Source organism: Levilactobacillus tujiorum (assembly GCF_012641185.1).
Lineage (GTDB): Bacteria > Bacillota > Bacilli > Lactobacillales > Lactobacillaceae > Levilactobacillus > Levilactobacillus tujiorum.
Map to the genome: position 1 here is coordinate 44161 of NZ_JAAXLK010000006.1, position 56664 is coordinate 100824.

The following is a 56664-nucleotide window of genomic DNA, read 5'->3' on the forward strand; positions in this document are numbered from 1 at the left end:
CTTCTCAGGCCGCAGGCGGTCCCCACAGCAGGCGGAATCTCTGCCAGCCGCAGGTACGGGTTTAGACTACTTTGTCATTTCAGCGTTGGTAATGATTTTAGTCCTTTCAACCTTTAGCAGAATAGAAAAAACGGTGTCAGTTGTGGGAAATCTCCCAGACTGACACCGTTTTTAGACACTCGATTAGTATGGTTAAATGAAGCAGACCCAGCTCCCCATGCCGAGTAAGCCGACAGCTAAAACCGTGAAGATGAGTAGTAGGACTTTAGCGTCGTGGTCACCCGTCTTGTTAGTTCGTGGAAATAACTTAAAGACAATAAAGACTAATAAGGCAATTCCTGATAGTAGAATCAGCAAGCCAGTTAGTAGATTATGTGACATCATCATGAATTTCTCCCCCTTTGATAGTTTCTATTATACCGACTTATTCGGGAAAAGGGTGAAATAACTCCCGCCATTTCAGCGGCTATGTTAAAATAAACCCTGATTGAGAGATTTTTAAGCATAAAGAATTTTTTAAAAGATGACTGGAATGATTAGCCGATAAGGGGTGACGAGAATGATTGATAAACTTGAAGTAAGCGCCAGCGCACTATGGCTGACCCCTAAGGAGCAAGGGGTGGTCCGGATTGGCTTTGCCGACGATGGACGAGAACTGTTGGGTCCAGTGAAGAAGATCTCCTGGCAAGTGACGACGGGGCGGGTTCATCTGGGAACGCCATTCTTAGTGGTCAGTGGTGCTGATGAGGAGCTAACCTTACATTTTCCGTTTGCCGGACGAATTGTTCGAATTAACGAGGAATTGGTTAATCATCCAGAATGGTTAAATAATCGAAACGACGACCTTGATTGGATGGTCGACCTAATTGATGAATAGGAGAGTACAGCAGGCATGAGATTGACTTGGCAAGTAACGACACCGGTGACGAGCCTCAAACGATTCTTGACGCAACAGGGCATTAGTCACCGGGTCTTTAGTGATCTTAAACAACACGGGACGATCTTCGTTAACGAGCAGGTCGTCACGCCTGCGGTTACTTTACAGGTAGGGGATGTGGTCGCCGTGGAATTGCCGGCAGAAGTGGCTGATCCGGCAGTTGCCACGAGCACGACCCCGTTGACTGTTTTATTTGAAAATCGCGACTGGCTAGTGGTTGATAAATCAGCGGGACTAAACGTCGTGCCCGGGCCGGCTAACCGGACGGATACGTTGGTAAATCGGATCAAGGGTCACTGGGCCGAGATTCAAGCGGAGAACCAAGTGCCCCACATTTTGACGCGCTTAGATCGCTTCACCAGCGGCGTCGTGTGGGTGGCGCGGCATCGGTTAGCCAATAGTCTGGCTAGTCAATTGCAGGCACATCACCAGGTCGATAAACGTTACCTGGCAGTCGTCAGCGGTCAGCTCACGCGAGATCATGACGTGATTGACGAGCCGTTAGCGAGTGATCCGACCGGTTATAATCAAATGGTGTCGCCAGCAGGAAAGCCAGCGCGGACGGAGTATTGGGTCCGCGCTCGTTTTGACCAAGCAACGGTGGTCGAGGTGAAGCTTCATACGGGCCGCACCCACCAGATTCGGGCCCATTTTGCTTATTTAGACCATCCACTCGTGGGAGATGAGTTGTATGGGGGACCACAGCTGGGGGGCATGACGCGACAAGCTCTGCATGCGCATACGCTAGCTTTTATGGACCCCTTTACTCAGGAGCAGCGGACGTTTGAGAGTACGCTTCCCGCGGATTGGCAGCAGTTGATAGCACAGTTGAGGAGTGAATAGGAATGGCAGACGAACAGGGACTCCACTGTCTAGTTGATGGGGAGCCGGTCACTTTAGAAGGGAGCCTCCAGCTCTCGGAATTAGAGGTGGGGTTAAGAAATCGAATTAAGCGGGATTATCCCCAAAGCAAAGCGGATGATTATATCTGTGGTCATCACCTGTTAAAATACCGCTTAGAGCACGTGGATGCCCTCATCAACGCCGATATGAAGCAGACCAAGAAGATTAATCAGAAGCTCACTAAGGCGTTGCAAAGCGATGATTACGATATTATTGACGTGAACGACACGTTGAAGGAAAGCTTGACGTTTGGACAGAAGGTCTCAGATGACGTCGCCCGTTTTGGGGGATCCTGGGGGTTTATCTTCGTTTTCTTATTTGTGTTGATTGGCTGGATGATTGTGAACGGTCTTCACTTATTCGGCGTAGACTTTGACAATTACCCCTTCATTCTGTTAAATTTAGTGTTAAGCTGTGTGGCGGCGATTCAAGCACCCATCATTATGATGAGTCAGAACCGTTCTGCCGATCGTGATCGGATGATGGCCGAAAACGACTATCACGTGAACCTAAAGTCGGAGCATGAATTACGCCTACTCCACGCCAAGGTCGATCATTTAGCACAGAACCAGGTCCCCCATACCATGGAGATCGCCCGATTTCAGTTAGAAATTTTAGGTGAAATTCGACAAGAACTAGCTGAGCTACGGGCCCACGATGCGGCTACCGGCTCAGCAGAACGAAGGGAGTCTCACCATGAGAACATGGATCACAGCTAGCGTCCTCTTTGTCGTTGGCTTGATTTTTGGCAAGCGTGCTGCCGTTAAGTGGGCACATTAGGTTAAATAGACGGCAGACCATCGTGGCATGGCAAATCCGTTGACAAAGTTTCCGTCCTCCGTTAGGCTAGTTAATGAACTAGAAATGGAGGATTTTTTTGTGATAATTCGCGAAGCTCAACCAGCGGACGCGCCCCAGATAGCGCCGTTGATGAACTTGATTTACGATGAGATGGAACTGACTGACTTGGAAGACGTTCCCGAGCCTGACTTATTGCAGGCCATTACGGCGGCATACCGCACACGGACATACCTGTCTGGCGCGGCAACCACGGTAGTGGCCGAGGCCAATGGCCAAGTCGTGGGGGTAGCGTTCGGCTATCCTGGGGAACGAGAAGATATTGTTGATGATGTCTTTGCGCAAATCACCGCTAAAAGTGACGCCTTTGATGCGCCGCTCGAGGCTGAGTCGGAAACGACCAAGGGTGAGTGGTACTTGGATTCGCTGGCAGTGTCGCCAGATCACCAAGGAAAGGGGATCGGCCACCAACTGTTGCAGGCGCTACCGTACTACGCTCGGCGGGATCACCAGGCCGTCATTGGTCTGAACGTTGACCTTGAAAACCCAGCTGCAATGCGATTATATGAACGCATGGGCTATGAGGTTTCTGGGAAACAAATGATTGGTGATCATCACTATTATCACATGCAACTTGAGATTGGCCAACGTGCCAAAGTTGCAAACTAAATAAATGATGAAGAAGACCAGGGCGGTTGCCTTGGTCTTTTTAAATTGGCCGCACTCTGGCTGTCAGGGATTCTACCTGCTGTGGGGACACTTCAGACTGGTAGGCTACCGGTCTTCTCGCTCGTTTTGAAGCCACGAAGCTACCGTGTATACAAATTCGCCCGTGCTGTAAAACTGACGATGATAGGCATTATCTCGGTCGCCTCAGGACGCCGTGTCAGCCCTGAGTGAGTCAAATTTGAGCTCAGCCGTGGGATTTACCAAGTGATTTTCTTGGTAAATGGCGTCTTTGAGACGTGATTTTCCGGCTCAAAGCGAGGTTCGAGACCGTTCTATGGCTCGAGCCGTCCTCCCCACAGCGTTCCAGCTCAAAGTTTGACGAACGGTAAGGCGAAAGGACTACTAGGTTGCCCGGGTTTGACTCTATTGTTGTGATGACAGTGGCGAAAGAAGTAGAAATTCATTTCTCAGTTGAACACTGGTATAATGTGAACTACGCGTGCAATCCATCGTACAGAAGTGGCACGAATAAGTCGTGCGGATAAGGATTTAAGGAGGAAGTTGACCGATGAAGGATAATTTACAACTGGGCGACGCTGAATTTGGCAAGATGATGTTAGTGTTGAAGCAGCCCGTGACGCAAGCTAATCATAAGGAGTTCAAGTTCCTAGACGGCAGTGAGGTTGGGGAAATGCAGGAGATTGCTTCAGGAATCTGGGCAATGCCGGCGTACATGCAACCAGATGATGATTTTACGATGTTTTTCCTAACGACGCAGATTGAATCTGGCGAAACTGTGATGGCATTTGCCACGGGTGAGACGGCCGACGGAAACTTTCGGTTGAGCCAACCGCTAGTGACCGGAGCTGGGCTGAACTTGTTGAATGAACACCAACCCAATCGGGCTAAACGGGTTTTAAAATTCTTGAATGATATTTCTAAAGCAGACGAGGGTAACTGGCGAATGGTTGAGTAGTCGCCTGATCGGTGGTGTCAGCTTGGCTGGCACTGGCCGTGGTTGTGGGGATTAATCACTGACCCTATGGGCGCAATTAAGCTTGACAGGAGCTACGGCCACCCCGTATACTTGTTAAAATTTAGTTCCTTTAACATCGTCCCGTGAGGCGGTGAAGGGTTCGACTTCCGGCGATAGCTGGGTGAACTGGGCGAGCACGCTTCCTCACGGGACGGGCGCGCCTTTTTTTAACCATTTTGAACTGGAGGTCATGTGAGATGAAAGCACCGTCGCGTTACCGTAATCCTGATGCTTTGATTGATATTTGGGAACGTCCCAGCTGGGGTCAGTGGTTTGGACTATCCTTGCAGCACTTATTTTCGATGTTTGGGTCGACTGTTTTAGTCCCCATCTTGGTGGGGTTAAATCCTGGAATTGCATTGTTTAGTTCTGGGGTGGGAACCCTAATGTATATTTTGATCACACGGGGCAAAATACCGGCCTACATGGGCTCGAGCTTCTCCTTTATCGTCCCCATGGTTGCGTTGATGAAGACCACGGGCTATCCTGGAATCGCGCAAGGGACGATGGCCGTGGGATTGGTCTATCTAATTGTAGCCGTTGTGGTTGCGTTAGCGGGGTCGGATTGGATTAACCGTGTGTTGCCGCCAATCGTAGTGGGACCAATGATTATGGTGATTGGCCTATCGCTAGCGGGAAGTGCCGCACAGAAAGCCACGGTGGACAGCCAAGGAACCTATCACTGGCAATTCTTCCTGGTGGCGATGGTGACGTTGTTACTCACGGTCGCCTTCAATCTCTACTTAAAAGGGTTCTTGGCATTAATTCCGATCTTATTGGGGATTGTGTTTGGTTATCTGGTAGCGGCCTTGGCTGGGCTGGTCAACTTTAAGCCAGTCTTGACGGCAGCGTGGTTTCAGTTGCCTAACTTTGAAATTCCCGGGGTGAGTTACCCGTTACATTTTTACTGGGGAGCGGTGCTGAGCCTCGCACCCATTGCGTTTGTCACCATGACGGAGCACATCGGGCACATTACAGTGCTGAATGAACTGACCCACCGGAACTTCTTTGAGGATCCCGGCTTGCATCACACCTTGGCTGGGGATGGGTTGGCCTCGATTGTTGCCAGTCTCGTCGGTGGCCCACCCGTGACGTCTTACGGAGAAAACGTGGGCGTGCTGGCGATCACGCGAGTGCACAGTGTTTATGTGCTGATTGGTGCGGCCGTCTTTGCCGTGATCTTCAGCTTTGTGGGCAAATTGAGTGCGCTGATTGAGAGTATTCCTAACCCCGTGATCGGCGGGATCAGCTTCCTATTATTCGGGGTGATTGCCTCAAGTGGCATGCGGATTTTGATCGAGAAACGGGTGGACTTTAACAAGCGGCGCAACCTGATGATTGCTTCAGCTATTCTGGTGATCGGTATCGGTAATGCTTACTTGAAGCTCGGCCAATACGAGTTCTCTGGTCTGGCAGTAGCCGCGGTACTGGGCATTACGCTGAACCTCATTTTGCCTAAGGATCTTTAAAACATCTCAACTTAAATGACGTCGCAAAAAAGGGCTTGGAATTTCTCCAAGTCCTTTGACTTTAAGTAATATGATTTAACCAATACTAAAATAGCGCAGTACGGCCATCGCCATGATGCCAACCACTACCACCATCAGTAGGCTTTTAGTGAAGATCCCGGCGATGGTTGCGGGGATGGCCGCGAGACAATTTGCCACGTTAAGGGTGGCTAGGTGGCCGGGATTGGCGACGAAGAGACTCTGACAACACAGCGCCGTCATGATCGTGATGGGCACAAACGTCAAAAAGTTAATGAGCCAGTCGGGCATGGTGACTTGTTTGACGAAGGCAAAGGGTAAGACGCGGGATGCTAGTGTGATGATTCCACACCCCAGAATGGTCCAAAGTTCAGTTAAACTCATCGACATTTCTTCATCTCCATTCCAAACAGACAGCCGGCAACCGTCGCGACCAGCAGCGCAAAATTCTGACTCATGAGGCCAATCATAAAGTAATAGACGATGGCCACAAAGATCATGACCATGAGTTGTAGCGAGAGCCCCAAGTGCCGGTCACTAATCAACTGAAGGTAAACGAGACCGATGAACATCGCAGTCAGCGCAAAGTCGAAACCAAATTGATTAGGATTGGTAATCATCCCGCCGAGAATGGCCCCAACGATGGTGGCTACACCCCAGACCAGGTAAGCGATCAGGTTGGCCGCGGACTGCCAAGCAAAGCTGAGTTTGCCTTGGGTGCGGTTCTGCTTGTTCATGGCTAACGCAAAGGTCTCATCCGTCACCAGGGAGCCAATCAGGAGATTTTTAACGAGGGATTCGTGTCGAAAGTACTGGGCCAGACTGGTGCTCATCAGGATCATCCGCGAGTTGACTAAGAATGTAGAAATAAAAATACCAGATAAGGGATCGTGTAATAAGAGCATACTCGTAATAATAAATTGGGCGGAACCGGCGTAAACAATAAAGGACATCCCGGCCACGACTAGGAGGCTGAGGTGACTGGTGTGCGCGACAATTCCGAATGCTAGGCCAACGCCAATGTAACCAAAAACAGTTGGTAACACATCACGGACGCCAGTCTTGAAGGTAAGTGATGGACCCATAGACAGACTTCCTCTCATGAAAAATTAATTAAGATAAGTTCCAGTTTATCGCTATCTGTGGAGAAGGTAAACCGGTAATTTAATTGGTGAGTAGTGACACGGATAATCGTCGAAATGGTTAGTCGATTTCAAAGTTATCGGGCCCTAAAATTAGTTGGAAAAGTACCTAATTAATTTAAAACAATTGCCGGTATGGTGGGGCTAATCGGCTGTTTATTTGGTATAGTCCGATTTGCAATCTAAATGTAAAGTTCTTGTGAAAATTACTTGGCAGAAAAGGGTTGCTTTTTGAAGACAGCGGTTGTATGATACTCTCATTAACAACGAAGAAAGCGGGGTAAAGATGATGAAGATGAACTTGACTGAACTGGCAAAGGCAGCCAATGTTGATGCCAGTCGAATCGATGAATACGTTAAGCATGGTCTGTTAGGAACCGACCATTCGGCAACGGAATTCGATGATTCGGATATCTACTGGATCGACATGATTCAGTGTTTTCAGGACAACGGAACGTCTTTAGACGACTTATCCGGATTAATGCCACGATGCCGGAAGGGCCAATCTCGACTCATGCAAGTTTAGTAACAAATAAGTAAATTAGTATCAGATAGCGCCGTGCGGTTTAGCCGCAGGCGCTATTTTTTTGTCCTTAGTTAAAGGATGGAAGTTTATCTACCAACAGTGGGGCTATAGATAGGCAACCTAGTGGTTCCATCCGCCTTACCGGTCGGCAGATATGGGCTGGATCGGTGCGAACACAACTTGAAGCCTCGAAAGTACCGAGTCTACAAGCTTGGTTTTCTACTAAGCTAGTAAGAAGGTCGCTTACTAACTAAGTAGAACGACGCGCCTGAGCCCATATCTGCCGACCTCACGGCTGATACAGTGTTTCAGTCAACTCAGATAATGACTAGAACAGTCGTTATCAGTTGAACTGACAATGAGTGCCGACACTTCTCAGCAATTGTTGTGATAAACCACAACCAGAGCCGGAGGAGGCCAGGGGTGGAGCCGGCCGTGAAAGTGGTGTTGACTGGCGATTTTTTCAGCCAGCTTACAGCACGGGCGACTTTGGAGACGCGGTTTTTTCGCGGCTTCAAATCGAGCGAGAAGACTGGTGCACTTCCAGTCTGAAGCGTCCCCCACAGCAGGCGGAATCCCTGGCGGCCGGAGTGCGGTCAATCAACGCTAAATTAATGGGCGAATACAATACCAGCACTGGATAAGATAGATAGTTCATTGTTAATTTTCGGTCCAAATCGCAGTTACTTAGGCGGTGATTCGTCAAGAAAAGCCGTGTCCCTAAAGCTTTAGGAGACACGGCTCATCTGTCACAGTTATTCAGCTTTGATTTGTTTGATCAATTGTTGCATCGCTTTCGCTTGGTAAGCGGCCGCGGCTTGCTGCGTAACTTTCTTCTGTTCTGCTGCGGACATGGTTGGGTTCTTCATCATAGCAGCCATGACTTGCTGCTTCACGTAAGCGGTCGCGGCAGTTTTCTGCTTGGCTTGGTAAGCCTTGGAACTGGCCCGCTTTTGTAACTGCTTAGCCTGAGTCGCACTCAACACGGTCCAATTCTTGTTGAGATAAATAGTATTGGTTTCCTTGACGTATTTATGACCGTTGCCGGAAAGGCCAAACCAGAAACGATACAGCTTATTCTTATATTCCCGATGAACCTTTTTAGTGACAATTCGGTTATCACCAGTCGTCCGTTTGATCACATTTTTAGTGGTGACCTTGGCTGCGGTATGGCTAGTCTTCTTAGCGTTAGCGCTGGTCTTGTAGACGTAAACCTGGTGTTTATTCGCGCTCCCGATGGGCTGGTAGATCATCATCGGCAATTGCTTAGAAGGCGATGCCGAGTAGATCTTTTGCGTAGAGGTCGTGGTGACGTTGTGCAAGCCGTAGTGGTCGTGATCATTCTTCACCATGAAGAAAATACTGGTGAGTAGGCCGATAATGGCCAGAGCGGTGAGACTGTTGGCCAGTACCCGGTTGGATAGGTACACGTAGAAAACGAAAGCCAAGATCACACAAATGATTAAGGTAATGACAATCACTTTGCGGCACCTCCTTTGATAGAATCTTCATCCGCCATGTGAATAGAGTGGGAACCCTTTAATTGGAAGGCAACCAGTAAGGCAACCACACTGAAGCCGATGGCAATCCAGAAGGCAGCGTGATAACCGTTAAGCGTGGCGTTGATGGCCCGTTCGGCATAGCTCAAGGGATTCGTCGTTAAGACGTGCTTGGCGGGCATGCTGTTCTTAGTAACGTTAGTCAAGACACTGACCATGATGGCCGTTCCCACGGAACTGGCGACTTGCCGTTGCGTGTTGTTCACGGCAGTACCATGCGAGATCATGTTCATTGGCAAAGCGTTCATCCCGGCAGTCGTGGCGGGCATCATGACCATGGCAATTCCGAACATCCGAATGGCGTAGAGAATGACAATGTAGAGTGTCGACGTGTCCTTGGTAATCCAGACAAACGGTAACGTCCCGATGGTTAATAGAAACATCCCCATGGTAGCGAGGCGCTTGGCCCCAAACCGGTCGAAGGCGCGACCAGTAATGGGACTCATAATCCCCATCATGAGGGCCCCAGCTAACAGCGTTAGTCCGGAATGGAAGGCCGACATCCCTTTAACCATTTGAAGGTAGAGGGGAATGACCATTTCAACGCCGACCATGGCCATGTTAACCACGGAACTCAAAATGGCTGCAACAGTAAATTGCTTGGATTTGTAAACGCGGAAATTCAAGAACGGATCGTCCATCACGAGTTGCCGCCAAATGAATAGGCCAACGAAGACGAAACCAATGATTAACGTCGCGATAACTTTAACGCTGCCCCAGCCGTCGTCCCCAACGGAGGAGAAGCCGTACAGCATACTCCCAAAACCGATGGTGGAGAGAATCGCAGACAGGACATCTAACGGTTCCTCACGCGTTTCCAGAACACTACGCATGATCCAGAAGCTAGCGATAATCACGATGGCAACGATCGGAATGATCATGCCAAAAAGATCACGCCAAGTCCAGTTGTCGATGACCCACCCAGAGAGGGTTGGGCCAATCGCTGGTGCGAGGCCAATAACGATCCCGGCGAGCCCCATGGCAGTTCCCCGTTTGTTAGCGGGGAAGATGGTGAGCATCATGGTTTGTAGGAGCGGCATGGAAACGCCAACTCCGACCGCTTGGATCAACCGACCGGCCAGTAACATTGGAAAGTTAACGGCGGCCCAGCAGGTGATGGTTCCGATGAGGAAAGTGGTCATCGCACTGATGTACAGCACCTTGGAGCTGATGGTGTTCAACAGCCAGGCACTGATCGGAATCATAATTCCGTTGACTAACAGAAATCCAGTCGTCAACCATTGAACAGTTGACGTGGAAACATCGAAGGCCTTCATTAAGGTTGGAAAGGCCGTACTTAAAATCGTTTGGTTTAACACGGTACAGAAAGTCCCGATTAATAGGAGCACAACCAGCAGGTTCCGGTTATAGGGCTTGCCGTTTGTGTCGACTGTTGCATTTCCCAAAGTAATTCCCTCTTTTTTCTAAAATTAATTCTGAAGTTACTATACGCAGAATGAACTATTTTGTCAACTAGCTTGACAACGATTTTAGATTATATATACTAGTTGGAGAAAAGTGAACAACGATTTTAGATTAGTTCACAAAAATCACAAACGCTTACATTGTACTTAAACGGGCATTTTGAAATTTATGAAAGTGGGTGACAAATTTTGAATCAGGATGAAACGGAGTTAATTAAAAAGTTTCCAGTTGATCATCTGGTCCTGGGCATTGGGGATGTTGCCGAAGCAACGGGCGTTTCGCAAAGCCAGCTGCGTTATTGGGAACGTAAGGGGTACATTCACAGCCAAGTGGTTGAAGATGGCAAGAATCGCAAATTTAGCTATAAAACGCTGCTCAGGGTGCAAGAGATTAAAACGCTCCAGGATGATGGGCTGACATTAGTGGCGGCCGTCAAACAAGCTCAGCGTCGAGATGACCTGTTCGATAGCCTCCGATCCTTCATAGATGGGCGCTTCAAACGGGTTTGTTTCGATGATGAGACCCACATTCGGATTAATCTAGGACAGTTCGACCCGGACCCCACACAAGAATTAATTGCGGAACGAGTCGCAGATACCTGGCATTTTCGCTTAGTCCCAGCGGATAAATAGGCGTCTTTCATTGTTTCTCAACGACAACAATGGTAATCTGAAGGCACGGGAGGTTCTTTATGTCCTGGGCAGAAAAAACTTTCGATACCAATCGATCTTCTGGCTGGATTGGTGGTCAATCATGTTGTTGACGTGTTGTGAAACCAGGCGAATAACCATGAGTAATAGCGCGTTTATCTCGCGCATGGACTATGCTAGCATAAGTTAGCGTAAGCAATCGTGAAACCTAAACGACGTGTTTTTTGGAAAATTAAATCGGTTTTTGATTTTTCTCTCGCCTAGGGCGGCTCCCGGTACGGCTAGTCAAGTTTAGAAAGTTCTTGACTGGTCGTTTTTTTATTGCCTGCGATTGGGGTAATGGACCTGATTGGTGGTTGAGAACGGTGAGAAGCCTGTGAGAAAATGAAAGAAAAATGAAACTGATCATTTGCAATGAAAGCTATCATACCGGCATTTTCATTTGTTTAAAATTACACAGAAGAAAAAAGTTGGTCAAGATGGTTGTATTTCGTCGTCAGCGTGTTAATATAACAAAATCGCTTTAAACAAAAACATGAAGGATGGTGTTATACATGCTGTTACGACAAGCTACTATGGCGGACTTACCACAAATTGAATCGATCATTCGTGATGGCCGTGAATTGTTGGCGGCCCAAGCAATTGATCAATGGCAAGGCGCTTACCCCAACACTGCGGTCTTAGTTGATGACATTCACCAAGGGTGGACGGTTGTGCTGGAAGAAGACAATGAAATCTTAGGAACTGCCGCGATTATTCCGGGCACGGACCCAACGTACAAAGAGATTGAAGGTCAGTGGCTGACCAAACAGGCGCCTTACTTGGCGATTCATCGTGTAGCAGTATCCAGCCATCATCATGGTCGGGGACTGGCCGGTGAATTGTTCAAGCGGCTCTTTGAACAGATTGATCAGGCAGCGGACATCGAAAGTATCCGCATTGATACGCACCCGCAAAATATGGCGATGCAACATGTGATCAAGAAGAACGGTTTCACCGAGACCGGGATGATTGATCTGGCCGCAGTCGACATGCCAGGCGTGAAAGACTTTGCTTACGAACGCTTGACGGCCAATGCGCGGGCAGAACACGTGGTTCATTCCATGACGGCTAAGTAAGTCGGCCGGTTCATCGTTTGTGGTCACGGCTAAATTAACGATATATAATAGTAGGATTGATTCCGGTTACATGCCAGAATCAATCCTTTTTTGCTGCAATCGCTAGTCCATTGGCGGCACGGATTAGTAAAAAAGATCAGGTTACCCGAAGACTGGCTTTTCATTCCCCCTAAACTCTGCGATAATGAAGGGAGAACCCACGGGGGGCGATTGAGGTTGGAAAAAAGTCAACTGTCTGGTGGTCGTTTCTTTGCGGTCACCGTGTTAAATGTTGTAATTACAGTTTTTGAATTCATCGGCGGGTTGCTCTCAGGAAGTCTTTCACTTCTGTCCGACGCCTTTCATAATTTTGGTGATGCGTTGTCAATTGTGCTGAGCTACGCGGCACACCGCATTGGCGGCCGGCAACAGACGCGGACGAATACGTATGGTTACCGGCGTGCGGAAATCTTGGCGGCTTTGCTGAATGCGTTAGTATTGGTCGTGGTCTGTGTCATCTTGGCAGTTGAGGCCGTGCGGCGGTTATGGCATCCGGAACACGTGCAAGGGACCGTGATGCTGGGAGTAGCCGTGATCAGTTTTATCGCTAATCTAGTGTCGACAATCTTGTTAAATCACGGCGCTAAGCATAATCTAAATATTCGGGCAACGTATCTGCATTTATTGAGTGATGCCTTAGCCTCGGTTGGGGTGATTCTCGGGGCGCTTATGATTACATTTTGGCAAATTGAGTGGGTCGATCCCGTGATTACCATTTTAGTGGGGAGCTATATTGCATGGGAGTCCTGGCCCATTATCAAGCAGACCTTGGGCATCTTGATGGAAGCTTCGCCGGACCTAGACTACGATGCGATTGCCCACGATATCGAGCAGTTGCCCGAGGTTGAGGGGGTCCACCATCTGCATGCTTGGCAAATTGATGAGAACAATATTATTTTCTCGGTTCACGTGAATATGGACAATTTACCCTTGGATCGAATCGAACCAATTTATCGACAGATTGAAACATTGCTCTGTCGGAAGTATAATGTAAACCATGTAACGATTCAGGCGGAGTGTCATCGGGGAGAACACGAGTCCTTATTTTATGATCAGAATGATTGGCGCCATGAGTAGGGCTAGTCGCTCGATAAAAGTATGTTGGAACATAATTTAGATGAGGTGAACAGTGATGACTCCGATGAAGGAGGATTATTTAAAAATCATTTTTGAGCTGGGCGGTAAGCAGAAGAAGGTTTCAAATAAGCAAATTGCCATTAGCTTGAATATTGCTGCTGGATCGGTGACCGAAATGGTCAATAAGATGACAGCAGAAGGTTTGGCCGAACACACGCCTTATGCGGGTATTTCATTAACCAGCAAAGGGATCCGTCTGGCCGAAGATTTGGTGCGTAAACACCGAATCTGGGAAGACTTTTTGGTTGAAAAGTTGGGATATGCGTTGCCCGATGTTCATCAGGAAGCTGAGGTGCTGGAGCATGTGACCAGCCCTAAGTTAATCAACGCCCTCGACGATATGTTGGGTCACCCAACGCATTGTCCCCATGGTGGGGTTATTCCGGACCGGTATGGCCATTACCACGAAGACAGTCATACGGTGCTCAACGACGCGAAGGACGGGTCGGTCGTCACGGTTGACCGGTTCATCGACAATCGCGATCTGTTGACGTACTTGGGCGATCTTAAGCTCGACATTGGCGATCAGCTACGGGTGATCAAGCATGATCCGTTCGAGGGACCGGTTACGGTTCAGAACCTGACCGATGACGTAGAATTAATTGTGAGTTATAAAGCGGCTCACTACATCTTTATTAAGTAAGCGGGTCGACTGTAGAACGGATAGTTACACTAAGAAGATCGGGACGAGAAGTCACCGATCTTTTTTGCGTGGTCTCCTAGCCGGTGCGCTAATTTGTTAATTATTTGCGTGATTGGTTAAGTTGCGGTGTCCGCCGTCTCATGACTGTCGTATAATAAATGAAAAACCGGCGGGAGGAACGTAGATGAGCAGCCAGAAGAAACGGGATCAGTTAATTTTACATACGGCATTGACTGCTGGCCGAATTATGATTGAGAATGGGTCAGAAGTAGAACGCGTTGAAGATACGATGGAGCGGATTGCCCACAATGCGGGGGCTAAGACGAGCCAATTGTTTGTCATGATCACCGGTATTCTGATGGCGATCAACGGGGAAGTGGGCGCTCAGATTGAGCCAGTCAAGCGGCGCACCTTTGATTTGGAAAAAATCTCGGTGGTGAATGACCTGTCGCGCCAATTTGCTGACCATAAGATTACCCTGCAGCAGTTCGCCAGTCGGTTAGATCAGTTGGATAAGTCCAAAAAATATTTTCCTTTCTGGCTCCAGTTGTTAGCGGCAGCCATGGTTAGTGGCCCCCTGGAAGTGGTCTTTCGGCATAACTTACCAGACTTCTGGATCACCTGTGTCGTGGGTGCCCTCGGCTGGCTCGTCTTTTACCTGTTAAACAAATTCATTCAAATTCGCTTTCTCTCCGAGTTTGCCGCGGCGGCTACGATTGGGGTGTTAGCGATCTGGTCGGTTCACCTGGGGCTTGGCAATAGCGTCGATGATATCATCATTGGGAGTGTCATGCCGCTAGTTCCCGGGGTGCCCATCACCAATTCCGTTCGTGATATTTTAGCCGGCAATTTGGTGAGTGGACCAGCCCGTGGTGTGGAAGCGTTAGTGAGTGCTGCTGCCATCGGATTTGGCATCGCCATGGTTTTACAATTTCTTTAGGGAGGGTACCACAATGACAGTGACTGAGTTTTTCATTGAAGCGACGGGGAACTACGTGGCGACGATTGCCTTTGGTATCCTGCTAAATATTCCGCGACGAGCCTTGAATTTTGCGGGTTGGATCGGTGTCTTGGGTTACTTCGTCTATAAATTTTTGGTGATCTGGGGCGGCGGCTACGTGATTGGTAATATGGCGGGCGCACTTGTGATCGGAGTCGCTTCCTTACAGGCTGCCAGAATGAAGAAGATGCCCATGATTCTATTCAACATTCCGGCGTTGGTGCCGTTAGTGCCGGGGGGCCAAGCCTATCAAATGATTAAGTATTTTGCGTTGGGCCAGAACTCAACGGCCTTTGTCTTCCTGATTCAAGTGGTGATGATTTCGGGCGCGATTGCCTTTGGTTTCTTGCTATCCGAGTTGGTTAATCGGGTACGGCGGCGGGTTTGGCGTCACCGGGCTTAAAGTTTAGGTTAAGGAAACCGGATAATCTTACGCCGAGTCTAGCAATCTAGCGATGGGGTGGTATACTCATTGCTAGGGGTTTCTTAGAATCGGGTATGACGAAAGGAATTTTTATCATGATGTTATTTAATCGAGATCGGGATCGGCCGTGGAAGTTCACGCTAACCACGGTGCTTTTCCTGATTGTGGCCTATTTTGTTAAGGTCCAAAATGCTTACGTTGATTTTTTGGATTCGTCAATCGTTGACGTGATTCAAAAGAATCAACCGGAGTGGAAGACGCTCGTCTATCGGGGAGTGACCAGCCTAGCAGAGCCAAAGTTAGCTATTATTTGGGCATTAGTGATTGCCTTTTTCCTGTGGGGCTTCAAATTTAAGATTCCTGCGCTCTGGTGTTTGGCAACCTTAGCAGGGGGCGATGTGATTGCGGCTTTGGTCAAGAAAGTGATCGCACGGCCCCGGCCGTCAGCACATCTGGCAATTGATGATGGGTTTAGCTTCCCGAGTGGTCACGTCTTTGGGACGTTTCTCATCATTGCGATGATCTGGGTTATTCTGTTACCAATGATTGCCAGTGCTTGGAAAGCGTGGTTACTCAGAATCATCCTGATTGTCTGGATGTTACTGGTCATGATTTCACGGGTGTACCTGAATGCCCATTTCCCAACCGATACGCTTGGTGCAGTTCTGTTAGCCTACCTGTGGTTGCAGGCGGCTGAAGGGCTTTACATTAGATTTGCACCGATGATGCAGAGCTGGCCTTTACTGAAAAAGTCTGAAGTTTAATCATTAGAGATCAAAAAGACATGGCGCTTGAGCACCATGTCTTTTTTGGTAGGTCATGATTAAGTTGGAACCTGATTAGTCGGTTAATTCGTTTAGCCATTCATCAGCGAGGTCGACCCAGTGAGCCACGTGAGGGAGATCGGTTCCAGGTTTCCAGGCGGTGATGTGGTTAGCCAAAGCTAAGCCGTGAGGGCCATGGTGGAAGATATGTAGATCAGTATCCACGTGATGGGCGAGAGAGGCCTGGGCATAACTCAGCGCGTTTTGAACGGGAACTAGCGGGTCAGCGGCCGTTGCCCAGATAAAACTCGGGGCGTTGTGCGCGTTGACCAGTTGATCAGCGGCAATCGTCTGGGGGTCATCGGTCCACTTTTGCAAGACGGCTTGATCCGTAGGAAAACCGAGTTCAGGTGAAATGACGGGGTACCCTAAGATAATCGCGTGGGGCTGAACCTGTTCCGGTGTCGTCCCCGCCAGTTGGTTCAGGTGGGCGTCATGCCAGAGATCATTGAATAGGGCAACGATATGGCCGCCGACCGAGAAGCCCGCCACCGTAATCTTAGCTGGGTCCACTTGCCAGTCCGCCGCATGTTGACGAATGGCCGCGACGCTTTGAGCGAGTTCAACGACTGGTGCAGGGAGCAGGGGTGTTTTTTCACCCACAAAGCTATAGCGCAGGAAGAATGCCTGATAACCGCGGGCGGACCAGGCCAAGGCCAAGTCTTCTGCCTGTTGTTCGGGGATGTGGGTGTACGATCCGCCGGGCACAATGATCATGGCCGGATAGGTTGTGTCGTCCCCCTGGCGAAGATAGCCCTGCAAGTAGGCTGCGGAATCGGGGGCTAGTGACTGCGTGATAATTTTCATGATGACTCCTCCTCGTATTATCTAAGTCGTGTTAAGATAGGCTTATCGTGTTAAATGCACGGTGCACATGTCTTTATTGTAACGCAGTTGTGGAAAAAACCTAGTGAGGAGGAGTGATCAGGATGACGGTGATTTTAAAAACCACGCGCTTAGATTTACGGCCGTTGACGGATAGTGACTACCCAGCTTATAAGCGGTTGATCACAAATCCAGTGATTGCGCAACCAACTGGGTTAATGGGCAATCCAGATGATCAGCAGGTGCAGCGCTGGTATCGTGCTGATCGCCAGACCCCGATTTCTTTCGGCATCGTGTGGCATCGAACCAATGTCCTGATTGGCGTTGTTGTCTTTTATGATTGGTTTGATGAGACGGGGATGCTGGACGAGTCCGGTTTAGAATTAGGTGACTTCCTAGATCCAGACTACTGGGGTCAGGGGATTATGGCGGAAGCCCTGCAGGCGTGCTTCGCGGAGTTGAGCAAAGCAAATTGGCCGGTACAAACCATTTGGGCGAATTGTCTCGTCAGCAACGAAAGATCCTGCCGATTATTAGAAAAATTATCTTTCCAAACAATCGGTGATCAACTAATGGCCGTGACAGGTAGTGGACAAACGTTGCAACGACAAGCATTATTGCGGCTTGACCTGAGTGCCTGGCAAAATAATTGACACTAATCGAAATTTAATCTTGCAATTTTCAGAATTGATGAGTATACTTCAATGTATCGAATAGAAGAGGCGCAATCAACATGAGTCGCTTTCCCGAGGTGGGTATCACCGACGACGGAAAGTTAAAGGGGCGATTGCCGAAATTCTCGCGTGACTACCTAGCGCGGGGGTTGGGTCCTGGTTCAACAGATCAGGGACTGTCGCAGCCAAATATCGGTTGCGGGGCGCTTTCAACGATATTGACTTGGAATTATGAATTTTCCAATCTCTTTCGCAAAGCTTTTCTGCGAAGGAGATTTTTTAATTCACTGGGTCGTTTCGAGGAAGTCCTTCTATAAAAAGAAGGAGGAAACATTATGGAACAAAGCATGACAAACGCAACAACTAGCGAGGCCTCTGATCAGGTTAAGCGGGGACTCAAGACGCGACACGTTTCAATGATCGCGTTAGGTGGCTGTATTGGGACAGGATTATTCGTCGCAAGTGGCTCGGCTATTTCGACTGCCGGACCTGGTGGTGCATTAGTTGCGTATATTGCCATGGGTTTGATGGTTTACTTCCTGATGACCAGTTTAGGGGAAATGGCGACGAACATGCCAATTTCGGGTTCGTTCGCTGCTTACTCAGCGAAGTACGTTGACCCAGCTTTAGGATTTGCGATGGGCTGGAACTACTGGTTTAACTGGGCGATTACGGTTGCCGTTGATATTTCGACCGCTGCCTTGGTCATGAAGTTCTGGTTACCCGGTGTTCCCGGTTGGATCTGGAGTGCCGTCGCCTTACTTCTCGTCTTCACGATCAATGCTTTCTCCGTCCAGGCTTTCGGTGAAACGGAATTCTGGATGTCACTGATCAAGGTGGTCACCATCTTCGTCTTCCTAGCAGTTGGTCTGATGACCATCGTAGGGATCATGGGTGGTCACGCCACTGGTTTGGAAAACTTCACGTACAAGCAGGCCCCATTTGTTGGTGGGTTCCCGGCAATCCTGAGTGTGTTCGTGGTCGCTGGATTCTCATTCCAAGGGACCGAATTAGTTGGGATTACGGCCGGTGAATCTCAAGATCCTTCTCACAGTGTTCCTAAGGCAATCAATTCAGTTTTCTGGCGGATTATTTTGTTCTACATTTTAGCCATTTTTGTTATCGCCGCTGTCTTACCTTACACGAGTCATGATTTGTTAGGATCTTCTGCAAGTGATATTGCCATCAGTCCATTCACGTTGGTCTTCAAGCGGGCAGGTTTAGCCGCTGCTGCCAGCGTCATGAACGCCGTTATCTTGACGGCCGTGATTTCCGCAGCCAACTCCGGGATGTACGCTTCTACTCGGATGCTCTTCTCCCTGTCAAAGGAAGGCTACGCACCTAAGCTGTTTGAACGGACTGGTAAGAATGGGATTCCTTACCCTGCCTTATTTGCAACGACGATCATCGCGGCTTTGACTTTCATCAGTAGTATTGCTGGGCCAAAGATCTACATGTGGTTGGTTGCTGCTAGTGGGTTGACTGGGTTCATTGCTTGGTTCGGGATTGCTTTATCACACTTACGGTTCCGGCGCGCATTTACCTTACAAGGACACAAGCTCTCTGAATTAAAGTACCATGCAAAGTGGTTCCCATTAGGACCAATCTTGGCCTTAGTTCTCTGTATTGCAGTGATTGTTGGACAAGATCCACAATCATTCTTTACCGGTAACTGGGAACAAGTGCTGGTCACTTATATGAGTGTTCCACTGGTCTTAGTCCTCTACATCGGGTACAAGATCAAGAAGCACACGAAGCTGATTCCATTGAAGGATGTCGACGTTGCCCCCGTACACCGGGATGGAACGTTGAAGGAAGCTGCTAAGGCAACGAGTGATACGACCAACGATTAACGTGAAATTGTGTGGGCAATTTTAAATAAATAAAAGATTTCAAACGACGATTGGTGCGGGTGAATACCGGCCAGTCGCCGTTTTGTATTTAGCAAGGGGACAGAACCCGATAATTGCTGAACAGGAAATTTCCCACGACATGTTGTCTTTTACGAATAGGGTTGGTACAATATGTAGTGTTGAAATTTTTACCGGATGAAAACGATTTCCGGAATTGGACGTAAATCAAAGGAGAGATAGCATGCTTGTACTATCAGGAACAATTGGGGCCGGCAAGACGAGTCTAACTAACTTATTAGCCGAACACTTACAGAAACCAGCTTTTTATGAATCGGTGGACGACAACAAAATCTTGCCACTATTTTACCAAAACCCGCAAAAGTATGCTTTCTTACTACAAATCTACTTTTTAAACAAGCGTTTGGATAGTATCAAGGCGGCCAACGCTGATGATGAGAGTGTTCTGGATCGTTCAATTTTTGAAGATTCCTTACTGTTCCACTTAAACGCAGACTTAGGACGGGCCACGAGCACGGAAGTTGATATTTACGACTCCTTGCTGGCCAACATGATGCAAGAATTGCCAGATGCCGTTCACAAGAAGAATCCAGATCTGCTGATTCACATCAACATTTCCTTTGATACGATGTTAGAACGGATTAAGAAGCGGGGTCGGTCATACGAACAGATCGATCACGATCCAAGTTTGTTTGAATACTATAAGGAACTAGATCAGCGGTACGTGAACTGGTACAACAATTATGACAAATCACCTAAGATGCAAATTGACGGTGACAAGCTGGACTTCGTGGAAGATCCCAGTGCTCGTCAACAAGTGTTACAGATGATTGATGAGAAGATTGCTTCACTTTAATCTAATGAAATAAATGAGAGAAAGCACTGACGGCGGTTGGTGCTTTTTGTTTAGTGTGCGACGACTGTGGGCCGGTAGGGATGCGTGAGTCGACATTCAATGAAATTAGGCGATTGTCATAACCGGTAAAATGCGGTATGATAAGCTTATTCAAAACACGAGGTGCCTATCCAGTAGACGGCCAGAGAAGCGGGGAAAGCTGCAAACCGCAACGTCGAAAATTCCAGCACTAACTAAAGTGGGCGGGTAATGCCGCACGGTGCAGACCGTTATCATGTTCAAGGGTATGGCTGAAGATTGCAGTCATGAACTTGGGTGGTACCGCGAAGGTCTTCGTCCCATGTGACGGAGGCCCTTTTTGTATCATCCGGCCAATTGAAGGGAGTAAGTAGATGTTAGATTTAAAGTTAATTCGGCAAGAACCTGATTTTATCAAAGAAAAGTTAGCAACGCGGGGTGTTGATCCCGCCGATATCGACAGTCTGTTGGACTTGGATGCCCAACGGCGTGAATTGATCGTTAAGAGTGAAACGATGAAGGCACAACGCAACACGGTGTCCGATGAAATTTCTCAACTCAAGCGTAACAAGCAGGATGCCAACGACAAGATCACAGAAATGCGGCAAGTCAGTGCCGACATCAAAAAGATTGATGCGGATCTGGATACGTTAAAGGCACAGGTACAAGATGCAGCGGCCCACTTACCTAATATTCCTAACGACAACGTTCCGGTTGGGTTAACGGAAGATGGGAGCGTAGAAATCCGTAAGTGGGGCGAGAAGCCTAACATGGACTTCACCCCTAAGGCACATTACGAATTAGGTGAAAACTTAGGAATTCTCGACTTCGAAGCAGGGGCCAAGGTTTCTGGTAGCCGTTACCTCTACTACTTAGGTTTAGGTGCACGGTTGGAACGGGCCGTCTACAACTTCTTCCTGGATGAGAACACCAAGGCGGGCTTCAAAGAAGTGCTGCCGCCTTACATCGTGAACGATGATTCTATGTATGGGACGGGTCAATTCCCTAAGTTTAAGCAAGACGTTTATCAATTGCGGGATGAAGATATGACGTTGATCCCCACGGCGGAAGTACCATTGGTCAACTACTACCGTGACGAAGTGATTCCTGAAGAAGACCTGCCAGTTTGGTTCACGGCGCTGACACCAGCCTTCCGCTCCGAAGCAGGGAGTGCGGGCCGTGATACCCGGGGACTGATTCGCTTGCACCAATTTAACAAGGTAGAAATGGTTAAGTTCTGTAAGCCAGAGAACTCATGGGATGAACTCGAAGCCCTCACCAAGCATGCTGAGAGCCTCTTACAGAAGCTAGGACTGGCTTACCATGTGATTACGTTGACGACGAGTGACATGAGTTTTACGGCCGCAATGACGCATGATTTGGAAGTCTGGTTCCCAGAACAAAACATGTACCGTGAAATTTCCAGTTGTTCAAACACGACTGACTTCCAAGCACGGCGGGCCCACATTCAATATCGCGATGAGAACGGTAAGCTACAATACGTTCACGCACTGAATGGGTCTGGCTTAGCAGTTGGCCGGACAGTCGCCGCAATTCTGGAAAACTACCAAAATGCCGACGGTTCCGTGACCGTGCCAGACGTACTGGTACCATACATGGGTGGCGTCACTAAGATTACTAAATAATTGAAATACGACAACAGGTTCAAGCTGGTTGGTTAATCGGCTTGAACCTGTTTTTTTGCTATTTAAAGGCATACATGTCCTAATAACAGCGGTGACGATAGAATTAGGCAACTTTGGTGGTCTCAGCGCCTTATCGTTCGTCAAGCTTTGAGCTGGATCGCTGTGGGGAGGACGGCTCGAGCCACAGAGCGGTCTCGAGCCTCGCTTTGAGCCGAAAAAAAGCGTCTCAAAGGCGCCATTTACCAAGAAAGTCACTTGGTAAATCCCACGGCTGAGCTCAAATTTGACTCACTCACGGCTGATACAGTGTCCTGAGGCGACTGAGATAAGGACTATCATCGTCGTTACTAATTGGATTAAAAACACTAGTAGCCACAATTCCAAGCCGTTGTTATGGTAAAACACAATCAAAGCCAGCGGAGGTCAGGAATGGAGCGAGCGGGAAGACTGGGGTTCTGCAGTCGGAAGCGTCCCCACAGCAGGCAGAATCCCTGACAGCCGGAGTGCTGCCAGTTCGCTCTAAGTTAATGGCGCAAACATTTTCCCTTACTGGAATGTTATGGGCAAGTCGGATCCTTGCTTGCAGACTTCAGGCAAATTGCTTAAAAATACGCGCTCGTGAGGTATAAAACCGATAAATGAATAAAAATATTGGGTATTTTTGCAATTTGTTATTGACTAGGGGTGGGTGGTTCGTATAGAATAGTTTCTGTTGGTTATTTCCGTTACGGGTAATCGAAACCGATAACGGCGGCAACCAGCGCAGGTTAATGGAATTAAGTTAAGCCAAATATTTGCAAGAAAATGCAAAAAAAGAGTAGCTTTTTTCCAGAGAGTGCGATACAATGTTATTTGTTGTTAAGCGAGTAGTTATTCAGCTAACGAATATTTATTCAAAATAATTCGAAATTGTTGTTGACAAGCTTCGCTGAACATGGTAAATTATAATAGTTGTTTCGAGCAAGGGCGTCCTGCTTGCTTCGGAAAATATGGAGGATTAGCTCAGTTGGGAGAGCGTCTGCCTTACAAGCAGAGGGTCACAGGTTCGAGCCCTGTATCCTCCATCGGAACTCATGGTTCCTGGCGTTAGTTCGCCAACGTTGCAGGTGTGGCGGAACTGGCAGACGCGCTAGATTTAGGTTCTAGTGTCTTATGACGTGGGGGTTCGAGTCCCTTCACCTGCATTAACCGAATATTGCAAAATATTTTTAAAAAAAGTATTTTGCCGACTTAGCTCAGTTGGCAGAGCATCTCACTAGTAATGAGGAGGTCGGAGGTTCGAATCCTCTAGTCGGCATGGTTACAAATTTAATAGCCAATTTGCGGAAGTAGTTCAGTGGTAGAACATCACCTTGCCATGGTGGGGGTCGCGGGTTCAAATCCCGTCTTCCGCTTTTGCCCTTTTGCCGGGGTGGCGGAATTGGCAGACGCACAGGACTTAAAATCCTGCGGTCAGTGATGACCGTACCGGTTCGATCCCGGTCCTCGGCATTTAACTTAATAATAATTATGCACCCATAGCGCAATTGGATAGAGTGTCTGACTACGAATCAGAAGGTTGTAGGTTCGACTCCTACTGGGTGCATTTTTGTTGCTTATGAGTCTTATAGGCAATTTTCGGGAAGTAGCTCAGCTTGGTAGAGCACCTGGTTTGGGACCAGGGGGTCGCAGGTTCGAATCCTGTCTTCCCGATTTGACTGACAAGATTTGTGGGTCAGTGAGCTTTCCTCGGGAAGTAGCTCAGCTTGGTAGAGCACCACGTTCGGGACGTGGGGGTCGCAAGTTCAAATCTTGTCTTCCCGATTTTTTTATTCCCGAATACATATAATAGTAGTAAACGGCAGTTTCCGTACAGATTGTTTGGAAGCATGCCGTTTTTTTGTTACCATATAATACTAGAACTTCCAGAAAATGCCACGAGCTGGTGAACCCCGTGCGAGGCCCACCGGTAGTTCGTTGGTAAAATCTGCAAACTTCTCGGGTATCTGCGGTCTAATCCGTTGCATTTTCGCAGGAAATTCGTATAATATTAGTCAACATTAGTCAAGAACACTGCATTGAAGGGGGGACGATAATGGAGAATCAAAATATTTCGGATATTATTGAATCTTACCTGAAGCAGATTCTGGCTGAATCCCAGCAGGTGGAGATCCGCCGAGCGGAAATTGCTAGTCAGTTTAATGTCGTACCGTCGCAGATTAATTACGTGATTAAGACCCGCTTTACGATTCAGGATGGCTACGTGGTCCAGAGTAAACGTGGCGGGGGTGGCTATATTCGAATCGAAAAGGTTAAGTTACTCGATAACTTAGACTTTATTGATTCGCTCGTGGCTGCGGTCGGTGATCAAATCTCACGCCACGATAGTTTATCCGTCGTTCGGAGCCTCTTTGAAGCTGGCGCGATCAATCGCAGTGAAGCCAATATCATTCTCGCAGCGATCAATAAAGATGCGATCAATACGGGTGATCGGCAAGTCGATGAACAAATTCGTGCGCAGATTCTGATTTCAATTTTGAATCACCTACGTTATGAAAGCTAAGAAAGTGAGGAGCTGCAATGGATAATTTATTTACACCCAGCGCTAAGAGTGTTCTGGTCTTGGCACAGGAACAAGCAAAGTACTTTAAGCACCAAGCAGTGGGGACAGAACACTTGCTGCTGGCCCTCACCATTGAAAAAAATGGCATTGCTAACAAAGTTTTACAACAATTCTCAGTGACGGATGATGATGTCCGCGAAGAGATTGAACGATTTACGGGTTATGGCACCTTAGCCAATACTGACAAAGATAGTTATTTGCCATACTCACCAAAGGCAAAATCAATGTTAGCCCTGGCTGGTGACGAGGCGAAGCGTTTAGGGGCCACCAAGATTGGGACGGAACATCTCTTACTGGCTTTGCTGAGCGACGAAACCATTCTGTCGTCGCGGATTTTGAAGAACCTCAACGTCCAGTTAACGGATGCTCATAAGGTTGTGTTGCGGAAGCTCGGGATTACCGATACACCTAAGCGTCGGAATGACAGCCGTAATCGGCGGACAGCCCAAGCGGGAACCCCAACCTTGGATTCCTTGGCTCGTGATTTGACGGCCTCTGCTAAAGAAGGTCGGATGGACCCAACGGTGGGCCGTGAAAAAGAAGTCAAGCGAGTGATTCAAATTCTCAGTCGTCGGACCAAGAACAATCCGGTTCTGATTGGTGAACCAGGTGTTGGGAAGACCGCGATTGCGGAAGGCTTAGCCCAACGGATCATTGCTGGTGACGTGCCAGAAGACATGCAGAATAAGCGGCTGATGATGCTCGACATGGGCTCATTGGTAGCGGGCACGAAGTATCGTGGTGAATTCGAAGACCGTTTGAAGAAGGTCATCGAAGAAATCTACAACGATGGTCAAGTTATTCTGTTTATTGATGAGTTGCACACGCTGATCGGTGCCGGTGGCGCTGAAGGGGCGATTGATGCTTCGAACATCTTAAAGCCTGCCTTGGCCCGTGGCGAGTTACAGACCATTGGGGCAACGACGTTAGACGAATACCAGAAATATATTGAATCTGACGCTGCGTTGGAACGGCGGTTTGCAACGGTTCAGGTCAATGAACCAACTTCCGCCGAAGCCTTGGAAATCTTGAAGGGATTGCGGTCACGTTACGAGGATCACCATCACGTGAACATTACGGATGATGCCCTCGAACAGGCGGTTAAGCTCTCAACGCGGTACATTAGCGATCGTTTCTTGCCCGATAAAGCCATTGACTTGATGGATGAAGCGGCAGCTAAGGTACGGATTGATCAGATGGACAAGCCAACACCTGCTAGCAAGCAGGCGAAGGAATTAGAGAAGCTCTCGGCTGATAAGGAAGCCGCAATTGAACGGCAAGACTTCGAACAAGCCGCTAAGTTACGGACAGAAGAGATGGCACTCCGGCAGAAGGTGGAAGCACGGGCTGCTAAAGCGGCTGCGGCGACAACGACTGACCGGCAGTACGCGACGGATGTTACCGGCGAAGATGTGGCCGATGTGGTTGCTGAGTGGACGGGGGTTCCCGTTACCCAGCTTAAGCAAACGGATGCGGATCGACTGGTGAACTTGGAGAAGATTCTCCATAAGCGTGTGATCGGCCAATCGGAGGCGGTTTCCGCGGTTGCGCGGGCCATTCGGCGGGCACGGTCTGGGTTGAAAGATCCTAACCGGCCAATCGGATCGTTTATGTTCTTGGGGCCGACTGGTGTTGGGAAGACTGAACTAGCTAAGGCACTGGCTGAAGCGATGTTTGGCTCCGAAGACAACATGATTCGGGTCGACATGAGTGAGTACATGGAAAAGTACTCAACGAGTCGGTTGATCGGGTCGGCGCCAGGATACGTGGGCTACGACGAAGGTGGCCAATTGACCGAAAAAGTTCGGCAAAAGCCATACTCCGTGGTCTTGTTTGATGAAGTGGAAAAGGCGCATCCGGATGTGTTCAACATTCTCTTGCAGGTCCTGGACGATGGCTATCTGACCGATTCTAAAGGACGTAAGGTGGACTTCAGAAATACGATTCTGATCATGACGTCTAACTTAGGGGCAACGAAGCTGCGGGATGAAAAGACTGTTGGGTTTGGTGCCGAAGATATGGCGAATGATTACCGGGCAATGTCACAAACGATCCGGGAAACGTTGAAGCAATCCTTCCGGCCAGAATTCTTGAACCGGATTGATGAAACGGTGATCTTCCACTCCTTGAAGAAGGATGAATTACACGAAATTGTGAAGTTGATGGCCAAACACATCGTTGACCGGGTAGCTGAACAAGACATTAAGCTTAAGATTACGCCGGCAGCCATTGAAGTGGTTGCTAAGGCCGGCTTTGATCCAGAGTATGGTGCACGGCCAATTCGGCGGGCATTGCAGACTCAGGTTGAAGACAAGTTGAGTGAAGCTCTGCTCAACGGTGAGGTTAAGACGCATGACCAAGTCACTATTGGGGCGACACGCGGTGAAATCACGATTAACGTGAAGGCACCACGTAACACTAAAAAGCCAACCGTAGTGGGCTAACTTAAACTAAATTTGGTAGTGGTGTTCCTAGTTAGGGGCATCGCTACTTTTTTGATTGGGTCACTAAAGGGATGGGGACTAGCGTACTTACCTCATCCCTGGATTTCGTACCACTAAGCTGGCTTAAGTCGGTCGCTCCCCGGTTTTGAAGGTATTTTGCAGGAGAACAGTCGAAAACCAGCTACTTAGAGTTTTCGGCTCAATTAATATCGATTGTGATAATTGTTATCTCGGCTGTCTCGGAACACTGTGTGAGCCGAGAGGTCAGCAGATATGGGCTCAGGCGCGTCGTTCTACTTAGCCAGTAAGTGGTCTTCTTACTGACTTAGTAGAAAACCAAGCTTGTAGACTCGGCACTTTCGAGGCTTCAAGTTGTGTTCGCACCGATCCAGCCCATATCTGCTGACCGGTAAGGCGAAGAAACGTCGTACTGCTACCGAGACAGGCGCCATCGGGATTTCGGAACTTGTGACTTTTAGTCAGCTTAACCATTATTTAAACCAGTTGATCTAGCTGGTGATAAATGACTGTGGTACACTTAGTCTGATCATATCGTTTATCTGGCAACTAATAGACGATCTTGTGGCTAAATTAAAGATCAGCCAATGACAATAAACTAACTTCACCACAGAAAGGAAGATGGCCGACTCATGAAGAGAGAAGAGCAACTGACCCACACCCACGCGGCAATTCTAGCGGCAGCCCGGGCTCAATTTCTAGCGCAAGGCTACCAAGCAACGTCAACGCGTGAAATTGCAAAACAAGTTGGCATTACACAGCCAGCTTTGTACCATCATTTTAGCGATAAGGAGGTCATCTTTCTTGAAGTCATCAAGACGGTTGGTGAGGAGATCAAGAAGGGGATCACGGCCGTGGTTGACCAGATTCAACCTGACGCGGACCCCGTTGAAGCCCTGACGGCGGTCACGGAAGTCTTGACGGCTGCGCATCCCCGAGACGTTTTTACGGTGATTCATGGGAGCTTTAAGTTCCTGAAGCCGGAGAATAAGCGGCAGTTGGGTGCGATCTTTATGGGTGACTATCTGGTGCCGTTAACCCAGTTCTTCGATACCGGGGTAGTGACGCTGCAGGATGGCGTAAAAGCACAGGATGCCGCTTCGTTTTATCTGACGAGTCTGAGCCCACTGTTTAATACGTTCCATCACGTGGGGCCCGCTGACGCCTCGCAGCATGAACAGACGTTGACCCTGATTCGGTTGATCTTATTTGGGGTTGCCACGGAGAAGTAACACTTCTTTATTGACAATTGCCCAAGATACTAGTACTATATCATTTGTATGCAACTGTGAACTGAAATTGAGCGCACCGATCTATTGTCCGGTAGCGTCCATTATAAGAAGCCAAAAGCAAACTGTGGGTTTGTTTTTGGATTTTTTTTGCCAAAAAACCGGCTGATTACGCAATTGTAATTAAAATGTAACATTTCGGCTTTTGACCAGTCCACAGAATAAATAGGAGAGGTGAACAACTTGGCAGGACACTTAGTGAAATACGGGAAACACCGTACTCGCCGTAGCTATTCGCGGATCAAGGAAGTCCTTGATCTCCCTAACTTAATCGAGATTCAAACCAATTCCTACAACTGGTTCCTCGATGAAGGTTTACGGGATATGTTCGACGACATCATGCCAATCGAAGATTTTCAAGGAAACCTTTCGTTAGAGTTTGTTGATTATCAATTACTGGAACCCAAATACACGGTCGATGAAGCACGGGAGCATGATGCCAATTATTCAGCACCATTGCACGTGACCTTACGCTTAACCAACCATGAAACGGGTGAAATCAAATCACAAGACGTCTTCTTCGGTGACTTCCCATTAATGACGGCCCAAGGGACCTTCATCATTAACGGGGCAGAACGGGTTATTGTTTCTCAATTAGTCCGCTCACCAGGCGTTTACTTCAATGAAGATACTGATAAGAACGGTCGGACTGTCTTTGGTGCTACGGTCATCCCTAACCGGGGGGCTTGGCTCGAGTTCGAAACCGACGCTAAGAACATTTCCTACGTGCGGATTGACCGGACGCGGAAGATTCCAATGACCGAATTGGTTCGGGCATTAGGTTTCGGTTCTGACGATGAAATCTTGGATATCTTGGGTGATAACGAGAGTCTTTCTAACACGTTGGAAAAGGATATTCATAAGAATACCGATGATTCCCGTGTAGAAGAATCCTTAAAGGATATCTACGAACGTCTACGTCCAGGTGAACCTAAGACGGCTGACTCTTCACGGAGCTTGCTGACGGCACGGTTCTTTGATCCTAAGCGTTACGACATGGCACCTGTTGGTCGTTACAAGACCAACAAGAAGCTCAGTTTGAAGACGCGTTTGCTCGGCTTAACCTTAGCTGAAACGTTAGCTGATCCAGATACTGGTGAAGTTATCGCGCAAAAGGGAACGGTTGTCGACAAGGACGTTATGAAGACCTTGGCACCATACCTGGATCAAGACGATTTTAAGATGGTCACGTTCCAACCTTCTGATGAAGCGGTTGTTACGGAACCATTGAAGTTACAGATCATCAAGGTTCAATCCCCAGAAGATCCAGAACAAGAAGTGCCAGTGATTGGTAACGGCAATATTGATATCAAGTTGAAGCACATTCGCCCAGCTGACATCATTGCTTCCATGAACTACTTCTTCGATCTGCAAATTGGGATTGGTAGTACTGATGATATCGACCACTTGGGTAACCGGCGGATTCGTTCCGTGGGTGAATTGTTGCAAAACCAATTCCGGATCGGGTTATCCCGGATGGAACGGGTTGTGCGTGAACGGATGTCTATTCAAGACGCTGCAACTGTCACGCCACAACAATTGATTAACATTCGGCCAGTGGTTGCTTCCATTAAGGAATTCTTCGGGTCATCTCAATTGTCACAATTCATGGATCAGACCAACCCATTGGGCGAATTAACCCATAAGCGTCGTCTGTCTGCCCTTGGACCTGGTGGTTTGACGCGTGACCGTGCCGGATATGAAGTCCGGGATGTTCACTACACCCACTACGGCCGGATGTGCCCAATTGAAACGCCTGAAGGACCTAACATTGGTTTGATTAACAGTCTTTCCAGTTATGCCCGCGTTAACAAGTATGGGTTCATTGAAACGCCATACCGTCGTGTGTCATGGGATACGCACATGGTTACCGACAAGATCGATTACCTGACTGCCGACGAAGAAGATAACTACGTCGTTGCCCAAGCCAACACGCCATTAAACGATGACGGTTCCTTCGCAACGGATACCATCATGGCCCGTGACGAAGATAATAACATTGAAACTAGTGCTGACAAGATTGACTACATGGACGTTTCGCCTAAGCAAGTAGTTGCCGTGGCCACTGCATGTATTCCTTTCTTGGAAAACGATGACTCCAACCGTGCCCTGATGGGGGCCAACATGCAACGGCAAGCCGTACCTTTACTGGATCCTCACGCACCATTAGTTGGGACTGGTATTGAATACAAGGCTGCGCATGACTCCGGTGTTGCTTTAATCAGTCAACACGAAGGAACGGTTGAATATGTCGATGCTCGTGAGATTCGCGTTCGTCGCGCTGACGATGCCCTCGACACTTACAAGTTAATGAAGTTCCGCCGGTCAAACGGTGGTAAGAACTACAACCAACGGCCAATCGTTAAGGTCGGCGATCATGTCGATAACGACGAAATTCTGGCTGATGGTCCTTCCATGGAAAATGGGGAACTTGCTTTAGGGCAAAACCCATTGGTTGCCTTCATGACTTGGCAAGGGTACAACTTCGAAGATGCCATCGGGATCAACGAACGGTTGGTTCGCGATGACGTTTACACGTCAATTCATATTGAAGAGTATGAATCAGAAGCACGTGATACGAAGCTTGGACCTGAAGAAATGACCCGTGAAATCCCTAACGTTGGGGAAGATGCCTTGAAGAACTTGGACGAAGACGGAATTATCCGTGTTGGTGCCGAAGTTCAAGACGGTGACATCTTAGTTGGTAAGGTAACGCCTAAGGGTGTGACGGAATTATCAGCTGAAGAACGGTTACTCCATGCGATCTTTGGTGAAAAGGCCCGCGAAGTTCGGGATACTTCACTCAAGGTGCCACATGGTGGTGGCGGGATTATCCAGGATGTTAAGATCTTTACTCGTGAAAACGGGGATGAATTATCACCTGGTGTCAACATGATGGTTCGTGTCTACATCGCACAAAAGCGGAAGATTCAAGTTGGGGACAAGATGTCTGGTCGTCATGGTAACAAGGGGACGGTTTCCGTTGTGATCCCTGAAGAAGATATGCCATACATGCCAGATGGTACCCCAATCGACATCATGTTGAGTCCAATGGGTGTGCCTTCTCGGATGAACATCGGACAAGTGCTCGAATTGCATTTGGGAATGGCTGCTCGTAAGTTGGGCATCCACGTGGCTACGCCAGTCTTCGATGGTGCTCGTGATACTGATATTGCGGATGCTTTGAAGGAAGCTGGTATGGCTGCTGACGCCAAGACGGTCTTATACGATGGCCGGACTGGTGAACCATTTGACAAGCGGGTTGCCGTTGGTGTCATGAACTACCTGAAGTTGGCCCACATGGTCGACGATAAGATGCACGCCCGTTCCATCGGACCTTACTCTCTGGTTACGCAACAACCACTTGGTGGGAAAGCGCAATTTGGTGGTCAGCGGTTTGGTGAAATGGAAGTTTGGGCCTTGGAAGCTTACGGTGCCGCTTATACGTTGCAAGAAATCTTGACGTACAAGTCTGATGACGTCGTTGGTCGGGTTAAGACTTACGAAGCCATCGTCAAGGGCGATCCAATTCCAAAGCCTGGTGTCCCTGAATCATTCCGTGTTCTGGTTAAGGAATTACAATCCTTAGGTCTAGACATGAAGGTCTTAAACGGGAACAACGAAGAAATCGAACTCCGTGATATGGACGACGATGACGATGATGTTGTGAACGTTGATGCTTTGAGCAAGTACGCGCAACAGCAAGAAGAGCAACGCAAGGCGCAAGCTCAGACTGAGAATGCTAAGCCAACACCAGAAACTACGAAAAACGAAAGTCAACCGAACACACAAGACTAATTAATAAGGGAGGTCGCTTCTTTGGTCGATGTCAATAAGTTCGAAAGCATGCAGATCGGGCTGGCTTCACCTGATAAGATCCGTAGCTGGTCTTACGGGGAAGTTAAGAAGCCTGAAACCATCAACTACCGGACATTAAAGCCTGAAAAAGACGGGCTATTCGACGAGCGGATTTTTGGCCCTACTAAGGACTGGGAATGTGCCTGTGGGAAATACAAGCGAATCCGTTACAAGGGTGTCGTTTGTGACCGTTGTGGGGTTGAAGTTACCCGTTCTAAGGTTCGTCGTGAACGGATGGGCCATATTGAATTGGCTGCACCGGTTACGCACATCTGGTACTTCAAGGGGATCCCAAGTCGGATGGGCTTGGTCCTCGATATGAGTCCTCGTGCCCTAGAAGAAATCATCTACTTTGCATCCTACGTCGTCTTAGATCCAGGTAACACGCCTTTGGAAAAGAAACAACTCCTTTCCGAACGTGACTACCGTGACAAGCTTGTAGAATACGGTAGCAAAGCCTTTAAGGCTGAAATGGGTGCCGAAGCCATCAAGAAGTTGTTGATGGCCGTAGACCTAGATAAAGAAGTTAAGGAATTAAAGGAAGAATTGAAGGAAGCTACTGGCCAAAAGCGGACGCGTGCCGTTCGTCGTTTGGACATCTTGGAAGCCTTCGTGACATCCGGTAACCGTCCTGAATGGATGGTAATGGATGCTATTCCGGTTATTCCACCTGACTTACGACCAATGGTGCAACTCGAAGGTGGGCGTTTCGCAACGTCTGACTTGAACGACTTGTACCGGCGGGTAATCAACCGGAACAGCCGATTGAAGCGTTTGTTAGACTTAAATGCACCTGGAATCATCGTTCAAAACGAAAAGCGGATGTTACAAGAAGCCGTTGATGCTTTGATCGATAACGGTCGTCGTGGCCGTCCAGTTGCTGGCCCTGGTAACCGGCCATTGAAGTCTCTTTCACACATGTTGAAGGGGAAGCAAGGTCGGTTCCGTCAAAACTTGTTAGGGAAGCGGGTTGACTACTCAGGTCGTTCCGTTATTGACGTTGGTCCTTCCCTCAAGTTCAACCAAATGGGTCTGCCAGTGCCAATGGCTTTGGAATTATTCCGGCCATTTATCATGAAGGAACTGGTTGCCCGGGGCTTAGCTTCTAACATTAAGAACGCTAAGCGGCAAATCGACCGTGAAGATGACGATGTCTTCAACGTGCTTGAAGATGTTATCAAGGAACACCCTGTTCTGTTGAACCGGGCCCCTACGCTTCACCGTTTAGGTATTCAAGCATTCGAACCTGTCTTGGTTAGTGGCAAAGCGATGCGGTTGCACCCATTGGCTTGTGAAGCTTACAACGCCGATTTCGATGGGGACCAAATGGCCATTCACGTGCCATTATCTGACGAAGCACAAGCGGAAGCCCGTTTGCTGATGCTCGCTGCTCACCATATCCTGGCTCCTGCCAGTGGTAAGCCAGTGGTTGCACCTTCTCAAGATATGGTTATCGGGAACTACTACCTGACCATGGAAGAAGATAACCGTGAAGGGGAAGGCATGATCTTTACCGACCTCAACGAAGCGGTCTTAGCTTACCGGAATGGTTTGGTCCATTGGCACAGTCGGGTTGGGGTGCAAGTTTCCTCAATGCCTGATAAGCCATTTACCGATGAACAACGTAGCAAGGTGATGGTAACGACTGTTGGGAAGTTAATCTTCAACAACATCTTACCTAAGTCATTCCCATACTTGAATGAACCAACCAGCACGAACTTGAATGGATCCGTACCTGATAAGTACTTCTTAGCACCAGGTGAGGACATTCATGATTACCTTCAAAATGCTGAATTAATTGGACCATTTAATAAGGGCTTCTTGTCCGACATTATCGCGGCCGTTTACCAACAATACAAGGTGACTGAAACCTCTAAGTTGTTGGACCGGATCAAGGATTTGGGTTACGACGAATCCACGAAGTCTGGTTTAACGGTTGGGATGGTCGACGTTACCGATCTGAAGGAAAAGCCAGAAATTATCGATGCTGCCCACAAACAGGTGTCAACGGTAACTAAGCAATTCCGTCGTGGGTTGATTACGGACCACGAACGTTATGAACGAGTTATTCAGATCTGGAACGATGCCAAGGATGACATTCAAAATGCCTTGATTCACAGTTTCGATCAACAGAACCCTATCTTTATGATGAGTGATTCTGGTGCTCGTGGGAACATTTCTAACTTTACGCAGCTTGCCGGTATGCGGGGCTTGATGGCCGCTCCTAGTGGTGACATCATGGAGCTGCCTATCACGTCTAACTTCCGTGAAGGCCTGTCAGTGATGGAAATGTTCATTTCGACCCACGGTGCTCGTAAAGGGATGACCGATACGGCCCTGAAGACTGCCAACTCAGGTTACCTGACTCGGCGGTTGGTCGATGTTGCACAAGACGTTATCATTCGGGAAAAGGATTGTGGGACTGACCGTGGTTTGAAGATTCGGGCCATCACTGATGGTAACGAAATGATCGAACCATTGTATGACCGGATCTTAGGGCGTTACACCCAAAAGACCGTTTATGATCCAAAGACTGGGGACGTCATTGTTCCTAAGAACCAAATGATCGTCGAAGACACCGCACAAAAGATTGTGGATGCTGGTGTTGAAGAAGTTACCATCCGTTCCGCCTTTACTTGCAACACTGAACATGGTGTCTGCGAACATTGTTATGGTCGGAACATGGCTACTGGTGACGAAGTTGAAGTTGGGGAAGCTGTCGGAACGGTTGCCGCTCAATCAATCGGTGAACCAGGGACGCAGCTGACCATGCGGAACTTCCATACCGGTGGTGTGGCTGGTAACGAAGATATCACCCAAGGGCTTCCTCGTGTTCAAGAATTGTTTGAATCTCGGAACCCTAAAGGTAAAGCTGAGATCACCGAAGTTACTGGGACGGTTGAATCAATCGAAGAAAACCCAGCAGAACGGACGAAGGAAGTTACCATTAAGGGTGAAGCTGATACGCGGAGCTACACGTTACCAATCACGGCCCGGATGCGAGTTGCTGAAGGCGACTTTATCCACCGTGGTTCAGCACTGAACTATGGGTCTGTCGATCCTAAGGAATTGCTGCGAGTACGTGATGTCTTATCAACTGAAACTTACATCTTGGGTGAAGTCCAACGCGTTTACCGGATGCAAGGTGTGGCTATCAGTGATAAGCACGTTGAAATCATGGTTCGTCAGATGTTACGTAAAGTTCGGATCATGGATCCGGGTGATACCGACGTTCTGCCTGGTACCTTGATGGATATTCAAGACTTCCGTCGTGCTAACTACCAGACGTTGATCTCTGGTGGGATCGCGGCCACCGCTCGTCCAGTTATCTTGGGGATTACCAAGGCTGCCTTGGAAACGAACAGTTTCTTGTCAGCTGCTTCCTTCCAGGAAACGACACGAGTTCTGACCGATGCCGCTATTCGGGGCAAGAACGATCCATTAGTTGGTTTGAAGGAAAACGTTATTATTGGGAAGATCATTCCTGCCGGGACTGGGATGCCAGATTACCGTCAGATCAAGCCCAAGGAAGTTGGCGGTTCGTCAACTGAAGGCGTCTACTCCATCAGCGATTTGGAAAAGCAAATGCAAGAAGACTCTCAAGCTTAGTCGTCACTAAGTTGAGTCGTCAAAGGGATTCACCAGCGATGGTGAGTCCCTTTTTTGCGTTTACTGAGGCGTTACCCAAGAAGACGTCAGAATCACCGTTACGAGCCAGTGACCAGTGGCAGCAGTCGTCAGATACGGGAGAAATGGGAGCCGGTCAGTAGTGCGGGCCCGGCTGATGGCGAGTAGACAAGCTATGATTAACCATTGGGCGGTGATCGTGACGCCCCAGAGCAAGCCGGCGCTGACTAACATTTCCAGATCACCGTCGCCAATCGTGGGTGAGTGCCAGTGCGGCCATAGGCGGTGAATGAGAAATAGCAGCCCGAGACCAATGCCCCAGACCATAGATGGTTGCCCAACCAGCGCTAAACCAGCGGTCACCCAGGTGACCCAGCCGGGGAAGGTGAGTGTCTGCGCATCACAGAGGGCAGCAAAGCCCCAGAGAATTAGCCAGAGTGTGACGCGCAGACTAAAATTGTCGCTAATGGTCGTGGCGACGAGGCCGCCGATTATTTCGACTAAGAGGGCCGTGAAGGGAATGGGGGCGTGACAGAAATGACAGCGACCACGCAACAGTAAGTAGCTCAGTATTGGAACAAGTTGCCAAACCTTTAGTGGCTGCTGACAGCTGTCGCAGTGCGAAGCGGGGGACCAGTAGGACGCCTGCTGAGCGTACCGCCAGGCCAGCGCCACGATTAAGGAACCCAAACAACTTCCGTAGACAAACAGTATTACGGTTACCATATCCATCACCTCTAAAGATTAACTCCGGGAAAAATGGCCGAATGTTTGTCGGATTTTGGGAAAACCCTCATTGACATGGGATTAGTGGCGTGGTATTCTATTAAAGGTGCTTTTCGCAGACAGGTCTCGGGTATTCACTACCAGACATGCTGACTGACGGCGGGAGGGACACTTCAATTGAACCCGCGTCTGAGTGGCTTTTTTCTTTAAGAAAAAATGAACCACCTGGATGTGTGGACTAAACTCAAGAATAAGAAAGGAGGACTATTTAGATGCCTACTATCAACCAATTGGTGCGTAAAGGTCGTAAATCTAAAAGTTCTAAGTCAGATGCCCCAGCTTTAAACTACGGGTATAACAGTTTCAAAAAAGCTCAAGTTAAGAATCCAGCTCCTCAAAAGCGTGGGGTTGCAACGCGTGTCGGTACCATGACACCAAAGAAGCCTAACTCAGCTTTACGGAAATATGCACGTGTGCGGTTGTCCAACTTAATTGAAGTGACTGCTTACATTCCTGGTATCGGTCATAACCTTCAAGAACATAGTGTTGTCTTAATTCGTGGTGGCCGGGTAAAGGATTTACCTGGGGTTCGTTACCACATTATCCGTGGTGCGCTTGATACTGCCGGTGTTACTGACCGTCGTCAAGGCCGTTCCAAGTACGGTACTAAGAAGCCTAAGGGCTAAGACAAACTAATAGACTGACTTGCACGGTTGCCGTCAAGCAGTCCGAAACAACATTCGAGGAGGATATTAACAATGCCTAGAAAAGGAAACGTACAAAAGCGTGAAGTCCTTCCTGATCCAATTTACAACTCAAAGTTGGTTACTCGTTTGATTAACCACACGATGATGGATGGGAAACGTGGTACTTCTACTAAAATCATTTATGGTGCCTTCGACATCATTAAGAACGAAACTGGTAACGATCCAGTTGAAGTCTTCGAAGAAGCAATGAAGAACGTTATGCCAGTCTTGGAAGTTAAGGCTCGGCGTGTTGGTGGGTCAAACTACCAAGTTCCAATCGAAGTTCGTCCAGATCGTCGGACCACTTTAGGTCTTCGCTGGATGGTTCAATACTCCCGTCTTCGTGGTGAACACACGATGGTTGAACGCTTAGCGCGTGAAATCATGGACGCTGCCAACAACACGGGTGCAGCTGTTAAGAAGCGTGAAGATACGCACCGGATGGCTGACGCTAACCGTGCCTTCGCACATTACCGTTGGTAGAAAGCAGCTATTACACTGCATTGCCAACAGTGTGATAAAATGTTGGAGCGAGGTGTTTTTAACACTTTCGTCTCTGGCTTAAGGGATTATTCCTTTAATCGAGAGGTGGCTACTTAATCAGTGTGATGATAGTAGCCACCTTTTGGCACAATCAACCTATGATCAAATTGAGAGGAGTTACACATTAATCATGGCTAATACTCGTGAATTTCCGCTTGAGAAGACTCGTAACATTGGTATCATGGCCCACATCGATGCCGGTAAGACGACGACTACTGAGCGTATCCTGTATTATACTGGTAAGATCCACAAAATTGGTGAAACCCACGATGGTGCTTCACAAATGGACTGGATGGAACAAGAACAAGAACGGGGTATTACGATTACTTCCGCCGCTACGACTGCGGAATGGAAAGAACACCGGATCAACATCATCGATACTCCAGGACACGTGGACTTCACTGTTGAAGTTGAACGTTCACTGCGGGTCCTTGATGGTGCCATCGCTGTCTTAGATGGTCAAGCCGGGGTTGAACCTCAGACCGAAACGGTTTGGCGTCAAGCCTCTGACTTCGATGTTCCCCGTATCGTTTTCGTTAACAAGATGGATAAGCTGGGAGCCGACTTTGACTTCTCAGTTAACTCCCTCCACGAACGTCTTCAAGCTAATGCCGTTGCTCTGCAAATGGCTATCGGTGCCGAAGATGACTTCGCCGGTGTTGTTGACTTAATCGAAATGAAGGCCTACATCTACGATAAAGATGAATTAGGTTCTTCATGGGATACGGTTGAAATTCCTGATGACTTGAAGGAAGAAGCCCAAAAGCGTCATGAAGGCATCATCGAAAGCGTTGCTGACGTTGATGATGAAATCATGGAAAAGTACCTTGAAGGTGAAGAAATCACCAAAGAGGAATTAAAGGCTGCTATCCGTCGGGCAACGTTACGTTTGGACATGTTCCCTGTCTTTGCTGGTTCTGCCTTCAAGGATAAGGGTGTTCAGATGTTAATGGACGCCGTTATCGACTACTTGCCATCACCATTGGACGTTAAGCCATACAACGCTACGGTTCCTGATACTGACGAAGCCGTAACGTTGCGCGCTAACGATGACGATCCATTTGCTGCCTTAGCATTTAAGGTTGCTACCGATCCATTCGTTGGTCGTTTGACTTACATCCGGGTTTACTCTGGTACTTTGGAAGCTGGTTCTTACGTACTTAACTCTACGAAGGACAAGCGTGAACGTGTTGGTCGTTTGCTGCAAATGCACTCTAACCACCGTCAAGAAATCCCAGAAGTCTTCTCCGGTGATATCGCTGGTGCCATTGGTTTGAAGAACACCACGACTGGTGACTCTTTGACTGATCCTGATCACCCATTACACTTGGAATCAATGAACTTCCCAGATCCAGTTATCCAGGTTGCCGTTGAACCTAAGACGAAGGCTGACCAAGACAAGATGAACAACGCCTTACAAAAGCTTTCTGAAGAAGATCCTACTTTCAAGGCTGAAACTAACCCTGAAACTGGTGAAACTCTGATCGCCGGAATGGGTGAACTTCACTTGGACATCATCATTGACCGGATGAAGCGTGAATTTAAGGTTGAAGCAAACATTGGTGCTCCTCAAGTTGCCTACCGTGAAGCCTTCACGAAGCCAACTAAGGTCCAAGGTAAGTTTGTTCGTCAATCTGGTGGTAAAGGTCAATATGGTGACGTTTGGATCGAATTTACCCCTAACGAACGTGGTAAGGGTTACGAATTCGAAGACGCCATCGTCGGTGGGGTTGTTCCTCGTGAATTTATCCCTTCAGTTGACCAAGGTCTGCAAGAAGCCATGGCAAACGGTGTCTTAGCCGGTTACCCATTGGTTGATGTTAAGGCCAAGTTATACGATGGTAGTTACCACGAAGTCGATTCTAGTGAAGCAGCCTTCAAGGTTGCCGCTTCCTTGGCTTTACGGAACGCTGTTAAGTCTGCTGGTCCAGTTATCTTGGAACCTATCATGAAGGTTGATATCTTGGTACCAGAAGAATACATGGGTGATATCATGGGTCAAGTTACCGCACGTCGTGGTAAGGTCGATGGTATGGAAGCTCGTGGGAATGCACAAATGATTCACTCCTTCGTTCCATTAGCCGAAATGTTCGGTTATGCAACGACGTTACGTTCTGCATCTCAAGGTCGTGGTACCTTCACCATGACGTTTGATCACTACGAACCAACGCCAAAGAGTGTTCAAGCTGACATTATCAAGAAGAATGGCGGTACTCCAGTCGAAGACTAGAGGCTAGCTGTTTATAAAAATGAAACGTCCTGCCAATTGGTGGGGCGTTTTTTTTTATAGAATTGAGGCAACAATGACATCAAGGGATTACCTGACGGAACGTGGTGCGTTATAATAACCATTGTGTGTTTAAAAGATATGGGAGAGTGAGCTATGGAAGAATTGTTTGAGAAGGCGCCAATCCCTAAGGCGTATTTCAAGTTGGCACTGCCAGTTGTACTGAGCATGGTAGCCAGCATGATTTATAACCTAGCGGATACGTTCTTTGTCTCGCAAACGCAAAATACGAATCTGGTCGCGGGGGTTGCCCTGTGTACACCACTCTTTTCATTTTTGATTGCGATTGGCGACATTTTTGGTTTGGGTGGAAGTTCGTTGATTTCACGCTTGTTAGGCGAGAAAGCCTATAAGGTGGGGAGTCGGGTTAGTAGCTTCTGCTTGTATGGCGCAGTAGTGTTGGGCTTGCTGACGACCGTGGTCTTGCTGGCTTTTAGTCGGCCAATTCTACATATGTTGGGTGCGACGGAGGCGACGTATCCTTATGCAGCACAGTTCTATCGCATCATGGCGGTGGGAGCAATGCCAATCATTGTGTCGATCGTCCCTGGAAACTTGATCAGAACGGAAGGATTTGCGTTACAGTCGATGATTGGGACAATGATCGGTACGGTGATTACGATCATTTTGGACCCCATACTGATCTTCCCATTAGGAATGGGGGCTGCCGGGGCTGCTTTGGCGACGGTAATCGGCTATACAGTCTCTGCATTGCTGCTGGTCTATCTGACGAAAAAGTATTGTCGGGTCATCTCGATTGATGTCAAATTGAGCCGAATTGAGGCTAACTTGATTCGGCAGGTCTTGTTTATTGGGATTCCGGGATCGATTACTAATCTGATGCAAGCATTTGGGACGGCCGTCTTGAATCGCTATTTGGTCGAATATGGGGCAACGCGAGTAGCCGCGATGGGCATCGTGTTAAAGGTGTATATGATCATTATGTTGGTGATGGTTGGCTTTGCCTTTGGCGCGCAGCCGCTGGTCGGGTATACCTTCGGTGCGAAGAATATGGCCCGCTTCAAGAAAATTCTGCATTTTGACTTGTTGGTTGAGGTGGGATATGCACTGGTTCTGGCCATAGTACTGATGATTTTTGCGCCGCAGATTATTGGGTTATTTCTGCATAACCCAGCAGTCATCACCGCAGGAACGGAGATGCTACGAGTGTTCCTAAGCACGACGCCATTTGTAGGTGCGGTACTCGTCTATACGACGGTCTTTCAGAGTACTGGTAAAGCGAGTGGTGCCTTCATCATGTCGATCGCTCGACAAGGCGTGGTCTTCTACCTGATGATTCTACTGGGATCATGGTTGTGGGGATACTTAGGTGTTATCTGGGCGCAACCACTGGCGGATATTATCACGTGCCTGTTAGGGTGGCTGTTAGCGAGAGGACTATTTAATAGGAAGAGTTAGGCTGACTTTTGTGCAAAGTGGTGCTAACAAGCCCAGTATTTCGCGGTTAGTGCCGATTTCGCAAGTGAACGAGGACAGCGCGGGTTAAGCGCTTGGTCAGGCAATAAATAATATCGTGAAAATTTGATCTGCATCAAATTGGTCAGCGATTTCACAAAAAAGTTTGACTAATTGTGCGAAAACCCTTGTCAGCCGGCGTTTTATTTAGTATGATAGTCAAGTGCTGAAATTCTGGCGGTGCAATCACGCTCCCCAGGGGAAGCTCAAAAGTTTAGCGATGATGTGGGATATTGCGACACACCCGGCCGCTTTGCCATGAGGGTGTGGCGGGAATTTCCACGGAGTTAGTCTTATTTTTAAAATAGACGAAGGAGGGAACACAATGGCAAAACAAAAAATTCGGATTCGGTTAAAGGCATACGAACATCGTATCCTTGACCAATCAGCGGACAAGATCGTTGAAACGGCTAAGAGAACTGGTGCCACTATTTCTGGTCCAATTCCATTACCAACTGAACGGACGATCTACACCGTCTTACGTTCACCACATAAGTTTAAGGACTCACGTGAACAATTCGAAATGCGGACGCACAAGCGTTTGATCGATATCGTTAACCCAACGCCAAAGACAGTTGACTCATTAATGAAGCTCGACTTGCCTAGTGGTGTGGACATCGAAATCAAGTTATAATTTCCAAAATAATACAATATAATCGGAGGTGTACTCATGACCACAAAAGGAATCTTAGGGAAAAAGGTCGGGATGACGCAAGTCTTCACTGATGCTGGCGAATTAATCCCCGTTACTGTTGTCGAAGCAACCCCAAACGTAGTGTTGCAAGTTAAGACGATGGAAAACGACGGTTACGATGCCATTCAACTTGGTTACCAAGACAAGCGTGAAGTACTCAGCAACAAGCCCGAACAAGGTCATGTAGCAAAAGCAAACACGACTCCTAAGCGCTTCATTCGTGAATTCAGAGATGTTGAGCTGGGAGATTACAAGGTAGCAGACGAAGTTAAAGTTGATACCTTCCAAGCGGGAGACATCGTGGATGTCACTGGTGTCACTAAAGGTCATGGATACCAAGGTAACATTCATAAAGATGGTCAAAGCCGTGGCCCTATGGCCCATGGTTCTCGTTACCACCGTCGTCCAGGTTCTCTGGGTGCTATCATCAACCGGGTATTCCCTGGCATGAAGCTTCCAGGTCGGATGGGTAACAAGCAAGTTACTATCCAAAACCTTGAAATCGTTAAGGCTGACGTTGATAACAACGTTCTGTTGATTAAGGGCAATGTGCCTGGTGCCAACAAGTCACTCGTTACTGTTAAGAGTGCTGTTCGCCCACCACGTCCTAAGCATTCAGATAAATAATTAGGAAGGGAGGATAATTAAATGACAAGCGTAGCATTATACAAACAAGATGGTAGCCAAAACGGCGACGTTACTTTGAACGCTGATATCTTCGGCATCGAACCTAACGACAGCGTCGTATTCGACACAATCCTGATGCAACGGGCATCCATGCGCCAGGGAACTCACGCCGTAAAGAACCGGAGTGCTGTTCGTGGTGGTGGTAAGAAGCCATGGCGTCAAAAGGGTACTGGTCGGGCACGTCAAGGTTCAATCCGTTCACCACAATGGGTTGGTGGTGGTGTCGTATTTGGCCCTACCCCTCGCTCTTACAGTTACCGCCTTCCTAAGAAGGTTAGCCGTTTAGCATTAAAGTCTGTTCTTTCTCAAAAGGTTCTCGACGAAAGTTTCGTTGTTGTTGATGGTTTAGCCTTCGACGCACCTAAGACGAAAGAATTTGCTTCAGTGCTTGCTGGTTTGAATGTCACGACTAAGACGTTAGTTGTCCTTGAAGACGACAACGTTACTGCTGCTTTAGCAGCCCGCAACTTAGCCAACGTTAAGGTTATTCCTGCCAAGAGCTTGAATGTCCTCGACATTGCTGATGCTGATAAGTTAGTGATCACGCAACCAGCTCTTTCTCAAGTAGAGGAGGTGCTCGCATAATGGAAGCACGTGACATTATTTTACGCCCAGTTGTTACTGAAGCCTCAATGGCAACTATGGACGACAAGCGTTACACGTTCGACGTTGATGTACGAGCAACCAAGACTCAAGTCAAGCATGCCATTGAAGACATCTTTGACGTTAAGGTTGTTAAGGTCAACATCATGAACTTAAAGGGTAAGAAGAAGCGTCAAGGACGTTACGAAGGCTACACTAAGAAGCGTCGTAAGGCCATTGTCAGCTTATCTGCCGACTCAAAAGAAATCAAGTTATTCAACGAAGAATAAAATCTCAGATATAGGAGGGAAATAACGTGGCGATTAAGAAATACAAACCAACAAGCAATGGTCGTCGTAATATGACGAGCTTGGTTTACAAAGACGTCATCACTAAGACGACTCCTGAAAAGTCATTGCTTGATTCACAAAGTCACACTGCCGGCCGTAACAACGCTGGTCGTATGACTGTCCGTCATCGTGGCGGTGGTAACAAGCGCCAATACCGGATCATCGACTTCAAGCGTATTAAGGATGATGTTCCAGCAACTGTTAAGGCAATCGAATACGATCCTAACCGGACTGCTAACATTGCTTTATTAGTTTACGCTGACGGTGTTAAGTCTTACATTATTGCGCCTAAGGGCTTAAAGGTTGGCGACAAGGTTCAATCTGGTCCAGAGGCTGATATCAAGGTTGGGAACACGTTGCCATTGGCAAACATCCCATTTGGTACTGTTATTCACAACATCGAATTGAAGCCTGGTAAGGGTGGCCAATTGGTCCGTTCTGCTGGTACTTCAGCTCAATTGTTAGGTAAAGCTAACGATGACAAGTACGTGTTAGTTCGGTTATCATCTGGTGAAGTTCGGATGGTTCTGAAGGTTAACCGTGCAACGATCGGTGCCGTAGGTAACGAAGAACATGAATTAGTTAACGTTGGTAAAGCCGGCCGTACTCGTTGGGCTGGTCAACGTCCTCACGTTCGTGGTTCTGTTATGAACCCTAACGATCACCCACATGGTGGTGGTGAAGGTAAGGCACCTGTTGGTTTACCATCTCCTCTTTCTCCATGGGGTAAGAAGACTGTTGGTAAGAAGACGCGTTCTAAGAAGAACAAGAGCAACAAGTTCATCGTACGTCGTCGTAAAGGTTCCAAGATGTAATTTTCCGGTTATCCGGATGTCAAGAGACCTGGTGATCATCGCATTTAGCGATGCGCCACAAGTAGAGGAGGTTTCATAATGGGTCGTAGTTTGAAAAAAGGACCTTTCGCCGATGCGCACTTATTGAAGAAGATTGATGCGCAGAAGGATCAAGACAAGAAAGCTGTCATCAAGACCTGGTCCCGTCGGTCTACTATTTTCCCTAGCTTTATTGGTTATACCATTGCTGTTTATGATGGACGGAAGCATGTCCCAGTTTACATTCAAGAAGATATGGTAGGCCACAAGCTTGGCGAATTCGTACCAACCCGGACTTTCCGTGGTCATGGTGGCGACGATAAAACAACTCGTTGATAAGGAGGATTAACTAATGGCTGAACAAGTTACATCAGCGCAAGCGACTGCTAAGACGGTTCGGATTGCTGCTCGCAAAGTCCGCCTTGTCATCGATCTTATCCGCGGCAAGAGCGTCGCTGAAGCGATCGCGATTTTAAAGTTCACACCGCGTGGAGCATCACCGGTAGTGGCAAAGGTATTGAACTCAGCAATTGCTAACGCAGAAAACAATTTTGACTTAGATCGTCAAGATTTAGTTGTTAGCGAAGCCTATGTGAACGAAGGACCAACCCTCAAGCGGTTCCGTCCTCGTGCCAAAGGCTCTGCTTCACCAATCAACAAACGTACGAGTCACATTACGGTTGTTGTATCTGAAAAAGAGGAGGGATAACGCGTGGGTCAAAAAGTAAATCCAACTGGATTACGGGTCGGTATCATTCGCGACTGGGAAGCAAAGTGGTATGCTGAAAAGGATTTCGCTGCTTACCTGAAGGAAGACCTTCAAATCCGTAAATTTATCGAAAAGCGTCTCGTTGACGCATCTGTATCAACTGTTGAGATTGAACGGGCTGCAAACCGCGTCAACATCTCAATTCACACTGCCAAGCCAGGTATGGTTATTGGTAAGGGTGGTTCAGAAGTCGAAAATCTCCGTAAGGAATTGAACGACTTAACTGGCAAGCGTGTCCACATCAACATCGTGGAAATCAAGAAGCCAGATCTGGACGCCAAATTGGTTGGCGAAAACATCGCCCGTCAATTGGAAGGTCGTGTTGCATTCCGTCGCGCTATGCGTGGAACGATGCAACGGACTATGCGTTCTGGCGCCAAGGGTGTTAAGACGCAAGTATCAGGCCGTTTAAACGGTGCTGACATGTCCCGTGTCGAAAGCTATGCTGAAGGTACGGTTCCTCTGCACACGTTACGTGCTGATATTGATTATGCTTGGGTGGAAGCACACACCACTTACGGTTCTTTAGGTGTTAAGACCTGGATCTACCGTGGCGAAATTCTGCCTGAAAAGAAACAAACTAACGGACAAGGAGGGAAATAGCATGCTGGTACCTAAGCGAGTAAAGTTCCGTCGTGTTCACCGTGGTAAGCTTCGTGGCGAATCCAAGGGTGGCAAGAGCGTTGCTTTCGGCGACTACGGTTTGCAAGCGTTGGATTCCAAGTGGATCACCAACCGTCAAATCGAAGCGGCCCGTGTTGCAATTACGCGTTACATGAAGCGTGGTGGGAAAGTTTGGATTAAGATTTTCCCTCACAAATCCTACACCAGTAAAGGTGTTGGGGTCCGGATGGGTAATGGTAAAGGTACGCCTGATGGCTGGGTAGCCCCAGTTAAGCGTGGCAAGGTAATGTTTGAAGTCGGTGGTGTTTCTGAAGAAACAGCCCGCGAAGCATTACGTCTTGCAGCCATGAAACTTCCCGTTCGCACTAAGGTTTTAACCCGAGAGGAAGTAGGTGGCGAATCTAATGAAGACTAAAGAAATCAACGAATTAACCACTGCTGAAATGCTCGATAAAGAAAAGAGCTACAAGGACGAATTATTCAACTTGCGTTTCCAATTAGCTACTGGTCAATTGGAAAACACTGCACGGTTGAAGCAGGTTCGCAAGAACATTGCGCGGATTAAGACCGCTCTTCGTCAACAAGAACTGAACAAGTAGAATACGATAAGAAGGAGGTCACTAATACATGAGTGATGCACGTAATAACCGCAAGGTTTACCGTGGTCGTGTCGTTTCCGACAAAATGGATAAGACGATCACTGTCGTTGTAGAAACGACGAAGACGGATGCAAGATATGGTAAGCGTGTCAAGTACTCCAAGAAGTACAAGGCACATGACGAAAACAACGAAGCACAAACTGGCGACATTGTTGAAATCATGGAAACTCGTCCATTATCTGCTACCAAGCGGTTCCGCTTAGTCGACATTGTTGAAAAAGCAGTAATCATTTAGGTGTCGTTTTTATCGTATTCTGAACTAGATCTGAAGGGAGGACACTAGCTGTGATCCAACAAGAAAGTCGCTTAAAGGTTGCCGATAATTCTGGCGCCCGGGAAATCCTGACTATCAAGGTTCTGGGTGGCTCAAAACGTCGCTACGCCGGAATCGGTGATATCATCGTTGCTACTGTCAAACAAGCAACACCAGGTGGCGTTGTCAAAAAAGGTGATGTGGTCAAGGCTGTTATCGTTCGTACGAAGTCTCGTGTACGTCGTAATGACGGTTCTTACATTGGTTTTGATGAGAATGCTGCTGTGCTGATTAAAGACGACAAGAGCCCACAAGGGACTCGGATCTTTGGACCAGTTGCACGTGAACTGCGTGACAACGACTTCATGAAGATTATCTCATTAGCACCCGAAGTACTGTAATTAAGAATCGCGTTAAACAAGGAGGTGCCCACAGGAATGCTTATTAAAACTGGTGACAAGGTCCGCGTGATCGCTGGCAAGGACAAAGGCAAGGAAGGTACTGTTTCCAAAGTCTTCAATGCTAAGAACCGCGTGATCGTTAAAGGCGTCAATATGATTAAGAAGCACCAAAAAGCTTCTCAAACTAATCCCCAAGGCGGAATTATTGATATTGAAGCACCAATTCACGCATCCAACGTTATGCTTATTGATCCTTCGAACAACGAACCAACCCGGCTTGGCGTTCGTGTTGAAGATGGTCACAAAGTCCGGTTCGCTAAGAAGTCCGGCGAAACCATCGACAAATAATCACTGAAAGGAGGAACATCATTTCATGTCAGCTCGTTTAAAAGAAAAGTACGTTAATGAAATTACACCATCAATGGTGGAAAAATTCAGCTACAGTTCTGTTATGCAAACGCCGAAGATCGAAAAGATCGTATTGAACATGGGTGTTGGTGATGCTGTTTCCAACGCTAAAAACTTGGACGAAGCCGTTGAAGAACTTGGTTTGATTTCTGGTCAAAAGCCATTGGTTACTAAGGCCAAGAAGTCAATCGCAACCTTCCGTCTTCGTGAAGGCATGTCAATCGGTGCTAAGGTTACCCTCCGTGGTGACCGGATGTACGAATTTCTGGATAAGTTGATCAACGTGTCATTGCCACGTGTTCGTGACTTCCATGGTGTTAGTTCCCGTGCCTTTGATGGTCGTGGTAACTACACTTTGGGGATCAAGGAACAATTGATCTTCCCAGAAATCAACTTTGATAACGTTAACCGTGTTCGTGGTTTGGACATCGTTATCGTTACGACGGCTAACACTGATGAAGAGTCACGCGAAATGTTGACTCAATTCGGTATGCCGTTTGCACACTAATTAAGGAGGTTCACACAAATTGGCTAAGAAATCACAAATTGCTAAGAACAAGCGTCCTGCGAAGTTCTCTACACAAGAATATACTCGTTGCGAACGTTGTGGACGTCCACACTCTGTTTATCAAAAGTTCCACCTTTGCCGTATCTGCCTACGCGAACTTGCCCACAAGGGTCAAATTCCTGGTATGAAGAAGGCTAGTTGGTAAAACGAATTTTAAACAAAGGGAGGGTAAACGTTAATGTCCATGACTGATCCTATTGCAGACTTCTTGACGCGGATCCGTAACGCCAACATGGTGCGTCACGAATCACTCGAAGTACCTGCATCTAAAATTAAACGCGACATCGCTGAAATCCTGAAGCGCGAAGGGTTCATCCGTAACGTCGAATACATCGATGATGACAAGCAAGGCATCATCCGCGTATTCCTGAAGTACGGTAAGGATAACCAACGTGTCATCAGTGGTTTGAAGCGTATTTCTAAGCCCGGCTTACGTTCATACGTTAAGGCCGACGCTGTACCAAAGGTTTTAAACGGTTTAGGTATCGCTATTATCTCCACCTCTGAAGGGGTAGTTACTGATAAAGAAGCGCGTGCTAAGAAAATCGGTGGCGAAGTTCTCGCCTACGTTTGGTAAAACTTTTAAAAAGATAGGAGGTGCCTTACAGTGAGTCGTATTGGTTATAAAACGGTCAACGTCCCAGCTGGCGTTGAAGTTAAGCGCGATGGTGATCAAGTGACTGTCAAAGGTCCTAAGGGTTCTTTAACCCGGACGTTCTCAGACATCATCACCATGAAGATTAGTGACGGTGCGGTTGATTTCGACCGTCCTGACAACAACAACAAGACCCGTGCTCTTCACGGTACTCAGCGAGCTAACTTGAACAACATGGTTGAAGGTGTTGTTAATGGTTTCGCTAAGACCTTGAAGTTGGTCGGTGTTGGTTACCGTGTTCAAGCTAAGGGTAAGACTTTGGTATTGAGCGTTGGTTACTCCAACCCTGTTGAAATGGCTATTCCAGAAGATTTAGAGGTTAAGGTTCCTGATAACACAACCATCAACATCTCTGGGATCAGCAAGCAAGAAGTCGGTGACTTTGCTGCCGAAGTTCGTGCTGTTCGTTCACCAGAACCTTACAAAGGTAAGGGTATCCGTTACGAAAACGAATACGTTCGGATTCGTGAAGGTAAGACTGGTAAGTAACAGTAACGCAGCTTAATTGCTGATAATTCTACAAAGAGGTGACTATTTTGATTACAAAACCAGATAAGAATAAGACACGTCAAAAGCGTCATATGCGTGTTCGTAACAAAATTTCTGGAACTGCAGAACGCCCACGCTTAAACGTTTTCCGCTCTAACAAAAACATCTACGCTCAAGTCATTGATGACGTAGCGGGTGTCACGCTTGTTAGTGCCTCAACGTTAGACAGCGAAGTGAGTGGTGACAACAAGACCGACCAAGCTAAGGCTGTTGGTGTTTTAGTTGCTAAGCGTGCTGTCGAAAAGAAGATTAGCAACGTCGTGTTTGATCGTGGCGGTTACTTATACCACGGCCGTGTTCAAGCATTGGCAGAAGCTGCTCGTGAAAACGGGCTAGAATTTTAACAGTAAGGAGGAATAACCACACATGGCAAAATTTATTGATCCCGACAAGTTAGAACTTGAAGATAACGTTGTTGCTATCAACCGGATCACCAAAGTTGTTAAAGGTGGCCGTCGTCTTCGGTTCTCAGCACTTGTAATTGTCGGCGATAAGAACGGTCACGTTGGCTTTGGTACTGGTAAAGCTCAAGAAGTTCCAGAAGCTATTCGTAAGGCTGTTGAAGCCGCTCGTAAGAACTTGATCGAAGTTCCAATCGTGGGAACGACCATTCCTCACGAAGCACTTGGTCTTTACGGTGGGGGTAAGATCTTACTTAAGCCTGCTGCTGAAGGTTCTGGAGTTACTGCTGGTGGTGCCGTACGTTCCGTCATGGAATTAGCCGGTGTTGCTGACGTTACTTCCAAGCGTCTTGGCTCTAACACGCCAGTTAACGCAGTTCGTGCCACTTTTGCTGGCCTTGCTGAGTTGAAGCGTGCTGAAGAAGTTGCCGCTCTCCGTGGTGTCTCTCTTCAACACTTAGCTGAATAAGGAGGGGTATTAAAATGGCTCAATTAAAAGTTACTTTAATTCATAGTGCTGCACATCGCCTCCCTAAACAGCGGAAGATCGTGGAATCGCTCGGTTTGAACCGTGTTAACAGCACTGTTGTGAAACCTGACAACGAAGCCACTCGCGGTGCGCTTTTCCAAATCGCACATTTAATTAAGGTTGAAGAAGTTAAGTAGTACTCATTTCATTTTATAAGGAGGTGCGCAATAGCATGAAGTTGAACGAATTAAAACCTGCTGAAGGCTCACGGAAGGTTCGTAACCGGGTCGGTCGTGGTGATTCATCTGGTAACGGTAAGACTGCTGGGCGTGGCCAAAAGGGTCAAAAGGCTCGTAGCAAGACTCGTTTGGGTTTTGAAGGTGGCCAAATGCCACTGTACCGTCGGATTCCAAAGCGTGGGTTTACCAACATTAACCGTAAGGAATTTGCTGTCGTAAACTTATCCGCTTTGAACGTCTTTGATGATGGTGCTGAAGTTACTCCAGCTGCCTTAGTCGAAGCCGGCATCGTGAAGAACGAAAAGGCCGGTGTCAAGATCTTAGGTAACGGCGAAGTAACGAAGAAGTTAACGGTTAAAGCCGCTAAGTTCTCCAAGTCAGCTGCCGAAGCTATCGAAGCTGCTGGTGGTAAGACTGAGGTGATTTAATGCTCTCAAGCTTAAAAAACGCGTTTAAGATTAAAGATATTCGTAAAAAGATTCTCTTTACTCTTCTGGTTTTGATTGTCTTTCGGTTGGGTACCTATATTACTGTCCCCGGCATTAACGCGAAGGCACTTCAAAGCGTTGCGTCTTCTGGGTTAGTTAGTATTCTAGATACCTTCAGTGGTGGTGGGTTAACCAACTATTCCATCTTCGCGATGGGGGTTTCACCTTACATCACTGCACAAATCGTTATTCAATTGCTACAGATGGACATCGTTCCACGCTTTGTTGAATGGAGTAAACAAGGGGACGTTGGTCGACGGAAGTTAAACCAAGCTACGCGTTACTTAGCGATTGCTTTGGCCTTTGTCCAGTCGATCGGGATCACTGCCGGTTTCAGTGCGTTAAGCTCAATGAAGCTGGTGCAAAATCCTAGTGTGGCAACATACTTATCAATTGGGTTAATCCTGACTGGTGGGACCATGTTGACCACTTGGATGGGTGATATGATCACCGATCGTGGATTAGGTAACGGGATTTCAATGATTATCTTTGCGGGTATCATTGCTCGGACGCCTACTTCTGTTCACAAACTTTACCGTAATTACTTCGTTGACATTGCTAACGGTGACCTGTGGAAGAGTGTACTCTTTGTCTTAGGTTTAGTGGTCTTGGTTCTGTTGATTATCACGTTTACGACGTGGGTTCAACAAGCCGAACGACGGGTTCCTATGCAATACACACGGCGGGTATCTGGTTCGCCAGATAGCAGTTATCTTCCTTTAAAGGTTAACGTCGCTGGGGTTATTCCAGTTATCTTCGCAAGTTCGTTTATTGCCACGCCACAGACTATTCTGATGGCTTTCCAAAACACGCACTCGCAAGATGCTTGGTACCAGACTATGACCAACCTTTTCAACATGCAAACCGTTGATGGTGCCATTCTGTACACCGTTCTGATCATTGTGTTCACGTTCTTCTATGCGTTCGTTCAAGTTAACCCAGAAAAGTTGTCTGAGAACCTGCAAAAGCAGGGGAGCTACATTCCTGGTGTTTGGCCTGGTCACGAAACGCAGTCATACGTTTCCAGTTTGTTGATGCGACTCAGCACTGTTGGGTCACTCTTCCTTGGATTCATTTCCTTAATTCCGTTGTTAGCCCAAAATCTTTGGGACTTAGATGAGTCTATTGGTTTAGGTGGTACCAGCCTCTTAATCGTCGTTGGTGTGGCCATCGAAACCATGCGACAGGTTGACGGATTGATGATGAAGCGCGAATACGTCGGCTTTATTCAAGGGTCACCAGATGATCCGCAAGGTCCAGAACCAGCTTAATGAGTTTCCAGCGGGTGTGTTGATCTAATTGGCACACCTGCTTGTGTATTTCAGGCTAATAATTTTGAAATAAGGAGAACGAACATGACAGCAATGAATTTAATCCTCATGGGCCTACCGGGTGCCGGTAAGGGAACCCAAGCTCAAAAGATTATCGACGAGTTCCATCTACCGCATATTTCTACGGGAGATATCTTCCGTGAAGCGATGAAGAACGAAACCGAAATGGGCTTGGCAGCTAAGAAGTTCATCGATAAAGGTGAATTGGTACCGGATGAAGTCACAAATGGCATCGTTCGTGATCGCTTAGCTCAAGATGATACTAAGGTTGGGTTCATGCTTGATGGTTTCCCTCGTTCGTTAGTTCAAGCCGAAGCTTTAGATAGCTTTGGTCCTGAATTGAACCGGACCATCAACGCTGTGATCAACATTCACGTTGAACCCGATGTCTTAGTTGAACGCCTTTCCGGTCGGTACATCTGCCGGACTTGTGGCGCAACCTATCACAAGCTTTACAACAACCCTAAGGTTGAAGGGACTTGTGATGTGTGTGGCGGCCATGATTTCTATCAACGTGAAGATGATAAGCCTGAAACGGTGAAGAATCGTCTGGCGGTTAACCTGAAGGCTAACACGCCATTGGTCGATTACTACACCAAGAAGGGGTTACTCTTCACCGTAGATGGTGACCGGGCTATCGATGATGTTTATGCTGACATTGAAAAGATCTTGAAGAACCTATAGGTTTTACTAAGTTCTTGCTAAGTTGTGGGAATTATGGTAGACTTATTCAGGTTTAGCCTGTAAATGGCGTGCTATCGCGATTCACAGGTGCTAGGTGGGAGCAAAATCCTTGTTCCCGCTGCTTTTACGTGTATTTTACACGCAATTAAAAGGGAGGTACTTTCGTGGCGAAAAGCGATGTCATCGAAGTCGAAGGTAAAGTTACCGAAACATTACCTAACGCAATGTTTCGGGTCGAATTAGAAAACGGTCATGAGATTCTCGCTCACGTTTCCGGAAAGATTCGGATGCATTACATCCGGATTCTGCCTGGTGATCGAGTAACTGTTGAAATGTCACCGTATGACTTGTCTAAAGGCCGGATTACTTATCGTTTCAAGTAACCACCTGGACAGATGTAGGAGGGATATTCATGAAAGTAAGACCATCAGTTAAGCCAATGTGCGAACACTGCAAGGTTATCAAGCGTAAGGGTCGAGTAATGGTTATTTGCTCAGCCAACCCTAAGCACAAACAACGCCAGGGTAAGTAATTCAATTTATAGGAGGTGCACATTAAATGCCACGTATTGCTGGAGTGGATTTACCACGTGATAAGCGAATCGCTTATGGTTTGACTTACATTTTTGGAATCGGGATCAACACCGCACACAAGATTGTTGCGGATGCTGGTGTCCCAGAAGACGTTCGGGTTCGCGATTTGACACCTGATCAAGAAGATAAGGTACGTGCCGAAGTCGACAAGTACAAGGTTGAAGGTGACTTACGTCGTGAAGTTAGCCTGAACATCAAGAACTTGCAAGAAATCGGTTCTTACCGTGGTATGCGTCACCGTCGCGGTTTACCTGTTCGCGGCCAACACACCAAGAACAATGCCCGCACTCGGAAGGGTAAAGCCGTTTCGATTGCCGGTAAGAAGAAGTAAAGGAGGGTAAACACTTTATGGCTACTAGAAAAACTAGTCGCAAGCGTCGGGTCAAAAAGAACATTGAATCCGGTGTTGCACACATTCATGCTACGTTTAACAACACATTGGTTATGATCACTGACGTTCAAGGGAACGCTATTGCTTGGTCATCTGCTGGTGCCTTAGGTTTCAAGGGTAGTCGGAAGTCAACGCCATTTGCTGCACAAATGGCCGCTGAAGCCGCTGCTAAGTCATCACAAGAACACGGTGTTAAGTCCGTTGAAGTTGCTGTCAAGGGTCCAGGTTCTGGACGTGAAGCTGCTATCCGGGCTATCCAAGCTGCTGGTATCGAAGTTACGGCTATCCGTGACGTTACGCCAGTGCCTCATAATGGGACTCGTCCTCCAAAGCGCCGTCGGGTTTAACGTGAGCGTTTCATTAATGAGGGCAACCTTCATGATGGGATTGACTTATAGGAGCTCAACGCGGTTTGAAAGGGGTAAACGATAAGAATGATTGAATTTGAAAAGCCTAACATTCATAAAATTGATGAGAGTAGCAACTACGGTAAGTTTGTTGTTGAACCGTTGGAACGTGGTTACGGGACAACGTTAGGGAACTCCTTACGTCGGATCTTACTTTCATCATTACCTGGTGCAGCTGTTACCAGCATTCAAATCGACGGGGTTTTACATGAGTTTTCAACGGTCGAAGGCGTTGTTGAAGATGTCACGCAGATCATCTTAAATGTTAAGAAGATTGCGCTGAAGCTTAACGGCTCCGACGATCAAGAGGAAGCTATGGAAATCAACGTTAAGGGACCAGCCCAAATCACTGCCGGTGATATTGTTGCGGGTGCTGACGTTGATGTCTTAAACCCAGATCTGTACATTGCTACGGTTGCCGATGGGGCAACGTTCCATATGCGGATGACTGCAGATAAGGGCCGTGGCTATGTTTCTGCTGACGAGCACAAAGCTCAGAATACGGAAATGCCAATTGGTGTTTTAGCTGTTGATTCCATTTACACCCCAATCGAACGGGTTAACTACCAAGTAGAGAATGCACGGGTTGGCCAACGGGCTGACTATGATAAATTGACCCTGGATGTTTGGACAAACGGTTCAATTAATCCAAGCGAAGCCATTTCATTGGCTGCTAAGATCTTAACCGAACATCTGGCTATGTTTGTCGACTTGACCGACGAAGCTAAGAATGCGGAAATCATGGTTGAAAAAGAAGAAACGCATAAGGAAAAGATGCTTGAGATGACCATCGAAGAGCTCGACTTATCCGTTCGTTCTTACAACTGCTTGAAGCGTGCTGGTATCAACACGGTCCAAGAATTGACTAATAAGACTGAAGCAGACATGATGAAGGTTCGTAACTTGGGTCGCAAGTCCCTTGAAGAAGTTAAAGCTAAGTTAGCTGACTTAGGTTTGTCACTTCGGAAGGAAGACTAATTTTAGACACTCAAAGGAGGGTTTCTGGTTATGAGTTACCGTAAATTACAACGGACTAGTTCTCAACGTCGCGCATTGTTACGTGATTTGACTACCAGTTTGATTTTAAACGGTCGCATCGAAACGACTGAAGCACGCGCTAAAGAAGTTCGTAAGACGGCTGACCAAATGATTACCTTGGGTAAGCAAGGCGACTTGCACGCCCGGCGCCAAGCTGCTGCGTTCATCCGTAACGTGGTTGCTGATGTTAAGGAAGACGGCGATGATGTTGTCGTTACCAGCGCATTGCAAAAGGTATTCAGCGAATTAGCACCTAAGTACGCTGATCGTAACGGTGGTTACACGCGTATCTTAAAGACGATGCCTCGTCGCGGTGATGGTGCCGCTATGGCTGTCTTGGAATTCGTTGACTAATTTTAGTTAATGGTTTCAGGGTGTGATCACGACCCTAAACGTGATACCAATATGCTTTAAATTAATCACTAGAACTATGTGGTATAGAGCGCTACGATGATGGGGAATTCTTTCCGAGTCTAGCTTGAATGGGGGCGAAAGCCTCAGCGCCGCTAGTTTGTTAGTGATTTTTTTATACCCTTTTTTAGGAAAAGACGGAAATCTTCGTGGTTGTTCTTGCCATGGTTATTTTGGGTAATGGTGATGGGACGGCTTAGACGTCTTAAATTCTGAACAATTATCAGCAAATCTTAGGCACACCTCTTCGGTCTGCTGCGAATATTTGGTATAATTAGCGGTGACTTTTTTCGAAGGAGAATCAACAGCACGGATGGCAAATATCATTGAAGTTAAACATCTGACTTACCGTTATCA

The 56664-nt window shown here is 47.6% G+C and carries 64 protein-coding genes, 8 tRNA genes and 1 riboswitch (1 of these 73 only partly in view); of the genes, 65 read left to right on the forward strand and 7 right to left on the reverse strand.

Annotated elements, in window-relative coordinates; genetic code table 11:
* Positions 1 to 192: 192 nt before the first annotated feature.
* Entirely contained in the window at positions 193 to 387 is a 195-nt protein-coding gene (locus HF569_RS04125) for a hypothetical protein (RefSeq protein WP_232842557.1), read from the reverse strand.
* A 172-nt stretch (positions 388 to 559) separates the two neighbouring features.
* On the opposite strand from HF569_RS04125, the gene HF569_RS04130 reads away from it, so the two are divergent.
* The 6 genes from HF569_RS04130 (at position 560) to HF569_RS04155 (ending at position 5812) form a co-directional block, all read left to right on the forward strand.
* Positions 560 to 877, forward strand: coding sequence for a glycine cleavage system H protein (lipoate-binding) (locus tag HF569_RS04130; RefSeq protein ID WP_168848703.1), 318 nt, complete (start codon positions 560 to 562; stop codon positions 875 to 877).
* A gap of 15 nt (positions 878 to 892) precedes the next feature.
* A complete protein-coding gene (locus HF569_RS04135) occupies positions 893 to 1780 on the forward strand; it encodes an RluA family pseudouridine synthase (RefSeq protein ID WP_168901445.1) in 888 nt (295 codons plus the stop codon).
* A gap of 2 nt (positions 1781 to 1782) precedes the next feature.
* Positions 1783 to 2559: a DUF1003 domain-containing protein gene (locus tag HF569_RS04140; protein ID WP_168848705.1), complete on the forward strand. Its 777-nt coding sequence runs from the start codon at positions 1783 to 1785 to the stop codon at positions 2557 to 2559.
* Positions 2560 to 2704: 145 nt separating this feature from the next.
* Positions 2705 to 3307, forward strand: coding sequence for a GNAT family N-acetyltransferase (locus HF569_RS04145; protein ID WP_168901446.1), 603 nt, complete (start codon positions 2705 to 2707; stop codon positions 3305 to 3307).
* Between the two features lie 568 nt (positions 3308 to 3875).
* Positions 3876 to 4283, forward strand: coding sequence for a hypothetical protein (locus tag HF569_RS04150; protein ID WP_168901447.1), 408 nt, complete (start codon positions 3876 to 3878; stop codon positions 4281 to 4283).
* A 257-nt stretch (positions 4284 to 4540) separates the two neighbouring features.
* Positions 4541 to 5812, forward strand: coding sequence for a uracil-xanthine permease family protein (locus tag HF569_RS04155; protein ID WP_168901448.1), 1272 nt, complete (start codon positions 4541 to 4543; stop codon positions 5810 to 5812).
* A 75-nt stretch (positions 5813 to 5887) separates the two neighbouring features.
* Here the strand turns inward: HF569_RS04155 and HF569_RS04160 are convergent, their stop codons facing one another.
* A complete protein-coding gene (locus HF569_RS04160; protein ID WP_168848709.1) occupies positions 5888 to 6220 on the reverse strand; it encodes an AzlD domain-containing protein in 333 nt (110 codons plus the stop codon).
* Positions 6211 to 6915: an AzlC family ABC transporter permease gene (locus tag HF569_RS04165; RefSeq protein WP_168901449.1), complete on the reverse strand. Its 705-nt coding sequence runs from the start codon at positions 6913 to 6915 to the stop codon at positions 6211 to 6213. Before HF569_RS04165 ends, HF569_RS04160 begins: the two co-directional genes overlap by 10 nt.
* Before the next feature lie 346 nt (positions 6916 to 7261).
* On the opposite strand from HF569_RS04165, the gene HF569_RS04170 reads away from it, so the two are divergent.
* Complete coding sequence (locus tag HF569_RS04170; RefSeq protein ID WP_232842558.1) at positions 7262 to 7498, forward strand: helix-turn-helix domain-containing protein; 237 nt, start codon at positions 7262 to 7264, stop codon at positions 7496 to 7498.
* Positions 7499 to 8253: 755 nt separating this feature from the next.
* Here the strand turns inward: HF569_RS04170 and HF569_RS04175 are convergent.
* A complete protein-coding gene (locus HF569_RS04175) occupies positions 8254 to 8979 on the reverse strand; it encodes a DUF4811 domain-containing protein (protein WP_168901451.1) in 726 nt (241 codons plus the stop codon).
* A complete protein-coding gene (locus tag HF569_RS04180) occupies positions 8976 to 10463 on the reverse strand; it encodes an MDR family MFS transporter (RefSeq protein ID WP_168901452.1) in 1488 nt (495 codons plus the stop codon). Before HF569_RS04180 ends, HF569_RS04175 begins: the two co-directional genes overlap by 4 nt.
* A gap of 207 nt (positions 10464 to 10670) precedes the next feature.
* Between HF569_RS04180 and HF569_RS04185 the strand changes: the two genes are divergently transcribed.
* The 7 genes from HF569_RS04185 (at position 10671) to HF569_RS04215 (ending at position 16257) form a co-directional block, all read left to right on the forward strand.
* Positions 10671 to 11114, forward strand: a complete 444-nt coding sequence (locus HF569_RS04185; protein ID WP_168901453.1) for a MerR family transcriptional regulator — start codon at positions 10671 to 10673, stop codon at positions 11112 to 11114.
* 572 nt (positions 11115 to 11686) lie between these two features.
* The gene (locus HF569_RS04190; RefSeq protein ID WP_168901454.1) at positions 11687 to 12250 is read left to right on the forward strand and encodes a GNAT family N-acetyltransferase; all 564 of its coding nucleotides are present in this window, start codon (positions 11687 to 11689) and stop codon (positions 12248 to 12250) included.
* A 216-nt stretch (positions 12251 to 12466) separates the two neighbouring features.
* Positions 12467 to 13366 (forward strand): cation diffusion facilitator family transporter, encoded by a 900-nt coding sequence (locus tag HF569_RS04195; RefSeq protein ID WP_168848716.1) that lies wholly within the window; start codon positions 12467 to 12469, stop codon positions 13364 to 13366.
* Positions 13367 to 13421: 55 nt separating this feature from the next.
* Positions 13422 to 14069 (forward strand): metal-dependent transcriptional regulator, encoded by a 648-nt coding sequence (locus HF569_RS04200; protein WP_168901455.1) that lies wholly within the window; start codon positions 13422 to 13424, stop codon positions 14067 to 14069.
* Positions 14070 to 14253: 184 nt separating this feature from the next.
* Entirely contained in the window at positions 14254 to 15009 is a 756-nt protein-coding gene (locus HF569_RS04205) for a threonine/serine exporter family protein (RefSeq protein WP_168848718.1), read from the forward strand.
* 13 nt (positions 15010 to 15022) lie between these two features.
* Positions 15023 to 15472 carry a threonine/serine exporter family protein gene (locus HF569_RS04210; RefSeq protein ID WP_168901456.1) on the forward strand — a complete coding sequence of 150 codons (450 nt, stop codon included), beginning with the start codon at positions 15023 to 15025 and terminating at the stop codon, positions 15470 to 15472.
* A 116-nt stretch (positions 15473 to 15588) separates the two neighbouring features.
* A complete protein-coding gene (locus HF569_RS04215) occupies positions 15589 to 16257 on the forward strand; it encodes a phosphatase PAP2 family protein (RefSeq protein WP_168901457.1) in 669 nt (222 codons plus the stop codon).
* 75 nt (positions 16258 to 16332) lie between these two features.
* Here HF569_RS04215 and HF569_RS04220 read toward each other — a convergent pair whose 3' ends face one another.
* Entirely contained in the window at positions 16333 to 17124 is a 792-nt protein-coding gene (locus HF569_RS04220; protein WP_168901458.1) for an alpha/beta hydrolase, read from the reverse strand.
* A gap of 122 nt (positions 17125 to 17246) precedes the next feature.
* Between HF569_RS04220 and HF569_RS04225 the strand changes: the two genes are divergently transcribed.
* The 17 genes from HF569_RS04225 (at position 17247) to rpoC (ending at position 36027) form a co-directional block, all read left to right on the forward strand.
* Positions 17247 to 17795, forward strand: a complete 549-nt coding sequence (locus tag HF569_RS04225) for a GNAT family N-acetyltransferase (protein WP_168901459.1) — start codon at positions 17247 to 17249, stop codon at positions 17793 to 17795.
* Positions 17796 to 17851: 56 nt separating this feature from the next.
* Positions 17852 to 18033, forward strand: a riboswitch (Lysine riboswitch).
* A 118-nt stretch (positions 18034 to 18151) separates the two neighbouring features.
* Positions 18152 to 19669: an amino acid permease gene (locus HF569_RS04230; RefSeq protein ID WP_211089621.1), complete on the forward strand. Its 1518-nt coding sequence runs from the start codon at positions 18152 to 18154 to the stop codon at positions 19667 to 19669.
* Positions 19670 to 19910: 241 nt separating this feature from the next.
* Positions 19911 to 20543: a deoxynucleoside kinase gene (locus HF569_RS04235; RefSeq protein WP_168901460.1), complete on the forward strand. Its 633-nt coding sequence runs from the start codon at positions 19911 to 19913 to the stop codon at positions 20541 to 20543.
* Positions 20544 to 20935: 392 nt separating this feature from the next.
* Positions 20936 to 22207, forward strand: a complete 1272-nt coding sequence (gene serS, locus HF569_RS04240; protein ID WP_168848724.1) for a serine--tRNA ligase — start codon at positions 20936 to 20938, stop codon at positions 22205 to 22207.
* A gap of 991 nt (positions 22208 to 23198) precedes the next feature.
* Positions 23199 to 23271: transfer RNA gene (locus tag HF569_RS04245), tRNA-Val, on the forward strand.
* Between the two features lie 38 nt (positions 23272 to 23309).
* Positions 23310 to 23391, forward strand: a tRNA-Leu gene (locus HF569_RS04250).
* A gap of 40 nt (positions 23392 to 23431) precedes the next feature.
* Positions 23432 to 23504 (forward strand) — tRNA-Thr (locus tag HF569_RS04255).
* Between the two features lie 25 nt (positions 23505 to 23529).
* Positions 23530 to 23601 (forward strand) — tRNA-Gly (locus tag HF569_RS04260).
* A gap of 11 nt (positions 23602 to 23612) precedes the next feature.
* Positions 23613 to 23698 (forward strand) — tRNA-Leu (locus HF569_RS04265).
* Between the two features lie 20 nt (positions 23699 to 23718).
* Positions 23719 to 23792, forward strand: a tRNA-Arg gene (locus HF569_RS04270).
* A gap of 33 nt (positions 23793 to 23825) precedes the next feature.
* Positions 23826 to 23899, forward strand: a tRNA-Pro gene (locus HF569_RS04275).
* Positions 23900 to 23936: 37 nt separating this feature from the next.
* Positions 23937 to 24010 (forward strand) — tRNA-Pro (locus HF569_RS04280).
* A 271-nt stretch (positions 24011 to 24281) separates the two neighbouring features.
* Positions 24282 to 24749: a CtsR family transcriptional regulator gene (locus HF569_RS04285; protein ID WP_168901461.1), complete on the forward strand. Its 468-nt coding sequence runs from the start codon at positions 24282 to 24284 to the stop codon at positions 24747 to 24749.
* Between the two features lie 17 nt (positions 24750 to 24766).
* Entirely contained in the window at positions 24767 to 27253 is a 2487-nt protein-coding gene (locus HF569_RS04290) for an ATP-dependent Clp protease ATP-binding subunit (protein WP_168901462.1), read from the forward strand.
* Between the two features lie 650 nt (positions 27254 to 27903).
* A complete protein-coding gene (locus tag HF569_RS04295) occupies positions 27904 to 28503 on the forward strand; it encodes a TetR/AcrR family transcriptional regulator (protein ID WP_168901463.1) in 600 nt (199 codons plus the stop codon).
* Positions 28504 to 28734: 231 nt separating this feature from the next.
* Positions 28735 to 32358, forward strand: a complete 3624-nt coding sequence (rpoB, locus tag HF569_RS04300) for a DNA-directed RNA polymerase subunit beta (protein ID WP_168848728.1) — start codon at positions 28735 to 28737, stop codon at positions 32356 to 32358.
* A gap of 21 nt (positions 32359 to 32379) precedes the next feature.
* A complete protein-coding gene (gene rpoC, locus HF569_RS04305) occupies positions 32380 to 36027 on the forward strand; it encodes a DNA-directed RNA polymerase subunit beta' (protein ID WP_168901464.1) in 3648 nt (1215 codons plus the stop codon).
* A 60-nt stretch (positions 36028 to 36087) separates the two neighbouring features.
* Here rpoC and HF569_RS04310 read toward each other — a convergent pair whose 3' ends face one another.
* Positions 36088 to 36771 carry a prepilin peptidase gene (locus tag HF569_RS04310; protein WP_168901465.1) on the reverse strand — a complete coding sequence of 228 codons (684 nt, stop codon included), beginning with the start codon at positions 36769 to 36771 and terminating at the stop codon, positions 36088 to 36090.
* Between the two features lie 272 nt (positions 36772 to 37043).
* Here HF569_RS04310 and rpsL point away from each other — a divergent pair, with 272 nt between their 5' ends.
* From rpsL to HF569_RS04480, 34 genes are all read left to right on the forward strand, one after another.
* On the forward strand, positions 37044 to 37457 hold the full coding sequence (rpsL, locus tag HF569_RS04315; RefSeq protein ID WP_011668504.1) for a 30S ribosomal protein S12: 414 nt from the start codon (positions 37044 to 37046) through the stop codon (positions 37455 to 37457).
* Between the two features lie 72 nt (positions 37458 to 37529).
* Positions 37530 to 38000, forward strand: coding sequence for a 30S ribosomal protein S7 (gene rpsG / locus HF569_RS04320; protein ID WP_020090150.1), 471 nt, complete (start codon positions 37530 to 37532; stop codon positions 37998 to 38000).
* Positions 38001 to 38190: 190 nt separating this feature from the next.
* Positions 38191 to 40290: an elongation factor G gene (fusA, locus tag HF569_RS04325; RefSeq protein WP_168901466.1), complete on the forward strand. Its 2100-nt coding sequence runs from the start codon at positions 38191 to 38193 to the stop codon at positions 40288 to 40290.
* A gap of 153 nt (positions 40291 to 40443) precedes the next feature.
* Positions 40444 to 41766 (forward strand): MATE family efflux transporter, encoded by a 1323-nt coding sequence (locus HF569_RS04330; RefSeq protein WP_168901467.1) that lies wholly within the window; start codon positions 40444 to 40446, stop codon positions 41764 to 41766.
* 382 nt (positions 41767 to 42148) lie between these two features.
* Positions 42149 to 42457 (forward strand): 30S ribosomal protein S10, encoded by a 309-nt coding sequence (gene rpsJ / locus HF569_RS04335; RefSeq protein ID WP_003638059.1) that lies wholly within the window; start codon positions 42149 to 42151, stop codon positions 42455 to 42457.
* A 36-nt stretch (positions 42458 to 42493) separates the two neighbouring features.
* Positions 42494 to 43144, forward strand: coding sequence for a 50S ribosomal protein L3 (gene rplC / locus HF569_RS04340; RefSeq protein ID WP_168848733.1), 651 nt, complete (start codon positions 42494 to 42496; stop codon positions 43142 to 43144).
* A gap of 21 nt (positions 43145 to 43165) precedes the next feature.
* Positions 43166 to 43789 (forward strand): 50S ribosomal protein L4, encoded by a 624-nt coding sequence (rplD, locus tag HF569_RS04345; protein WP_168848734.1) that lies wholly within the window; start codon positions 43166 to 43168, stop codon positions 43787 to 43789.
* Entirely contained in the window at positions 43789 to 44076 is a 288-nt protein-coding gene (gene rplW, locus HF569_RS04350) for a 50S ribosomal protein L23 (RefSeq protein WP_020090145.1), read from the forward strand. The genes rplD and rplW overlap by 1 nt, the downstream gene beginning before the upstream one ends.
* A gap of 26 nt (positions 44077 to 44102) precedes the next feature.
* Complete coding sequence (rplB, locus tag HF569_RS04355) at positions 44103 to 44951, forward strand: 50S ribosomal protein L2 (protein WP_168848735.1); 849 nt, start codon at positions 44103 to 44105, stop codon at positions 44949 to 44951.
* A gap of 78 nt (positions 44952 to 45029) precedes the next feature.
* On the forward strand, positions 45030 to 45305 hold the full coding sequence (gene rpsS / locus HF569_RS04360) for a 30S ribosomal protein S19 (RefSeq protein ID WP_168848736.1): 276 nt from the start codon (positions 45030 to 45032) through the stop codon (positions 45303 to 45305).
* Positions 45306 to 45321: 16 nt separating this feature from the next.
* A complete protein-coding gene (gene rplV, locus HF569_RS04365) occupies positions 45322 to 45678 on the forward strand; it encodes a 50S ribosomal protein L22 (protein ID WP_048735501.1) in 357 nt (118 codons plus the stop codon).
* Between the two features lie 3 nt (positions 45679 to 45681).
* Positions 45682 to 46341, forward strand: coding sequence for a 30S ribosomal protein S3 (rpsC, locus tag HF569_RS04370; protein WP_125574883.1), 660 nt, complete (start codon positions 45682 to 45684; stop codon positions 46339 to 46341).
* Between the two features lies 1 nt (position 46342).
* On the forward strand, positions 46343 to 46777 hold the full coding sequence (gene rplP, locus HF569_RS04375; RefSeq protein ID WP_125688341.1) for a 50S ribosomal protein L16: 435 nt from the start codon (positions 46343 to 46345) through the stop codon (positions 46775 to 46777).
* A complete protein-coding gene (gene rpmC / locus HF569_RS04380; RefSeq protein ID WP_020090139.1) occupies positions 46767 to 46961 on the forward strand; it encodes a 50S ribosomal protein L29 in 195 nt (64 codons plus the stop codon). The genes rplP and rpmC overlap by 11 nt, the downstream gene beginning before the upstream one ends.
* A gap of 28 nt (positions 46962 to 46989) precedes the next feature.
* Positions 46990 to 47256: a 30S ribosomal protein S17 gene (rpsQ, locus tag HF569_RS04385; RefSeq protein ID WP_020090138.1), complete on the forward strand. Its 267-nt coding sequence runs from the start codon at positions 46990 to 46992 to the stop codon at positions 47254 to 47256.
* Positions 47257 to 47306: 50 nt separating this feature from the next.
* Complete coding sequence (gene rplN, locus HF569_RS04390) at positions 47307 to 47675, forward strand: 50S ribosomal protein L14 (protein ID WP_168901468.1); 369 nt, start codon at positions 47307 to 47309, stop codon at positions 47673 to 47675.
* A 36-nt stretch (positions 47676 to 47711) separates the two neighbouring features.
* The gene (gene rplX, locus HF569_RS04395) at positions 47712 to 48023 is read left to right on the forward strand and encodes a 50S ribosomal protein L24 (RefSeq protein WP_168848739.1); all 312 of its coding nucleotides are present in this window, start codon (positions 47712 to 47714) and stop codon (positions 48021 to 48023) included.
* Positions 48024 to 48048: 25 nt separating this feature from the next.
* The gene (rplE, locus tag HF569_RS04400) at positions 48049 to 48591 is read left to right on the forward strand and encodes a 50S ribosomal protein L5 (protein WP_168848740.1); all 543 of its coding nucleotides are present in this window, start codon (positions 48049 to 48051) and stop codon (positions 48589 to 48591) included.
* Between the two features lie 19 nt (positions 48592 to 48610).
* Positions 48611 to 48796: a type Z 30S ribosomal protein S14 gene (locus HF569_RS04405; protein WP_081624603.1), complete on the forward strand. Its 186-nt coding sequence runs from the start codon at positions 48611 to 48613 to the stop codon at positions 48794 to 48796.
* Between the two features lie 33 nt (positions 48797 to 48829).
* Entirely contained in the window at positions 48830 to 49228 is a 399-nt protein-coding gene (gene rpsH / locus HF569_RS04410; protein WP_011668485.1) for a 30S ribosomal protein S8, read from the forward strand.
* Positions 49229 to 49258: 30 nt separating this feature from the next.
* Positions 49259 to 49795, forward strand: a complete 537-nt coding sequence (gene rplF / locus HF569_RS04415) for a 50S ribosomal protein L6 (protein ID WP_168848741.1) — start codon at positions 49259 to 49261, stop codon at positions 49793 to 49795.
* Positions 49796 to 49833: 38 nt separating this feature from the next.
* Complete coding sequence (gene rplR / locus HF569_RS04420) at positions 49834 to 50199, forward strand: 50S ribosomal protein L18 (protein WP_332870959.1); 366 nt, start codon at positions 49834 to 49836, stop codon at positions 50197 to 50199.
* A gap of 22 nt (positions 50200 to 50221) precedes the next feature.
* Complete coding sequence (gene rpsE, locus HF569_RS04425; RefSeq protein WP_020090131.1) at positions 50222 to 50725, forward strand: 30S ribosomal protein S5; 504 nt, start codon at positions 50222 to 50224, stop codon at positions 50723 to 50725.
* A 14-nt stretch (positions 50726 to 50739) separates the two neighbouring features.
* On the forward strand, positions 50740 to 50922 hold the full coding sequence (rpmD, locus tag HF569_RS04430; RefSeq protein WP_168848743.1) for a 50S ribosomal protein L30: 183 nt from the start codon (positions 50740 to 50742) through the stop codon (positions 50920 to 50922).
* 35 nt (positions 50923 to 50957) lie between these two features.
* A complete protein-coding gene (gene rplO / locus HF569_RS04435) occupies positions 50958 to 51392 on the forward strand; it encodes a 50S ribosomal protein L15 (protein ID WP_168848744.1) in 435 nt (144 codons plus the stop codon).
* Positions 51392 to 52723 (forward strand): preprotein translocase subunit SecY, encoded by a 1332-nt coding sequence (secY, locus tag HF569_RS04440; RefSeq protein ID WP_168848745.1) that lies wholly within the window; start codon positions 51392 to 51394, stop codon positions 52721 to 52723. Before rplO ends, secY begins: the two co-directional genes overlap by 1 nt.
* A gap of 93 nt (positions 52724 to 52816) precedes the next feature.
* Positions 52817 to 53467 carry an adenylate kinase gene (locus HF569_RS04445; protein ID WP_332870960.1) on the forward strand — a complete coding sequence of 217 codons (651 nt, stop codon included), beginning with the start codon at positions 52817 to 52819 and terminating at the stop codon, positions 53465 to 53467.
* Positions 53468 to 53631: 164 nt separating this feature from the next.
* Positions 53632 to 53850, forward strand: coding sequence for a translation initiation factor IF-1 (gene infA, locus HF569_RS04450; protein WP_011668477.1), 219 nt, complete (start codon positions 53632 to 53634; stop codon positions 53848 to 53850).
* Between the two features lie 29 nt (positions 53851 to 53879).
* On the forward strand, positions 53880 to 53999 hold the full coding sequence (gene rpmJ / locus HF569_RS04455; protein ID WP_011668476.1) for a 50S ribosomal protein L36: 120 nt from the start codon (positions 53880 to 53882) through the stop codon (positions 53997 to 53999).
* Positions 54000 to 54025: 26 nt separating this feature from the next.
* Complete coding sequence (gene rpsM, locus HF569_RS04460; protein WP_011668475.1) at positions 54026 to 54391, forward strand: 30S ribosomal protein S13; 366 nt, start codon at positions 54026 to 54028, stop codon at positions 54389 to 54391.
* 17 nt (positions 54392 to 54408) lie between these two features.
* Complete coding sequence (gene rpsK / locus HF569_RS04465) at positions 54409 to 54798, forward strand: 30S ribosomal protein S11 (RefSeq protein ID WP_168848747.1); 390 nt, start codon at positions 54409 to 54411, stop codon at positions 54796 to 54798.
* 87 nt (positions 54799 to 54885) lie between these two features.
* Positions 54886 to 55836, forward strand: coding sequence for a DNA-directed RNA polymerase subunit alpha (locus HF569_RS04470; RefSeq protein ID WP_168848748.1), 951 nt, complete (start codon positions 54886 to 54888; stop codon positions 55834 to 55836).
* Positions 55837 to 55866: 30 nt separating this feature from the next.
* Entirely contained in the window at positions 55867 to 56250 is a 384-nt protein-coding gene (gene rplQ, locus HF569_RS04475) for a 50S ribosomal protein L17 (protein ID WP_168848749.1), read from the forward strand.
* Between the two features lie 370 nt (positions 56251 to 56620).
* Positions 56621 to 56664, forward strand: the beginning of a protein-coding gene (locus tag HF569_RS04480; protein WP_168901470.1) for an energy-coupling factor ABC transporter ATP-binding protein. The gene runs 796 nt beyond the window's last position; the window shows 44 of its 840 coding nt (coding positions 1-44); it begins with the start codon at positions 56621 to 56623; its stop codon lies off the right edge, out of view.

Bases quoted from the DNA above. Each gene is read 5' to 3' on its own strand.
- HF569_RS04205 (WP_168848718.1), top strand. From the start codon at position 14,254: ATGAGCAGCCAGAAGAAACGGGATCAGTTAATTTTACATACGGCATTG.
- HF569_RS04330 (WP_168901467.1), top strand. From the start codon at position 40,444: ATGGAAGAATTGTTTGAGAAGGCGCCAATCCCTAAGGCGTATTTCAAG.
- HF569_RS04285 (WP_168901461.1), top strand. From the start codon at position 24,282: ATGGAGAATCAAAATATTTCGGATATTATTGAATCTTACCTGAAGCAG.
- rplP (WP_125688341.1), top strand. From the start codon at position 46,343: ATGCTGGTACCTAAGCGAGTAAAGTTCCGTCGTGTTCACCGTGGTAAG.
- rplX (WP_168848739.1), top strand. From the start codon at position 47,712: ATGCTTATTAAAACTGGTGACAAGGTCCGCGTGATCGCTGGCAAGGAC.
- HF569_RS04290 (WP_168901462.1), top strand. From the start codon at position 24,767: ATGGATAATTTATTTACACCCAGCGCTAAGAGTGTTCTGGTCTTGGCA.
- rpsS (WP_168848736.1), top strand. From the start codon at position 45,030: ATGGGTCGTAGTTTGAAAAAAGGACCTTTCGCCGATGCGCACTTATTG.
- rplW (WP_020090145.1), top strand. From the start codon at position 43,789: ATGGAAGCACGTGACATTATTTTACGCCCAGTTGTTACTGAAGCCTCA.
- rpsK (WP_168848747.1), top strand. From the start codon at position 54,409: ATGGCTACTAGAAAAACTAGTCGCAAGCGTCGGGTCAAAAAGAACATT.
- HF569_RS04155 (WP_168901448.1), top strand. From the start codon at position 4,541: ATGAAAGCACCGTCGCGTTACCGTAATCCTGATGCTTTGATTGATATT.
- fusA (WP_168901466.1), top strand. From the start codon at position 38,191: ATGGCTAATACTCGTGAATTTCCGCTTGAGAAGACTCGTAACATTGGT.
- rpmD (WP_168848743.1), top strand. From the start codon at position 50,740: ATGGCTCAATTAAAAGTTACTTTAATTCATAGTGCTGCACATCGCCTC.
- HF569_RS04150 (WP_168901447.1), top strand. From the start codon at position 3,876: ATGAAGGATAATTTACAACTGGGCGACGCTGAATTTGGCAAGATGATG.
- rplD (WP_168848734.1), top strand. From the start codon at position 43,166: ATGACAAGCGTAGCATTATACAAACAAGATGGTAGCCAAAACGGCGAC.
- HF569_RS04190 (WP_168901454.1), top strand. From the start codon at position 11,687: ATGCTGTTACGACAAGCTACTATGGCGGACTTACCACAAATTGAATCG.
- HF569_RS04125 (WP_232842557.1), bottom strand. From the start codon at position 387: ATGATGATGTCACATAATCTACTAACTGGCTTGCTGATTCTACTATCA.
- HF569_RS04165 (WP_168901449.1), bottom strand. From the start codon at position 6,915: ATGGGTCCATCACTTACCTTCAAGACTGGCGTCCGTGATGTGTTACCA.
- HF569_RS04145 (WP_168901446.1), top strand. From the start codon at position 2,705: ATGGAGGATTTTTTTGTGATAATTCGCGAAGCTCAACCAGCGGACGCG.
- HF569_RS04200 (WP_168901455.1), top strand. From the start codon at position 13,422: ATGACTCCGATGAAGGAGGATTATTTAAAAATCATTTTTGAGCTGGGC.
- HF569_RS04235 (WP_168901460.1), top strand. From the start codon at position 19,911: ATGCTTGTACTATCAGGAACAATTGGGGCCGGCAAGACGAGTCTAACT.
- rpsM (WP_011668475.1), top strand. From the start codon at position 54,026: ATGCCACGTATTGCTGGAGTGGATTTACCACGTGATAAGCGAATCGCT.
- secY (WP_168848745.1), top strand. From the start codon at position 51,392: ATGCTCTCAAGCTTAAAAAACGCGTTTAAGATTAAAGATATTCGTAAA.
- rpsG (WP_020090150.1), top strand. From the start codon at position 37,530: ATGCCTAGAAAAGGAAACGTACAAAAGCGTGAAGTCCTTCCTGATCCA.
- HF569_RS04225 (WP_168901459.1), top strand. From the start codon at position 17,247: ATGACGGTGATTTTAAAAACCACGCGCTTAGATTTACGGCCGTTGACG.
- rpsH (WP_011668485.1), top strand. From the start codon at position 48,830: ATGTCCATGACTGATCCTATTGCAGACTTCTTGACGCGGATCCGTAAC.
- HF569_RS04445 (WP_332870960.1), top strand. From the start codon at position 52,817: ATGAATTTAATCCTCATGGGCCTACCGGGTGCCGGTAAGGGAACCCAA.
- HF569_RS04310 (WP_168901465.1), bottom strand. From the start codon at position 36,771: ATGGTAACCGTAATACTGTTTGTCTACGGAAGTTGTTTGGGTTCCTTA.
- HF569_RS04470 (WP_168848748.1), top strand. From the start codon at position 54,886: ATGATTGAATTTGAAAAGCCTAACATTCATAAAATTGATGAGAGTAGC.
- HF569_RS04140 (WP_168848705.1), top strand. From the start codon at position 1,783: ATGGCAGACGAACAGGGACTCCACTGTCTAGTTGATGGGGAGCCGGTC.
- rpsJ (WP_003638059.1), top strand. From the start codon at position 42,149: ATGGCAAAACAAAAAATTCGGATTCGGTTAAAGGCATACGAACATCGT.
- rpsL (WP_011668504.1), top strand. From the start codon at position 37,044: ATGCCTACTATCAACCAATTGGTGCGTAAAGGTCGTAAATCTAAAAGT.
- serS (WP_168848724.1), top strand. From the start codon at position 20,936: ATGTTAGATTTAAAGTTAATTCGGCAAGAACCTGATTTTATCAAAGAA.
- rplC (WP_168848733.1), top strand. From the start codon at position 42,494: ATGACCACAAAAGGAATCTTAGGGAAAAAGGTCGGGATGACGCAAGTC.
- rpmJ (WP_011668476.1), top strand. From the start codon at position 53,880: ATGAAAGTAAGACCATCAGTTAAGCCAATGTGCGAACACTGCAAGGTT.
- HF569_RS04170 (WP_232842558.1), top strand. From the start codon at position 7,262: ATGAAGATGAACTTGACTGAACTGGCAAAGGCAGCCAATGTTGATGCC.
- HF569_RS04220 (WP_168901458.1), bottom strand. From the start codon at position 17,124: ATGAAAATTATCACGCAGTCACTAGCCCCCGATTCCGCAGCCTACTTG.
- rplQ (WP_168848749.1), top strand. From the start codon at position 55,867: ATGAGTTACCGTAAATTACAACGGACTAGTTCTCAACGTCGCGCATTG.
- rpmC (WP_020090139.1), top strand. From the start codon at position 46,767: ATGAAGACTAAAGAAATCAACGAATTAACCACTGCTGAAATGCTCGAT.
- rplE (WP_168848740.1), top strand. From the start codon at position 48,049: ATGTCAGCTCGTTTAAAAGAAAAGTACGTTAATGAAATTACACCATCA.
- rplV (WP_048735501.1), top strand. From the start codon at position 45,322: ATGGCTGAACAAGTTACATCAGCGCAAGCGACTGCTAAGACGGTTCGG.
- HF569_RS04230 (WP_211089621.1), top strand. From the start codon at position 18,152: ATGGAACAAAGCATGACAAACGCAACAACTAGCGAGGCCTCTGATCAG.
- HF569_RS04210 (WP_168901456.1), top strand. From the start codon at position 15,023: ATGACAGTGACTGAGTTTTTCATTGAAGCGACGGGGAACTACGTGGCG.
- HF569_RS04135 (WP_168901445.1), top strand. From the start codon at position 893: ATGAGATTGACTTGGCAAGTAACGACACCGGTGACGAGCCTCAAACGA.
- rpsQ (WP_020090138.1), top strand. From the start codon at position 46,990: ATGAGTGATGCACGTAATAACCGCAAGGTTTACCGTGGTCGTGTCGTT.
- HF569_RS04215 (WP_168901457.1), top strand. From the start codon at position 15,589: ATGATGTTATTTAATCGAGATCGGGATCGGCCGTGGAAGTTCACGCTA.
- HF569_RS04130 (WP_168848703.1), top strand. From the start codon at position 560: ATGATTGATAAACTTGAAGTAAGCGCCAGCGCACTATGGCTGACCCCT.
- HF569_RS04295 (WP_168901463.1), top strand. From the start codon at position 27,904: ATGAAGAGAGAAGAGCAACTGACCCACACCCACGCGGCAATTCTAGCG.
- rplO (WP_168848744.1), top strand. From the start codon at position 50,958: ATGAAGTTGAACGAATTAAAACCTGCTGAAGGCTCACGGAAGGTTCGT.
- rpsE (WP_020090131.1), top strand. From the start codon at position 50,222: ATGGCAAAATTTATTGATCCCGACAAGTTAGAACTTGAAGATAACGTT.
- HF569_RS04160 (WP_168848709.1), bottom strand. From the start codon at position 6,220: ATGTCGATGAGTTTAACTGAACTTTGGACCATTCTGGGGTGTGGAATC.